49 protein-coding genes (2 of these 49 running past the window's edge) are annotated in these 57,671 nt (G+C 41.7%); 28 read left to right on the forward strand and 21 right to left on the reverse strand.

Going from position 1 to position 57,671, the window contains the following annotated elements; all coding sequences use genetic code 11:
- The 5 genes from BW976_RS18455 to BW976_RS18475 form a co-directional block, all read left to right on the forward strand.
- Window positions 1-19: the end of a SusD/RagB family nutrient-binding outer membrane lipoprotein gene (locus BW976_RS18455; RefSeq protein WP_076375375.1), read on the forward strand. 1,583 nt of this gene lie to the left of the window's left edge; the window shows 19 of its 1,602 coding nt (coding positions 1,584-1,602); its start codon lies beyond the left edge, outside the window; the stop codon is at window positions 17-19.
- Window positions 20-565: 546 nt separating this feature from the next.
- Window positions 566-2,164 (forward strand): glycerol-3-phosphate dehydrogenase/oxidase, encoded by a 1,599-nt coding sequence (locus BW976_RS18460; RefSeq protein ID WP_076375377.1) that lies wholly within the window; start codon window positions 566-568, stop codon window positions 2,162-2,164.
- A 33-nt stretch (window positions 2,165-2,197) separates the two neighbouring features.
- Window positions 2,198-3,703, forward strand: a complete 1,506-nt coding sequence (gene glpK / locus BW976_RS18465; RefSeq protein ID WP_076375152.1) for a glycerol kinase GlpK — start codon at window positions 2,198-2,200, stop codon at window positions 3,701-3,703.
- 37 nt (window positions 3,704-3,740) lie between these two features.
- Window positions 3,741-4,472: an MIP/aquaporin family protein gene (locus BW976_RS18470; protein ID WP_076375154.1), complete on the forward strand. Its 732-nt coding sequence runs from the start codon at window positions 3,741-3,743 to the stop codon at window positions 4,470-4,472.
- A gap of 41 nt (window positions 4,473-4,513) precedes the next feature.
- Complete coding sequence (locus BW976_RS18475) at window positions 4,514-5,296, forward strand: hypothetical protein (RefSeq protein WP_076375156.1); 783 nt, start codon at window positions 4,514-4,516, stop codon at window positions 5,294-5,296.
- 52 nt (window positions 5,297-5,348) lie between these two features.
- Here the strand turns inward: BW976_RS18475 and BW976_RS18480 are convergent, their stop codons facing one another.
- Window positions 5,349-6,380, reverse strand: coding sequence for a LacI family DNA-binding transcriptional regulator (locus BW976_RS18480; protein WP_076375158.1), 1,032 nt, complete (start codon window positions 6,378-6,380; stop codon window positions 5,349-5,351).
- Between the two features lie 343 nt (window positions 6,381-6,723).
- Here BW976_RS18480 and BW976_RS18485 point away from each other — a divergent pair, with 343 nt between their 5' ends.
- Both BW976_RS18485 and BW976_RS18490 read left to right on the forward strand, forming a co-directional pair.
- Window positions 6,724-8,151, forward strand: coding sequence for a tagaturonate reductase (locus tag BW976_RS18485; RefSeq protein ID WP_245834734.1), 1,428 nt, complete (start codon window positions 6,724-6,726; stop codon window positions 8,149-8,151).
- 96 nt (window positions 8,152-8,247) lie between these two features.
- The gene (locus tag BW976_RS18490) at window positions 8,248-8,889 is read left to right on the forward strand and encodes a DUF2306 domain-containing protein (RefSeq protein ID WP_076375162.1); all 642 of its coding nucleotides are present in this window, start codon (window positions 8,248-8,250) and stop codon (window positions 8,887-8,889) included.
- A gap of 4 nt (window positions 8,890-8,893) precedes the next feature.
- On the opposite strand, the gene BW976_RS18495 is transcribed toward BW976_RS18490, so the two are convergent.
- Together BW976_RS18495 and BW976_RS18500 are read right to left on the reverse strand one after the other, a co-directional pair.
- Entirely contained in the window at window positions 8,894-9,778 is an 885-nt protein-coding gene (locus BW976_RS18495; protein WP_076375164.1) for a cyclase family protein, read from the reverse strand.
- Window positions 9,779-10,200: 422 nt separating this feature from the next.
- Entirely contained in the window at window positions 10,201-11,583 is a 1,383-nt protein-coding gene (locus BW976_RS18500) for an MFS transporter (protein ID WP_076375379.1), read from the reverse strand.
- Between the two features lie 863 nt (window positions 11,584-12,446).
- Between BW976_RS18500 and BW976_RS18505 the strand changes: the two genes are divergently transcribed.
- The 4 genes from BW976_RS18505 (at window position 12,447) to BW976_RS29465 (ending at window position 16,236) form a co-directional block, all read left to right on the forward strand.
- Complete coding sequence (locus tag BW976_RS18505) at window positions 12,447-13,946, forward strand: flavin monoamine oxidase family protein (RefSeq protein WP_076375166.1); 1,500 nt, start codon at window positions 12,447-12,449, stop codon at window positions 13,944-13,946.
- A 90-nt stretch (window positions 13,947-14,036) separates the two neighbouring features.
- Window positions 14,037-14,471, forward strand: coding sequence for an SRPBCC family protein (locus BW976_RS18510; protein WP_076375168.1), 435 nt, complete (start codon window positions 14,037-14,039; stop codon window positions 14,469-14,471).
- Window positions 14,472-14,591: 120 nt separating this feature from the next.
- Window positions 14,592-15,566 carry a purple acid phosphatase family protein gene (locus BW976_RS18515; protein WP_076375170.1) on the forward strand — a complete coding sequence of 325 codons (975 nt, stop codon included), beginning with the start codon at window positions 14,592-14,594 and terminating at the stop codon, window positions 15,564-15,566.
- A 499-nt stretch (window positions 15,567-16,065) separates the two neighbouring features.
- On the forward strand, window positions 16,066-16,236 hold the full coding sequence (locus BW976_RS29465) for a hypothetical protein (protein ID WP_175614135.1): 171 nt from the start codon (window positions 16,066-16,068) through the stop codon (window positions 16,234-16,236).
- A 156-nt stretch (window positions 16,237-16,392) separates the two neighbouring features.
- Here BW976_RS29465 and BW976_RS18520 read toward each other — a convergent pair whose 3' ends face one another.
- The 13 genes from BW976_RS18520 to BW976_RS18580 form a co-directional block, all read right to left on the reverse strand.
- The gene (locus BW976_RS18520; RefSeq protein WP_076375172.1) at window positions 16,393-16,779 is read right to left on the reverse strand and encodes a DMT family transporter; all 387 of its coding nucleotides are present in this window, start codon (window positions 16,777-16,779) and stop codon (window positions 16,393-16,395) included.
- Between the two features lie 10 nt (window positions 16,780-16,789).
- Window positions 16,790-17,746 carry a sterol desaturase family protein gene (locus tag BW976_RS18525; protein WP_084192266.1) on the reverse strand — a complete coding sequence of 319 codons (957 nt, stop codon included), beginning with the start codon at window positions 17,744-17,746 and terminating at the stop codon, window positions 16,790-16,792.
- Window positions 17,747-17,839: 93 nt separating this feature from the next.
- A complete protein-coding gene (locus tag BW976_RS18530; RefSeq protein WP_076375174.1) occupies window positions 17,840-18,643 on the reverse strand; it encodes an SDR family oxidoreductase in 804 nt (267 codons plus the stop codon).
- A 130-nt stretch (window positions 18,644-18,773) separates the two neighbouring features.
- Window positions 18,774-20,117 carry an aminotransferase class III-fold pyridoxal phosphate-dependent enzyme gene (locus BW976_RS18535; RefSeq protein ID WP_076375176.1) on the reverse strand — a complete coding sequence of 448 codons (1,344 nt, stop codon included), beginning with the start codon at window positions 20,115-20,117 and terminating at the stop codon, window positions 18,774-18,776.
- Between the two features lie 13 nt (window positions 20,118-20,130).
- Entirely contained in the window at window positions 20,131-21,069 is a 939-nt protein-coding gene (locus BW976_RS18540; RefSeq protein WP_076375178.1) for a transketolase family protein, read from the reverse strand.
- Between the two features lie 4 nt (window positions 21,070-21,073).
- Window positions 21,074-21,937, reverse strand: a complete 864-nt coding sequence (locus tag BW976_RS18545) for a transketolase (RefSeq protein WP_076375180.1) — start codon at window positions 21,935-21,937, stop codon at window positions 21,074-21,076.
- Window positions 21,938-21,969: 32 nt separating this feature from the next.
- A complete protein-coding gene (locus BW976_RS18550) occupies window positions 21,970-22,776 on the reverse strand; it encodes a cytidylyltransferase domain-containing protein (RefSeq protein ID WP_076375182.1) in 807 nt (268 codons plus the stop codon).
- A 134-nt stretch (window positions 22,777-22,910) separates the two neighbouring features.
- Entirely contained in the window at window positions 22,911-23,963 is a 1,053-nt protein-coding gene (locus BW976_RS18555) for a hypothetical protein (protein WP_076375184.1), read from the reverse strand.
- Between the two features lie 241 nt (window positions 23,964-24,204).
- Window positions 24,205-25,047 (reverse strand): phosphatidylinositol-specific phospholipase C/glycerophosphodiester phosphodiesterase family protein, encoded by an 843-nt coding sequence (locus tag BW976_RS18560; RefSeq protein WP_245834736.1) that lies wholly within the window; start codon window positions 25,045-25,047, stop codon window positions 24,205-24,207.
- A 291-nt stretch (window positions 25,048-25,338) separates the two neighbouring features.
- On the reverse strand, window positions 25,339-26,955 hold the full coding sequence (locus BW976_RS18565) for a RagB/SusD family nutrient uptake outer membrane protein (RefSeq protein WP_076375186.1): 1,617 nt from the start codon (window positions 26,953-26,955) through the stop codon (window positions 25,339-25,341).
- A gap of 20 nt (window positions 26,956-26,975) precedes the next feature.
- Window positions 26,976-30,005 (reverse strand): SusC/RagA family TonB-linked outer membrane protein, encoded by a 3,030-nt coding sequence (locus BW976_RS18570; RefSeq protein WP_076375188.1) that lies wholly within the window; start codon window positions 30,003-30,005, stop codon window positions 26,976-26,978.
- 470 nt (window positions 30,006-30,475) lie between these two features.
- Window positions 30,476-33,028 (reverse strand): hypothetical protein, encoded by a 2,553-nt coding sequence (locus BW976_RS18575; protein ID WP_076375190.1) that lies wholly within the window; start codon window positions 33,026-33,028, stop codon window positions 30,476-30,478.
- A 330-nt stretch (window positions 33,029-33,358) separates the two neighbouring features.
- Entirely contained in the window at window positions 33,359-33,565 is a 207-nt protein-coding gene (locus tag BW976_RS18580; protein ID WP_076375192.1) for a hypothetical protein, read from the reverse strand.
- Window positions 33,566-33,847: 282 nt separating this feature from the next.
- On the opposite strand from BW976_RS18580, the gene BW976_RS18585 reads away from it, so the two are divergent.
- The 9 genes from BW976_RS18585 to BW976_RS30140 all read left to right on the forward strand — a co-directional run bounded on the left by BW976_RS18585 (window position 33,848) and on the right by BW976_RS30140 (window position 44,102).
- Window positions 33,848-36,250 (forward strand): GumC family protein, encoded by a 2,403-nt coding sequence (locus tag BW976_RS18585; protein ID WP_076375194.1) that lies wholly within the window; start codon window positions 33,848-33,850, stop codon window positions 36,248-36,250.
- 17 nt (window positions 36,251-36,267) lie between these two features.
- Entirely contained in the window at window positions 36,268-37,629 is a 1,362-nt protein-coding gene (locus tag BW976_RS18590; RefSeq protein ID WP_076375196.1) for a lipopolysaccharide biosynthesis protein, read from the forward strand.
- Window positions 37,630-37,667: 38 nt separating this feature from the next.
- On the forward strand, window positions 37,668-38,306 hold the full coding sequence (locus tag BW976_RS18595; protein WP_076375198.1) for an acyltransferase: 639 nt from the start codon (window positions 37,668-37,670) through the stop codon (window positions 38,304-38,306).
- Window positions 38,307-38,319: 13 nt separating this feature from the next.
- Window positions 38,320-39,585, forward strand: coding sequence for a hypothetical protein (locus BW976_RS18600; RefSeq protein ID WP_076375200.1), 1,266 nt, complete (start codon window positions 38,320-38,322; stop codon window positions 39,583-39,585).
- An 11-nt stretch (window positions 39,586-39,596) separates the two neighbouring features.
- On the forward strand, window positions 39,597-40,349 hold the full coding sequence (locus BW976_RS18605; protein WP_175614136.1) for a glycosyltransferase family 2 protein: 753 nt from the start codon (window positions 39,597-39,599) through the stop codon (window positions 40,347-40,349).
- Window positions 40,350-40,377: 28 nt separating this feature from the next.
- Window positions 40,378-41,679 carry a glycosyltransferase gene (locus BW976_RS18610; RefSeq protein WP_076375204.1) on the forward strand — a complete coding sequence of 434 codons (1,302 nt, stop codon included), beginning with the start codon at window positions 40,378-40,380 and terminating at the stop codon, window positions 41,677-41,679.
- A gap of 1 nt (window position 41,680) precedes the next feature.
- Window positions 41,681-42,823: a glycosyltransferase family 4 protein gene (locus tag BW976_RS18615; RefSeq protein WP_076375206.1), complete on the forward strand. Its 1,143-nt coding sequence runs from the start codon at window positions 41,681-41,683 to the stop codon at window positions 42,821-42,823.
- Window positions 42,807-43,532 (forward strand): acyltransferase, encoded by a 726-nt coding sequence (locus tag BW976_RS18620; RefSeq protein ID WP_076375208.1) that lies wholly within the window; start codon window positions 42,807-42,809, stop codon window positions 43,530-43,532. The genes BW976_RS18615 and BW976_RS18620 overlap by 17 nt, the downstream gene beginning before the upstream one ends.
- A gap of 297 nt (window positions 43,533-43,829) precedes the next feature.
- Window positions 43,830-44,102, forward strand: coding sequence for an acyltransferase (locus BW976_RS30140; protein WP_455429725.1), 273 nt, complete (start codon window positions 43,830-43,832; stop codon window positions 44,100-44,102).
- Here BW976_RS30140 and BW976_RS18630 read toward each other — a convergent pair.
- Complete coding sequence (locus tag BW976_RS18630) at window positions 44,099-44,767, reverse strand: acyltransferase (RefSeq protein ID WP_076375212.1); 669 nt, start codon at window positions 44,765-44,767, stop codon at window positions 44,099-44,101. The two genes, BW976_RS30140 and BW976_RS18630, sit on opposite strands and share 4 nt — an antisense overlap.
- Window positions 44,768-45,036: 269 nt before the next feature.
- On the opposite strand from BW976_RS18630, the gene BW976_RS18635 reads away from it, so the two are divergent.
- Complete coding sequence (locus tag BW976_RS18635) at window positions 45,037-46,197, forward strand: DUF1972 domain-containing protein (protein ID WP_076375214.1); 1,161 nt, start codon at window positions 45,037-45,039, stop codon at window positions 46,195-46,197.
- 4 nt (window positions 46,198-46,201) lie between these two features.
- On the forward strand, window positions 46,202-47,008 hold the full coding sequence (locus BW976_RS18640; RefSeq protein ID WP_084192267.1) for a polysaccharide biosynthesis/export family protein: 807 nt from the start codon (window positions 46,202-46,204) through the stop codon (window positions 47,006-47,008).
- A 117-nt stretch (window positions 47,009-47,125) separates the two neighbouring features.
- On the opposite strand, the gene BW976_RS18645 is transcribed toward BW976_RS18640, so the two are convergent.
- Complete coding sequence (locus BW976_RS18645) at window positions 47,126-48,355, reverse strand: MFS transporter (RefSeq protein WP_076375218.1); 1,230 nt, start codon at window positions 48,353-48,355, stop codon at window positions 47,126-47,128.
- Window positions 48,356-48,381: 26 nt separating this feature from the next.
- Window positions 48,382-49,035, reverse strand: coding sequence for a FadR/GntR family transcriptional regulator (locus tag BW976_RS18650; protein WP_084192268.1), 654 nt, complete (start codon window positions 49,033-49,035; stop codon window positions 48,382-48,384).
- A 184-nt stretch (window positions 49,036-49,219) separates the two neighbouring features.
- Here BW976_RS18650 and BW976_RS18655 point away from each other — a divergent pair, with 184 nt between their 5' ends.
- From BW976_RS18655 to BW976_RS18670, 4 genes are all read left to right on the forward strand, one after another.
- Window positions 49,220-50,029 (forward strand): SDR family oxidoreductase, encoded by an 810-nt coding sequence (locus BW976_RS18655; protein ID WP_076375220.1) that lies wholly within the window; start codon window positions 49,220-49,222, stop codon window positions 50,027-50,029.
- A 90-nt stretch (window positions 50,030-50,119) separates the two neighbouring features.
- Entirely contained in the window at window positions 50,120-51,439 is a 1,320-nt protein-coding gene (locus BW976_RS18660; RefSeq protein WP_076375222.1) for an MFS transporter, read from the forward strand.
- A 166-nt stretch (window positions 51,440-51,605) separates the two neighbouring features.
- On the forward strand, window positions 51,606-53,462 hold the full coding sequence (gene hscA / locus BW976_RS18665) for a Fe-S protein assembly chaperone HscA (protein WP_076375224.1): 1,857 nt from the start codon (window positions 51,606-51,608) through the stop codon (window positions 53,460-53,462).
- Window positions 53,463-53,488: 26 nt separating this feature from the next.
- Window positions 53,489-54,538, forward strand: a complete 1,050-nt coding sequence (locus tag BW976_RS18670; protein ID WP_139332340.1) for a hypothetical protein — start codon at window positions 53,489-53,491, stop codon at window positions 54,536-54,538.
- Between the two features lie 136 nt (window positions 54,539-54,674).
- On the opposite strand, the gene BW976_RS18675 is transcribed toward BW976_RS18670, so the two are convergent.
- A complete protein-coding gene (locus tag BW976_RS18675; RefSeq protein ID WP_076375228.1) occupies window positions 54,675-55,202 on the reverse strand; it encodes a DinB family protein in 528 nt (175 codons plus the stop codon).
- A 224-nt stretch (window positions 55,203-55,426) separates the two neighbouring features.
- Window positions 55,427-56,347, reverse strand: a complete 921-nt coding sequence (locus tag BW976_RS18680) for a ketopantoate reductase family protein (RefSeq protein WP_076375230.1) — start codon at window positions 56,345-56,347, stop codon at window positions 55,427-55,429.
- Window positions 56,348-56,488: 141 nt separating this feature from the next.
- On the opposite strand from BW976_RS18680, the gene BW976_RS18685 reads away from it, so the two are divergent.
- Both BW976_RS18685 and BW976_RS18690 read left to right on the forward strand, forming a co-directional pair.
- Window positions 56,489-57,154, forward strand: coding sequence for a hypothetical protein (locus BW976_RS18685; RefSeq protein ID WP_076375232.1), 666 nt, complete (start codon window positions 56,489-56,491; stop codon window positions 57,152-57,154).
- A 73-nt stretch (window positions 57,155-57,227) separates the two neighbouring features.
- On the forward strand, window positions 57,228-57,671 hold the 5' portion of the coding sequence (locus tag BW976_RS18690; RefSeq protein WP_139332341.1) for a hypothetical protein. Its footprint extends 264 nt past the window's final position; the window shows 444 of its 708 coding nt (coding positions 1-444); its start codon is at window positions 57,228-57,230; its stop codon lies beyond the right edge, outside the window.

Raw genomic sequence — 57,671 nt, forward strand, 5'->3', positions numbered from 1 at the left:
AAATAAACCTAATTTTTAATTGAGAAGTTAGGGTTTACGTAGAAACCCAATGTTTTAATAGAAAGAGGCTGTATCATAAATCATGATACAGCCTCTTTTTTTTGATTTATTCAGATACTTAAGCGATGTATAGCCTTGGGTTGGATTTACTCCATTAACAAATTGGGTTTACATGGTTTACATAATTTATGGTTAACATTGGTTTATGTTATTGATAATCAATTAATTGCTTGTTTTTATTTGAAAAAAGTGTAAACCCACTTTTTGTCTAAGCGTTATCGGTTAAATTTCAATTTATAGTTAACACAGCACAAAGGGGGATTTATGATACAGCCACTTTTTTGTGGAAACGAATTTCGGATGTATATTGTTTTTATTTCGTTTTATTTTAATTGTGTTTCAATTTGTGCTGTTTTGATGTGATTTTTATTCTAAATGGAAGTTTTTGTTCTTTTTTTGTTAAAAATTAATTATTAATTAGTTTTGTTTTGTTTCTAATTGTTATTATTTATAAATTTGATTTAATAATCGAAACTGATTGATAAAATATAACAATATAAAAACCATGGTTGCAACTAACAGAAGTGATATTGTAAAATCCATAACCGACCCTAATAAAGTTTGGGATGTGGTGATAGTAGGTGGTGGGGCTACTGGTTTAGGCGCTGCGGTTGATGCCGCCTCCCGGGGCTATAAAACCTTGCTGTTAGAACAGGCCGATTTTGCCAAAGGCACATCCAGCCGGAGTACAAAGCTGGTGCATGGTGGTGTGCGTTACCTTGCCCAGGGCGATATAGGCCTGGTGCGTGAGGCTTTGCATGAACGCGGCTTGCTGCTTAAAAATGCGCCCCATCTGGTAAAAAACGAATCATTTGTTATTCCGAACTATGAATGGTGGGGTGGCGCTTTTTATACCATTGGCTTAACACTGTATGATCTGCTGGCCGGCAAACTTGGATTTGGCCGGGCAAAACATATCTCCAAAAAAGAAGTGATCAGTAAGCTGCCTACCATCAATCAAAAAGGTTTATGGGGAGGGGTAGTGTATCATGATGGTCAGTTTGATGATTCACGCCTTGCAGTTAACCTTGCACAAACTGCGCTTGAACAGGGAGCTACCGTATTGAATTACTTTCGTGTGGTTAGTCTGATTAAAGATGATCAACAGAAAATTGCCGGAGTAATTACTACTGATATGGAAACCGATCAAAGCTACACCATAAAATGTAAAACGGTTATTAATGCAACTGGCGTATTTGTTGATGATCTGTTACAGATGGATAAACCGGGCAAAAAGCCTTTGGTTAGACCAAGCCAGGGTGTGCATCTGGTGCTCGACAGATCATTTATGCCGGGTGAGGACGCTATCATGATTCCGAAAACAGAAGATGGCCGGGTGCTGTTTGCCGTTCCATGGCATGATAAACTGGTTGTGGGCACAACAGATACCCCACTTAATGAGCACAGCCTGGAACCACGGGCATTAGAAGAAGAGATCGATTTTATTATACGTACCGCCGAAAAATACCTGACCAAAGCGCCAACCCGCAAGGATGTACTCAGCGTATTTGCCGGTTTACGCCCACTGGCAGCTCCGGAAGGTGATTCGTCAAAAACAAAGGAAATTTCACGCAGCCATAAACTGTTGGTATCCGATTCTGGGCTCATCACCATTACCGGGGGCAAGTGGACAACTTACCGCAGGATGGGAGAAGATACTATTAATAAGGCTATTGAAGTAGGTAAACTGACCCCTAAACCGAGCGTTACCAAAGATCTGTCGATACATGGCAGTAAACTCAACGTAAATCGAAATGATCATTTATATGTGTACGGCAGCGATGAAGATGCTTTGCTGGCATTAGTAAATGAAAACGCGGAATGGGGTAATAAAATGCACCCTGATATGCCTTATATACAGGCAGAGGTGGTATGGGGAGTAAGACACGAAATGGCTCGCAATGTAGAAGATATCCTGGCACGCCGCGTACGGTCGTTATTTCTCAATGCACGTGCTGCTATTGATATGGCTCCAATTGTGGCCAGTCTGATAGCCAAAGAACTAAACAAAGACGCTGCCTGGGAGAAAGAACAGGTAGCCTCGTTTACCGCTTTAGCCAATGGTTATCTGCTTGAGCCTTATCAAGCTAAACCAATACAATAAATAACCAATTATAACCAGTGTAGAACTTAAATTATGGAAGATTACATTTTAGCATTAGACCAGGGGACTACCAGCTCAAGAGCTATAGTATTTGATCACAAGGGGCAAATTAAATCTGTTGCTCAAAAAGAATTTAAACAGATATTCCCCCAATCGGGTTGGGTTGAGCATGATCCGAATGAGATATGGTCAACACAAGCCAGTGTAGCAGCAGAAGCTACCGTTAAGATGGGCATAAACGGTACTAATCTGAAAGCCATAGGTATCACCAACCAACGCGAAACCACCATCGTATGGGATCGTAACACGGGTGAGCCGGTTTATAACGCCATTGTTTGGCAGGATCGCCGCACTGCCGCTTTTTGCGACAAGTTAAAACAGGATGGGCACGAAGATATGATCCGTTCTAAAACCGGACTGGTGATCGACGCCTATTTTTCCGGATCGAAGATCAGATGGATACTGGATAATGTAGAAGGCGCCCGGGCAAGGGCCGAGAAAGGTGAACTGGCATTTGGTACTGTTGATAGTTGGCTGGTATGGAAATTTACCCGTGGCCACGTACACATTACTGATGTTACCAATGCCTGCCGCACTATGCTTTTCAACATTCAAACACAACAATGGGACGATGAACTGATCGCTTTATTGGATATACCTAAAAGCATGTTACCCGAGGTAAAACAATCCAGTGAAGTATATGGCGAAACGGCAACAACCATTTTTGCCTCCAAAGTTCCTATCGCGGGTATCGCGGGCGATCAGCACGCAGCGCTTTTTGGTCAGATGTGTATTGAGAAAGCCATGGTTAAAAATACTTACGGAACGGGCTGTTTTATGCTGATGAATATCGGCGATAAATTCATCGAATCAAAAAATAATTTGTTGACCACCATAGCCTGGAAAATTAACGGGAAAATTCAATACGCTTTTGAGGGCAGTATATTCATCGGCGGGGCAGTAGTACAGTGGCTACGCGATGGATTGGGCATCATCAAAACATCAGCCGATGTAGAAAAACTAGCTTTAGCTGTAGAGGATACCCAGGGCGTATATTTTGTGCCAGCTTTTGCCGGCCTGGGTGCACCTTACTGGAAACCCGATGTTCGCGGAACTATCGTGGGCCTGAGCCGGGGAACCACAGCATCACATATTGCACGTGCCGCTTTGGAATCTATAGCTTATCAAACGATGGATGTACTAAAAGCGATGGAGGCTGATAGTGGGATGGAAATTAAAGAATTAAGAGTTGATGGCGGCGCTACGGCGAATGATCTGTTGATGCAGTTTCAATCAAACCTGCTCAATTGTAAAGTGATCAGGCCAAACGTAGTTGAAACAACGGCTCTTGGTGCCGCATATCTGGCAGGTTTGGCGGTTGGTTACTGGAAAAACGTAGAGGAAATACAGCAGCTATGGAAATCGGAAAAAGAATTTACGCCAGAGGCTGATCTTTCTGAAATTAAAAATGGTATTAAAGGTTGGAAAAAAGCTATTCATGCTGCTCAATCCTGGACCGATGAACTGCCTGAGGCTTAATTAATTTGATTATTCACCATTAAATTTTAATATCAATATGTCACCATTCATAGCTGAGTTGTTAGGCACCATGTTGCTTATACTTTTAGGCGATGGCGTAGTTGCTAACGTTGTTTTAAATGATACCAAAGGGAATAATAGCGGTTGGATTGTTATCACCACCGCGTGGGGGCTAGCTGTTTTTGTAGGGGTTGTAGTTGCTGGGCCATATAGTGGGGCGCATTTAAACCCTGCGGTTACCATAGCCCTGGCCATTGCCGGTAAATTTGCCTGGGCCAGTGTACCAATTTATATTGCTGCCCAACTTTTAGGGGCCTGTTTAGGTGCTTTTTTAGTTTGGCTCATGTATTATGATCATTTTCAGCGCACCAATAATCCGGGTGGAATCTTAGCGATTTTTTGCACTGGGCCAGCAATTCGTAATTATAAATCGAATATAGCAAGCGAGATCATCGGTGCCTTTGTCCTATTGTTCACCATTTTTTATATTTCAGGTGCCGAGATCACTCCAAGTAAAACGCCAGTGGGCTTAGGATCTGTAGGTGCCATACCTGTAGCTTTGCTCGTTTGGGTAATTGGTCTGTCCCTTGGTGGTACCACGGGATATGCCATTAACCCGGCGCGCGACCTGGGGCCACGCATTATGCACGCTATTTTACCCATCAAAAGCAAGGGTACCAGCGACTGGGCTTATGCCTGGATACCTGTTATAGGTCCTGTTATTGGTGCTGCTATAGCTGCCTTTTTATATACTAACCTGGGTCATTAACATATAAACCAATTATTATTTCTTTTTAAAACCAGAGTTTTATGAAAACGATTAATAAAGCTGGCCTTTTGGCCATACTTGGGCTATGCCTTTGTCTTCAAAGCATGGCACAAGACACCACAGCAAGGAAAAAAGACTCAATCGTTGTAAAAAAATATCGCCCGTTTGATGTTAATTTACAGGTAAGGTCATTGTATATATGGCGCGGATTTAAGGTATCAAACGCTCCTATAACTGATGTGGATATGCACTATACTACCCGCGACGGCAGTTTTGCAGTCGGTTTTTGGGGTGGTGCAGGGTTTACAGGTGATTACAAAGAGTTTGACTACTATGTAAGCTATAAAGATAAAAACTCGGGCTTTAGTGCGTCGGTATGGGATATTAACAACTTTACCAACTATCCCAATGCCGATCTGTTTAACTATAATAAAGCAAGCACATCGCACTTTATTGATGTTACGGTAGGTTACCAGTTTAAAGATTCGTTTCCGCTAAGTATCAACTGGAGCACTATTGTGCAGGGACGGGATACCTATGTAAAAAGCAATGGCGATCTGGGTAATGCCTACTCCAATTATGTAATACTTGATTACAGGCTATGGAAAGAGGGCACTTCTGATGTGCATATTTTTGCAGCTGGTGCTTTCGCTTTTGGTCGTGATCAAAACTTTTACGGATCAAAGCCCAATATTGTAAATACGGGTTTAACGTTTAATAAGGATCTGGTACTTTTCAATTACCATCTGCCCATTTCCGCAACAGCTATGTTTAGCCCGGAACATAAATATGGAGCATTGCAGTTAATTATGAATGTTTTTTAAACGACTTCAGGCCTGTTGAATTGGATTTTACAGAATAGAAAGCACGTTTATGTTAACGCGGCTTTTGAGATGATGACCTGGCAATCAACTCAGTTTCTACTTGCTCTGTAGTAAATTCTTCAACAGGCCATTTACTTTCAATGGTCTTGATCAGCATTTCAGTAGCCAGTTGCCCTATTTGAAAGGCCGGTTGCCTTATTACAGTCAACGGTGGATCAAACAGCTCGACCACGTCAGAGTTGGTAAAACCGGCAATGGCTATATCGTCAGGAACTTTGATACCCAGTTTTTTTAAAATGTGCATGCAACTGATGGTAAGGCGATCGCTCCCAATGAAAATAGCTTCAGGTTTTTCGTCCATGCTTAGCAGCTCTTTAATGGCGAATTCTATCTCATCCTGAATCATGCCCCCCTGATTACAATGTTTTAGATAACCAGGTTTAAAATCAAGATGATGTTTATCAAGTGCTGCCTTAAAACCGTTGAATCTTTCCCGGGTGATTAGTAAGTTATTTGAACTGGTCAAGTGGGCTATTTTTTTGAAGCCTGTGTTAATTAAAAGTTCGGCAGCATCAAATGATCCTTTAAAGTTGTTCGCGATTACTTTATGGGTATTAACATCGGCTGCCACCCGGTCAAAAAATACAATTGGGAATCCCTTTTCGTGCAGATATTGGTATTGAGAGGTATCGGTGGTTTCGGCAGATAGTGAAACCAGCAAGCCATCCACATGCCTCGATAATAGATGCTTTACATTGGTACATTCCCGGTCAAATGACTCATGTGTTTGGGTGATGATAACATGATACCCACGATTATAGGCAATTGATTCGATGCCATTAATAGCCTGTGAAAAATAATTATTAGCTACTTCGCATACTACAACTCCAATAGAATGGCTCTTTTGTTCTTTAAGACTTAGCGCTATAGGGTTTGGTCTGTAATTTACCTTCTCAGCATACTCCAATACCAATTTCTTGGTTTCGGCACCTATTTCATAACTCCCGTTTAAAGCTCTTGATACTGTTGATGTGGACAGACCCAACGCCTTTGCTATATCCTTTATGGTATAAGATTCAAACATAATTTAGCTCAAGGTGTTTCAACAGGCCGGTATGGTATTAGTTTATAATAAGACATCCCTGTTACCGGGCTAAGTTAGTGTAAAATTACAGATCATCTATGCCGATTTTGATACAATTGAATTCTCGAAACCGTGCAAACGTTTCCGGGAACGTTTGCACGGTTTTAATGCCTCATATCTTTTTTTTATTAACTACTTGTACTTAACCTTGTTTGGTAATTGAATTTTACTGTTGATTTGATAAGATTCATTGCCTAATAACCATAAACCAACAAGAACCGATAAATCCATCTTTTTTATTGAGTACATGATCTTATCAAGATATAATTTAAACAAAATCAATTTGCCTGTATCAAATCTTCCGGATGAGCAAATATTTGAATTTTCTGAAAAAGTGTTACAATTTGGCACCGGGATACTTTTACGTGGCTTACCCGATTATTTTATCGATAAAGCCAATCGTAATGGCATTTTTAATGGTAGAATAGTAGTAGTAAAGTCGACCGATGCAGGTTCCATAACTGATTTTGATAAACAGGATGGTTTGTATACCGTTTACACAAAAGGTATTGAAAACGGAAAAGAAATTAACGAGCAGGTCATATGCTCGGCCATTAGCCGTGTATTATCAGCCACAAACGATTGGAACGCGGTTTTGGAAGTTGCTCAAAGTCCTTATTTGCAGGTTGTGATCTCAAATACCACAGAAGTCGGCATCAAGCTTGTAAAAGAAGATATCAGTAAACATCCCCCGGTATCCTATCCAGGTAAACTACTGGCTGTTTTATATAAGCGATACCAGGCTTTTAACGGCAGTGCCGACAGCGGGTTGGTCATTATTCCTACTGAACTGATAACGGATAACGGTAAAAAATTAGAGTCGATAATACTTGAACTGGCGCATTTGAACAAGTTGGAACCAACGTTTATGGATTGGCTGGAAAGGCATAACCGCTTTTGCAATTCGCTGGTTGATCGTATAGTGCCCGGGAAGCCAGATAAAGCCTTAAGCGATGTAATGGAAGCAAAATGTGGCTACACGGATAGCCTAAGTATAACAGCTGAGCCATATAGCCTATGGGCGATTGAAGGGGACGATCATATAAAGTCTGTGTTGTCATTTTATGAAGTTGATGAAAGTGTTGTAATTACGCCCGATATTGAATTATTCAGGGAACTTAAATTACGCTTACTGAACGGAACCCATACCTTAAGCTGTGCCTGGGCCATCTTACAGGGCTTTGCTACGGTGAAAGAAGCCATGAGTGACGAAGCTTTTATCAATTTCATCACACCGTTAATGTTTAACGAGATATTGCCTGCTATTCCGTATAAAATTGATGAAAATATAGCTGTCGATTTTGCCGGTAAAGTGCTCGACAGGTTTCGTAACCCTTACATCAGGCACGAATGGTTAAGTATTTCGGTACAATACACTACCAAGATCAAAATGCGGGTAATTCCTTTATTATTAAACTACTATAAACTATACAATACTGCCCCGGAATGTATGGCGCTTGGCTTTGCTGCCTTTATCCGGTTTATGCGGATAAAACTAACTAACGATGGTTATTACACAGGAGTAATAAATGGCCGGGAATACAAGGTTACCGATAACTTTGCCGAATATTTTGCAACGACCTGGGCTAACGAAGAGACCCCCACAGCTCTATGCCATATTTTGACCAATACTGAACTTTGGGATACCGATCTTACTGCTTTACCAGGATTTAAAGAAGCGGTAATTGAACGGTTTAATAGTTTCAAATAATCCAGGGGTACAGGTTAATTTTTGCCGGGTTGTAACAAATTTTCAGCATTCCTAATCTAAAGGTTAAAGTAAAGGCCCTCCCCAATACTAAACCGCATGAAGCTGAAAAAAATATCTTGGGTTTCGATAGTTATTTTTGCTATTATCATAGGCCTGTATCCGCTTGCTTACTATTTTGCGGATATGAAAACCAATGGGTTGTTGAGTACGAAACCCCGGGAGGTATTGAGTAATTCTGTATGGCATGCCGCGTTTTATACGCATATTACTTTTGGTGGTATAGCACTGCTAACCGGATGGCCTCAGTTTAGCCAAAAGCTGCGCGAAAAATATCTGAGCACTCATCGCCTTGTTGGCAAAATCTATGTTATTGCCGTTGCGTTGAGCAGTATCAGTGGGTTATTCATCGCTTTTTTCGCTACCGGTGGCATTGGCAATGTGTTAGGTTTTGGCATATTAGCTATGTTATGGTTTATAAGTGTATTTAATGCTTATAGGAGTATTCTTAAAATGGATATATACCAGCATGAAAACTGGATGATACGCAATTACGCGCTCACTTTAGCCGCGGTTACGTTGCGTATCTGGTTGCCCTTATTGTCAAGCTTTGTTTTCCATGATTTTATACCAGCTTACCGCATCGTATCCTGGTTGTGCTGGGTGCCTAATCTGATCATTGCGGAGGTCGTTATCAGTAAAAGATCAACAAAAACAGAACAAATCCCCCAAGCTATATAGATTGTCAGCTATTAAAGCTGGCGTATGCTCTTACGGGAAATGTACCCACACCTTTGAACTTTGGAGGTACGGCGTTGAATTTGTAGCCACTTTTCGGTAGTTTATCCAGGTTGCATAGATGCTCAACTATCAATATCTCGGCCCCCAGTAAAATGGTATGTACCGGGCGACTTTTGCCCCGGGTATCATCAATGTTATGGCTGTCGATGCCCACCAGTTTTACACTACATTCTTTCAGGTATTCGGCTGCCTCGGCGGTAAGGTAGGGGTGGTTTTCAAAGTATTGTGTTGTGTTCCAGTGTTTTGCCCATCCTGTGTAAACCAATACTGCTTTGTTCCTGATCTCTTTACCTGTAAAATAGCTTTTGTTAATTTCGATTGCGTTTTCGGCATTGATAGTGATAGCCTCCAGGTCGGCAAAGCGTTCCAATTCCATCTCAGACAGGTCTTTACCATGCTCAAAGCGGTGAAAAGGGCAATCGATATAAGTACCCGTATTGGTCACCATTTCTATTTTCCCTATCTGAAACTCCGTTCCCGGTTCATAATTTGCTTTGGACTGTTCCCGGCTCAAATAATCGCAAATAACAGGCGAAGGCAGGCCTTTATAGGTTACCAGGCCATCAAAAATGGTATGACTGAGGTCGATATACTTGTCATCCCGCAGCTGGTTAATCGGCTGGCGTTTATGTTTTTCTTCCATGTAGTATTTATTCAGGATGTCAACCTTGCCAACCATGAGTAGCTGCATGTCGGTTACAATATAGTCGGCCAGTTCCTGGTCGCTGATGGTATCGGCGGCAATATCCAGCCGGAAATCCTGGCCCTGGATGCCACCGCGATTAGTGAAAGAAATATCAAAATCAAAAACTACTCTTTTGTCAGGCATGGTTGTTTGTTCTGTTTTGGTGATGGGATGAATATGGCTAAAAAAACTTTTTAAACCTTGAATTTTAACACTTTTTTGATCAAAACCGAGGTAAAAACAACTTAAAAATCATCCAAAACCATCGATTTTAACACTTTTTAACAAATTTTAATACCGTTTTGATGAGTTTTTTAAACTTTAAAAAGTATTAATTTGTTGATTATTAAATAATTATACTTAAAATGGTCGATTTTTAGCCTTGTTTCTGCCTTAACAAAACAGCCCGGATGTCTGCTGAGAGACATCCGGGCTGTTGATTGATATAAATATACGAAAATTTGGGTGGAATTTAAAATCGCCGCATAATCGACTCACCCACCCCGCTTTCCGTGGTAGGCGAAGAGAGGGTTGGCGTGCGCAGCGATGCCAGGGTGAGTCTCCTGCTACTTACTTATCTTCAAATACCTGTAAATCAACAAAAGGATACAAACTATACCCGCTGCCGAAATAAGGGAGCTCACCGTTATGGCATGTACTATAGCCTCAGGGCCGCCATTGGTCATGGCGCCAAATACGGCAACTCCCATGGCGCCGGCCGCCTGACGGGTGGTGTTTAACACGGCTGATGCTGTACCCGAGCGGGTTTTGGTTACGGTGGATAAGATACCCGTAGTCATGGCAGGTACAGCAAGCCCCATACCCAGGGGAATAATAATAAAAGGGAAAAACAGCTGCCAGTAGGGCGTATGGGCTTGGGCGATGAGCAAACCTGCATAACCAATGGCGCTGATGGTGAGCCCGATGATGATGGGTACACGCGTACCATATTTGGCCATCAATTTAGCGCTGATGAGGTTGGAGATAATAAAGCCCGCTGTAAGCGGCAAAAAGGCCATCCCTGCTGTAAGCGAAGGATAACCAAGCACATTTTGCAAGTACAGGCTCAACACAAATACGGTTCCGTAATAGGTGGCATTTAGTACAATACCCTGTAATACCAGCACATTAAAAACCGGCGATTTAAACAGATCAAGCGGAAGGATAGGAGATTTTGCCTTTCTTTCTATCCGCAGAAAAATAATGAACATGATAGCGCTGAATATTAGCGCGCCGTAGATGATGGGATTGTTAAAACCCAAGTGATGCAATTCAATAATAGCTGCTATAAGCGCGGTAAGAGCCAGCATCCAGGTAAACTGACCGGGAATATCAAAACCTTTATTGGTGTGCTTTTCACTTTCGGTAAGTTTGATACTGAGCAGGATGCCAATCAAACAGATAGGTACATTTACAAAAAATATCATCCGCCAGTTGCTCACGTGCATCAGCAGGCCACCCAGGATTGGTCCGGCGGCTATGGATACGCCTCCGGCTGCCGTCCACCAGGCTACGGCTTTGCTGCGCTGGGTAGGTTCATGGGCAAAACTTTGGTTCAAAATTGATAGGGAACTGGGGATCATAGCGGCCGCGCCAACGCCCTGCAATACCCGGAACGCGATCAAACTAAAAGGGTTCCAGGCAAAGCCGCAACCGGCAGAGGCTATACCAAACACCAGTAAGCCAAACTGGAAAAGCCGCTTTGATCCTAGTAGGTCGCTCATACCGCCGGCCGAGAGCATCAGCACCGCGAAAGCAATGGTATAAGCATCAACTATCCACTGCAACTCGCTGATATCGGCCTTGAATGAGGCTGATATTTGCGGCAGCGCGATGTTCACGATGGATACATCCAGCTGTGATACCACAAATGCCAGGCTGGTGGTGCCCACTATAAAAATAAAGGGAGATTTTGTTTTGCGCCCACTACTTGCCGCCGTCTCTTCCATGGTGTGTAGATGTTGATGTAACACAAAGATACCTCCTCCAAAACCATTACAGTTCGGTTTTAAATGAAATGTGATATTCATATTGAATATGAATAAATGTTTTTATTGCTTTTTTATAAACGCCTTTGTATATTATGTTTAACGAGAGTTCGGAAAGAATAAGCTATGTCATTTCGACAAACAGCGATGGACAGCGTGCTGGCGTGAGGAGAAATCTTTTGCGCCAGACTGACTTATCACGCGCAAAAGATTTCTCCTCGTACCTCGTTCGAAATGACATGGCTTGTTCCTTTTGTCCCCTCAGGGTCTCTCGCAGATTTAAGTTAACCCATAAAATTGATCAACTTGAAATTTCAACGGGAGGCACCTACGGAGCCAAAGAACGTGCTTTTTTAGAGCTATAAACAGGTGGCCCCGCTGGGGCCGGCAATGCTTTATACTATAATTAGTATACCTGGCCTGCCATTCGGCCTCAGAGAGGCCTCCTGTTTATAGATAAAATCTAAAGAAATACCGGACTCCGCAGGAGTCTCCTGATCCTGAACTTGCCTTCCGGGGACTCTTTAGTTCATATTTAGATTTTATGGGTTAACTTAAACTCGAAGAGGACCCTGAGGCATCCTGCAATTCACATCATTTTCTGCTATCCTATTTAATTATTTATATTTAGATGTGTCTGTCAAAACCAATCATCAACTTACGGAAGCTGCCTGGTTTATAACGATTGAAGAACCTCAGGATCCTCTTCGAGAGACCCTGAGGGGACGGGAATGTTTTTATTGCTTTTATATCAAACACTTTGTATAGTATATTTAAGTCTAGGTCTTATCTGACTAAATTCATTTACCTTATAAAACAATACGATGGCTAATATCAAAAGAAGGGTATTTATCAAAAACACCTTACTGGCAGGTGCAGGTACAGTTCTTGGTCCGCAGATCATTAAGGTGGCAGAAGAGACCAATGCAAACACAAAACCTATCAATAAACCAATATCAGCAAGCGGTAAAAAAATTATTATAGCGGGCGCTGGCATAACGGGCCTATGCTGTGCGTATGAGTTGATGAAGGCAGGGCATGAAGTGGTGGTACTGGAGGCCAGCGGCCGGTATGGTGGGCATGTGTTCACCGGGCGCGATGGTTTGTCTGATGGCCTATATGCCGATTTCGGGGCCGACCATATCACCAAACCAGGCTATGAGCGTTTTTTTGAATACGTTGATGAGTTTAAGCTAAAGGTTATCCCATATCCTCATGCCGAAGGTTCTGAGGCTGCGCCGGATAACCATACTTTAAAAATGATAGACGGGAAATTTTATACACCCGAAATGATGAAAGACCCAGCGGTGCTGGCCAAATTCGGGTTTAATGAAAAGGAGATCAAATTTCTGTCGCAAAACCCCATGTACGCCCTGAGCGATTTCTACCTGAAACCATACCTCGATAAGTTTACCGACCCATACCAGCCTTTTGGCGTGGGTTATGACGATTACGACCAGATAGCCATAAGTGAGATCTATAAAAAAGAAGGAGCCTCAGTAGGGGCGCTCCGCTTTTTGGGTGGAAGTACCACCAATGCCCTGTACACGCTCTGGCGATCGGCTATCATGAAATCGCGGGGGATACCGGCATCGGAAGGAGATACCTATCACTTAAAAGACGGTAATGAGCAATTGCCTATGGCTTTTGCCAAACGCCTGGGCGCAAGGGTTAAACTCAATCATCCGGTTACGGGTATTAAGTATGATGGCGCAGGTGTCACGGTATCCTACAAAGCCTACGGTGCCGCGCAGGTGCAGGATATGAAGGCTGATTTTCTGGTGAACTGCATTACCCTGCCTATTTTTAAAACTATCCCGGTTAGTCCGCCGCTATCACCGGCTAAGCAATACGTGGTAAATCGCATGGGCTATTCCTCGCATCCCTTTTATGTGTTCGAGGCCAGTTCCAGGTTCTGGCTCGACGAAGGGTTTAAAACCATCAACATGGAGTTTGAACACCCGGATATTTCCTCCATATGGGAAGAAACTAACGAGGTGGATACCCAGCGCGTGATCCTGAAAGCCTTTGGTCCGGGTGGCATATCGCCCGAGCGTGTTCTGGCTGCTTTCCGTTCTGTTTACCCGGGTAAGCATGATACTATAGAGCAGGCTTTAACCTTCGATTGGACAAAGGACCGGTTCGCCCCGGCCTGCGAAATGCAGCCCTTCCCGATAGGCACCATGCACAAATTCTGGCCGCAGGTGATGCTGCCTGAGGGACGCATCTATTTCGCGGGTACCTATGCCGATAATATGAGCCGGGGTATGGAGTCTTGTATTCGCTCGGCACAGCGGGTGGCACAGCAAATAGGTAAGCTGTGAGAGGTCATTGGGTTCATTTCAACACTTTTTCAGTATAATGGTGTTACCCTTAAGCGATATGTTATTATATCGCCGGTAAAGTGCGTATATATGAGTGTTGATAATTCACAATCGTTTTCGATTAATCATTATTTCCCGGTGCTGGCAGAGCTGGTTTTAGATGCCTGGCTCGATCCGGAGATCATGAAGCTTTGGATGTTTAAAAGTCCTACCAATAAAATTACAGACATTAAAGTTGAACCCTGGATAAATGGTAACTTCTCCATCCTGGAGCTTGAGCATGGAGAAGAAATTGACCATTTCGGGCAGTATAAAGAACTGATAGAGCCAAACCGGCTGGTGTTTACGCTGGAGGTACCCAAACACTTTGCAGGAGTTACCCTGGTTGAAGTTGATATTGAATCAGATACAGCCGGTTGCAAGCTTACGCTCACGCAAACCGGGGTAAGTGCCGACGTTACCAGGCCCGCCTGGATCAGAATGATGGAGGACCTGGATGTGGTACTGCGGCAGAACAGTCAGTAGATTTTCCGGCGCGTTAAAAATTTACAATTTATTAAATATTTCTTATCCTTTTGTAAGCTGTTTTCTTTAATATCTTAGGCTCCTTAAAACCGGTATTTAATCAACGGTTTTGCCTGACATATGAAACGAAGAGACTTTGTAAAAAACGCCGCGCTTACCGCTCTTGGTGCATCATTGATTGGTCCTTTAGAGGCTTTTGCAGATGAAAGAGTTACCCATTTGGACAGCGATGATGTATCGCCCCGTGCTGCACTGGCCGATGAATTTAAGCTGCACTTTTTAGCCGTGGGCGACTGGGGCCGGAACGGCGAATATGATCAGGCCGAAGTAGCCAACCAAATGGGGCAATGGGCCACCACGCATCCTAATGATTTTGTGATTTCCGTAGGCGATAATTTTTATCCTAAAGGCATCATCAGCGAAATGGATCCGCAGATACATTATTCTTTTGAAAATATTTATACTGCGCACTCCCTGCAATGCGACTGGTACCCGGTTTTAGGAAACCATGATTACCTAACCGATCCCGACGCGCAGATTCGCTACAGTAAAGTAAGCCGCCGGTGGAACATGCCAGCACGCTACTACTCTAAAGAAGTTTCCTTAGGTAAAGATAAAGGCAGCGCCCTGTTGGTGATGATTGATACCGACCCGATGCTGCATGAGCATCTGAAAGATTATGTGAGCACGCAAATGGCGTGGTTAAACAAAACGTTGAAAGAAGCATCGGCCGATTTGAAATGGAAGATAGTGATTGGCCACCACCCTTATTATACGGTTGGTCCGCGTATTAATAACTTTGATACTTTAACTGTGCGGAAAATATTACCGCAGATATTTGAGGAGCATAAGGTTGATGTTTACCTATCGGGCCATGACCATTCCCTACAACATCTGAAACCGGAAGGCTTTACCCACCAGTTTATTTCGGGCGCTGGTTCGGAGCTTACCCCGGTAACCGCGGGCATTCCGTACAGCAAGTTCCAGGCCTCAGAGCATGGTTTCATGGCCTTCTCGGTAAATGCCAACAAATTCAATATAAAAGCCGTTAACCAGGTGGGCAAGGTGATTTATGAAACGGAATTGAGTAAGTAGGTCGATGGTCCATAGTCGATAGTCCATGGAAAAAGGCTCGTGCGACTCCCCTGTTGAGAGGGGGAAGGGGTGTGTTATCTGCGTGAAGAAACACACCCCGCCACCACACTTCCCAACGCTCCCCCTCTCAAGAGGGGAGCAAAAATTAGCATGTAGTGCGGTGATAACACCACAGCTGTTCGGAAGATGTCAAAATGAATTTTGTCATTCTGAGCGATAGCGAAGAATCTTCTTCAAGATGCAATAACCGAGTGCTTTTCTGAAGCAGAAGATCCTTCGCTATCGCTCAGGATGACAATCTTATTTGATTAATTTTCATTCTTCCGAACAGCTGTGGTGATAACACCGACCATGGGCTTAAATAAAATTATAAAAAGTCTGTCATCGAACGAGGCACGAGGAGAAATCTTCTGAGATATGCAATTGGGCTTTTTATGCTACAGAAGATTCCGCTCTTTTATTAGATATACTTTAATATATTCAGGTAAACTTTAGCACGATGAAAATTTATAATATTACCTACTTAGTTTTTGGGTTATTCTTAACTGCAATAGGATTATTTATTGACCTGTACCTACAAATAATAAACTGGATTGTATGGATTTTAATAGCTATGGGTGGCGGTTTAATTGGAGGGGCGTTTCACAATACCGATAAATCTAAAAAATGATCTTGCCTAGTTGCGCTCGTTTGCAACGAGTGCTTAACGTGGGTTTGCGTTTAAAACGCTATGGCGATGCAATCGCCGCGCCATAATAAGTGCAAACTAGCGCAAGGTTGTCGTTATTTTTGTCCATACTCCTAAAATCCTTGCTCCCCAAATCCCCTAAGGTACCTGGTTAATATGCGATACCGAGAATTTTAAACCCATAATGCCGATCATGATGAGGGAGATAAAGAAAACCTCCATCCAGGTGATGGTTTTGTTGAAGAAGGCCATTTCGGCTATTTTGATGAATACCAGCGTGGCGGCGGTCCAGATGGCGTATGCGGTGGCTGTGGAGAGCTCTTTGATAGCCAGGGAGAAGAAATATACGTTACATACTCCGAATAGGATATAGCCCAGCAATGGCGCCACCAGAGGGAAGCTTACATCAACCCGGTAAAAGTTGTGCCAGGTGAGCAGTTTAAGATCGCTTAGTTTAAAGTACTTTACCGAAAACGTCCATGCGGTTTCAAATACTGCTGCTATGATGATGTATATCCAGGCCAATTTTATCGGGTTATTGCAAAATTTCTTCTTGCGGATGAGTGGTTATGGTTGTATCGATTGTTTGCGGTTGATGTGTTGTATTTGCTTTTGAATGACGTTTTTTCCAGGGTGATAACAACAAAGATAAAATAGCTGGCCGTAAATTATAGTAACGTTCAAACCATTTATATTTCAGCAGTTTGTTTTCGTCAAAACGTTTAACAGAGAAGGCGTGTTGCATAAAGTAATCTCTGGGGTATTCATAGCCCAGGCCCCAGTTTTCGCGTTCGTTGCCGGGCGGATGTCCGGGATCGTAAGCGCTGCCAAACAGATGGTCCCATACCGAAAACTTGGTAGCAAAGTTGGCGTGGAAAACTTCGATGTAGTTGGCATGGTGCCACAAATGCAGTTCGGGTGTGTTGAGGATATATTTGAGCTTGCCCAGCTTTACGTTTACATTGGCATGAATGAACATGCCAAACATGGCATCCAGCAGGGCCTTGATCGGTATCACGGCAGGATCGGCACCTAATAAAATGATGGGTGCAAACTCAATGGTTTGGTTGATGATGATCTCGATGATGTGGGAGCGTGAGCCGGATAAAAAATCAACCTCTTTGCCTGAGTGATGCGCCTCGTGTGTTCGCCAAAGGAATTTGCTGTGGTGCTGCAGCCGGTGAAACAGATAAATATACAGATCATGCGTTACCAGGAAAAATAATACCTGTACGGCGATTGGCCAATGGGTTACAAACTGAAAGGCCGACCAATCGAAATGATGCTGAATAGGAGCGATGATATAATCAAATATCAGAATCTTTAAAAAATAGCTTTGTATCAGCGTATACCATACCAGGTCGATCCAGAAACCTTCCCTGAAAAATTTTAATCCTTTACGGTAAGGCGATATCCGTTCCCAGGCAATAATGAATATTATCCATAAAACCAGTATCGTAGTGGTAACGGTAAGCAGTTTTTCCTGTGGCATTTTTTTTAATTGTGAGTAGTGCGTAGTGAGTAGTGAGTGGAGAATAGTTTTTAAAATTTTGATTAAAACTCACTACTTACCACTCACCACAATTTATATCGCTGTCCATCCGCCGTCAACTACGAGGTTGGCGCCGGTCATGTAGGCGGAGGCTTCGCTGGCTAAAAATATCAGCGCGCCCTGGTAATCGTTAGACTTTGCCATCCGACCCAGTAATGTTTTGGCCGAATAGTTCTGTACAAAAAAATCGTTTTGGTTATTTTCTACACCACCGGGCGAGAGGGTATTAACCCGCACCCCTTTATTACCCCAATACGAGGCCAAAAAACGAGTGAAGTTGATAACCGCGCCTTTGGTTACCGGGTAGGCGGCCGATTTATAAAAATCCTGTTCGCCCTGCGGGTTTTTGTATATCGATTGATCTGGACCTACCATACCATAGGTAGATGCCACGTTGATGATACTTCCCGAACCTTGATCGGCCATCACGGTACCAAATACCTGCGAACACAGGAACACCCCGGTTACGTTTACATTCAACGATTGCTGGAACGCCGCAAGCGGATAGTTTTCAAATGCCGACAGCTCCTTGGCCATAGCCGGGTTCTCGAACATATCGTTAATGGCGGCATTGTTCACCAGTATATCGATGCTACCGTAGCGGGTTAGTATCTGTTCGCGGGCAATTTCCAGCGAATGTTTGCTGGTGACGTCGATCTTTAAACCTCCGTGTTGTGCACCCAATTTTGCGGCGAAGGCTTCCACTTTTTTCTCATCTATATCAGCAGCTACCACGTTGGCGCCGGCCATAGCCAGTGCTTCGCAATGTTTTTGCCCTATAAGGCCCAGTGCTCCGGTCACGATAGCCGTTTTTCCTTGTAATGAAAATAGTTCCATATAATTAGTTGTGACAGTCAAGATATAAGAGTCAAGAATCAAGAGGAAAAACAAAAACCTTTATTTGCTATCGGTTATTACTCTTGCTTTTTATTTTCTTGATTCCTGATTCTTGACTCTTAATTCTCGTTTACAACGCAGCAGTTTTTGGTTTAATGTTATAATTGCTCACCTTACGGAAAACAGCCTCCAAAACTTCGCCTTTTAAATAGCTTTTTACATCGCCGCTTAAAATGGCCTCTTTAACTAGTTGCAATACGTCGCGGTAGGCTAAAAGGGTGTAGTCAATATCTTCGGAAGTATGGCTGTAGCACATGTTATGGAAACCGGCCCAAAGAATACCTCGTTTAATCATTTCCTGCTGCATCAGCGTTTTTAGTTCCAGGGCATTGCCTGCTTCGGGGGTAAAAGTTACCATGCTGCGGCAGTTATAGCCTATACAGCGGGTGTATTGATCCATACCTAATGAAATGGCTATCTTGTTATAGCCGTCTTTTAACAAAGCACCATGCTGATCAAGGTATTGCGGTACTTTTTTATCACGCAGCTCATTAATAGTGGCTATGCAGGCTGCTAATGATAAAGCTTCGCCACCAAAGGTGGTATAACTGAATACTTCAGAATTAAACAACTCCATCACATCAGCGCGACCTGTAAGCAAAGCTATAGGCATGCCATTGGCACAGGCCTTGGAAAATACTGCCAGATCGGCCTTTACGTTAAAATATTCCTGCGCACCGCCTAAAGCAATGCGGAAGCCTGTCCACATTTCATCAAAAATGAGCAGGGTGCCGTTTTCGCGGCATATCTCGGCCAGTTCCTGTAAAAAGCCTGGTTTTGGCGCTTCGAAAATAAAAGGCTCTAATATCAAGGCAGCCACGCTTTCGTCTAAGGCTGCTTTTATCGATTCGATGTCGTTGTATTCGAACGTATAGGTAAGGTCCTGTATGGCGCCGGGAATACCCGCATTACGGCTGGTGATACCGATGTACCAATCGTGCCAGCCATGGTAACCACAGCAAAATACTTTATCCCTGCCTGTAAATGCACGGGCAACACGTATAGCGGCCGAACACACATCAGCACCTGTTTTGGCAATTTTAACAGCCTCGGCATTCGGGATCACTTGCTGTACAAGTTCGGAAAGTTCCACTTCCAACGGGTGCATCAGGGAGAAGGTGATACCATCGTTCAGTTGTTTGCGGATGGCGTCATCAACGGCAGGATAGGCATAGCCTAAAGAAATAGGACCGATGGCCGAGTTATAGTCGATATATTCATTGCCATCGGCATCCCAAACGTGCGAGCCTTTACCTTTTACCAGGTATTTTGGCGCCACGCCTTTGCTAAACTGGCCCGGACCTTTAGCCAGGGTTTGGGTCACCGGTTTTTGAACTTTTAAAGCGCGGTTATATATTTTGTCCGACTCGGTGATGTCGGGATAGTTATTGCTTAACTGAATTTTATTAGCCATGGTCAAATCTTTTTTATTCTGAAAACTCTGGGGTTAATATAGAGGGTTGGGAGTAGCCGGTTTGATAGCCTAATATCCGTTCGGCTATTTGTTTGCCTGAGAAACCTTCATTTTGTAGTACATCGGGTAATAATGCTGGTCTGAACCATCTTTCCTTTAATGCGATAGGCATTACTTTGGCCGTGGTTTGGTATTGTAATAGTACCTCGGCAACAATAGTATATAAGCCACCGGTCAGGAAATGATCTTCCAAGGTCACTATAAGGTTGCTGCTGGCTGCTACCTGGAGTATGATAGCTTCATCAACCGGTTTAAGGCTGCGCATATTCACCAGGCCAACTGATAAGCCTTCATTTTTTAATACTTCAACGGCAATAAGCGCCTGCTCAAACATCAGTCCGTAGGTTAAAATGGTTACATCGCTTCCAGAACTGATCGCTTCGGCTTTACCTAATTCAAAGGGCTCATGCACGTGAGTGGTTTTGCGGGTATTGATGCGGGTATAAGCCGGGTTAGGCGATTTCCAGATCTCGGGCAGCATTTTTACCAGGTCGTCCTCATCAGCCGGGGCAAATACGGTTACATTGGGGATGCCCCGCATAATGGAAATATCTTCGATAGCCTGGTGCGTTGGGCCATTAGCATCTGATAAAAAACCTGGGATAAAACCGCTTAATTTAGCAGGTAGATTGGCAATACCCAGGTCGGTACGTACAAATTCAAAAGCACGCATGGTTAAAAACGCGGCAAGGGCATGTACTACCGGGATACGGCCGCGTAAAGCCAAACCGGCTGATGCGCCAATCATGGTTTGCTCGGTAATGCCGGTATCAATAAAACGTTTACCCAAAACGCCAGGCAGGTTACGCACCAGTGCGCGGTTTTCGGCTGTCATCACTACTACCTGCTCATTGTTCAGGGCCGTTTCGGTTAATAATTCTTCGTAGGTCATGGGGTTATCTGACAATTAAAGTTTCTGATGTTAATGAGGTGGTATGTTCACCATGCAATTCCAGTAAAAGCTGCTCAACTTCGTTGGCCGAGAAGTTACAGAACCAGCGGTCGGCACGTTCCTGTATGCTGGGTAATCCTTTACCTCGCACAGTATCGGCAATAACTACATTGAGTTTACCTTGCTGAAAAGGGTAGGTGCTAAAGGCCTCGTGTAATTCGGTATAACTATGTCCGTTGATGCGTTTTACTGCTGCACCAAATGATTCAAATTTTTGTGCAAGTGGTTCCAATGGTATCAGGTCTTCGGTACGCATATTGGCCTGGAAGTGGTTACGGTCTATCACAAAGATCAGGTTATCTAATTGATAGGCATTAGCTACCAATACAGCCTCCCAGCAAGTGCCTTCGTTGAGCTCGCCATCGCCCATAATGCAGATCACTTTGTTGTTGCTGCCGCTGATTTTCAGGTCCAGAGCAACACCGATGGCTACAGAAGGCAGGTGCCCCAGTGAACCCGAATGAAATTCAACTCCGGGGATATGCGTATTGGGGTGCCAGTAAATATGGTCGTTCAAAGAAAGGTGATTTTCCAGTCTTTCTTTTTCCATGAAGCCTAATTCAACCAGCGTACCATATAAAGCCGGCACGTCATGCCCTTTTGAGAGGAAGAGGTAATCACGGTCGGGGTCTTTTAAATTTGAAGGAGTAAGGTTCAAAAACTCGCCGTATAAATAAACGATCATGTCAACTGCCGATAAAGAAGCGCCGGTAAAGCAGCCGCCTGCGGTTGACATGCGTACAATATGTTCGCGTACCTTTAATGCTATGGCTTGTAAGTCTTGTTCGCTATGTTTTGTGTTTTCCACGGGGTAATGGTTATATTGGTAAATTTAAATATTTATTGGCTAACCGGCGCCTGTTTGGTTTGCTCCGGTTGTATGGTTTTTAACTCGTTTAAGTGATTGCGGTACCAGTTTACACCGGCATAGCTGGTATTGATCTGGTAGATCTCCGGTTTACTATTCAGCAAATCCAGGATATCAGCGCATGAAAAGTTTTTGTTTGCAGGATACAGCTCTTCAAACACCCTTTTGATAAACAGGTAGTCTTCCTGGTAATCAATGGTAAAACGGTGCGACATGGAATAATCCAAACCGGTTTCCCAGCTTACATTGCCGATGCTAAATAATTGCGGGTTTTCCCAGATGTAGGGTGTAGTATGTTCCAGTTCCAGATTTTTCTCTGCGTTTTCCCAGGCTTGCTTTAGGCAGGCCATGGTCATAATCTCCACATCATTACCATCGGGCCAGGTAGCCGGATGCAGGTTGCTTACGTAGTCGTGAGCAATAGTATCTTCAAAGAAGTAAGTTAATGTCTGGTCAATAATACGTGGATCAATCAGCGGGCAATCCGAAGGGATTTTTAATACTATATCGGCGTTGTGCAGTAAGGCAGCCTGGTAATGGCGGTCGAGCAGGTTATTCTGATCGCCACGGTAACAGGGAATATTCAGCAGCCGGGCTTCCTGCTCAATAATATCGTCTTCGGGGTTAACTGATGTGGCTATCACAAAAACGGCCTGGTGCTGTATCATTTGCAGCCGTTCTATCATCAGGGCCAATATGCTTTTGCCCAAAACGGGCAACAACACCTTCCCGGGTAAACGGGTTGATGCCATACGGGCCTGCACTACGATAACTACCATTTTTTTAATTAGTGAATTTGTGAATTAGTGATTTTTCCCTTGCGGATTTCCGGGGTTTTACCTTCAGCTTTCTTTGCTCCAAAAATCCTTACTTCTACTGTCCTTGTTCTTTGCTCTTCCAGTCCTTGCTCCCTTTAATAGTTGGCTACTAATTTTTTGGTATAAAAAGGGACACCCTGTGTGTTTAAAGCTTTTTGTACATCAAAGTTTTCTTGTGTGCCCTTATGATTAATGTAAGCCTGGCACACCTGGGCTATTTTATTTGCTGAGACACCACCGTTTTGAACCGGGGTTAGCTTTTTAAGTTCGTCCACATCAAACCAGGAGTGTACCTTTTTGCCTAAAGCTATGCCGGTATACACCACAGTGGAATATTGCGTGATCAGTTCGCTGCAATTAGCAATCATATGATTGGTATTGCCCGCTTTGAAGATCATGGCATCGGCAGGAGCGTATTTCCTGATCTCTTTTTCGGCACGATCAAATTTTTCGTTCGGGTGCAATTTAAACAGCAGGGGCCGGCCATTGGCTATTTTTACCGCACTTTTAATAAAAGCGGGGCGGTTTTCGAAACGATAGGTTTCACGCATATCAGTCGTGGCCACCATCACATAATCACGATGCGGAAAATCATTATCCAGAAATTGTTGCAGGTTATCATAATTGGGCATACCAGTAACAGCGATTTTATCACCGGCAGTTCCGTTTTTAATAAAGTATTGACGATACCCCAATGACGCTGAACAATAAATGTCGCACACGTTTGATGAGCCGTTTAATGAAGTGTTGCCGCATAAAAAAGTAGGTAACCTCAGCGTTTTTACTATTTTACTCAGCAGTGTATATTTATCAACCATGCCTTCTTGTACCCATACTGTTTTGGTTTTACGCATACGCCGTGGTACTAATATATCTGAGCAAAAAACAACCAGGTCATATTGGTTTAATCTTGCTCCATAATCAATTTGTAGCCCGTGCTGATGAAGGTATTTTTCGGAGTTGGTACGATAGTAGTTGGACAGTATCGTGCCGTTGAGTAGCGAAGTATGATTAATAAATAAATTTAATATATAGTTGTCTGTAAATAGCTGACTGAACCAGCAATCAAACTCTGGCAGTTCGTTTGCTATCTGGTGCATTTGTGATGTTTGGTTTACAGAACCGGTAATAAACAGTATTTTCTGCATTTATAGTAAGATCACTAATTGTTAAAGGCAAATGTTATCTGTTATGGTTTGCTTAACTTAATGAGTATAAAATGTTTATAATAAATTATACAATTAATATATTAAAACCATTAGCAATGGATTAAAAGTATGGCTGTTACTTTTATATAATGCTAATTTAAAGTTATGAAATAGTTAATTGTATATTGTATATTGAGATTACGTAAATTTAATTTAATGACTTTAAGATTACCAAATTAGCCTATTTCGCATTCGCTGAAAATGCCACGCGCCGGGTTAAAAAGTTTTTAAGTTCCGGAAGTTTATCCGTATTAATCAGGTCAACGCCGCAGTCAAGCAATTCATTCCAAACCACCGGATTTTCGGGCGATGCCCATAGGCGCACTTTTTTACCATACCGGTGCGCCATGCTTACATATTTACATAAACGTTCCTTTTGTAAAACCGGGAAAACGCCGCTGCCATTCCAATTAACCAGCCGGGAGTATTTACAGCTTGCTGTACGGTAAATATTGGTTGATGAAGTATCCTGCTGAACCTTCAGCAGGTCCTCATCAATAAATGCCAAACGGTTTTGCTCTTTTTTCAGGATATCAAACGGTTTATTGCCGGTTATCACTATGGTGATCTGGCGCTGAACAAATACACCATCTTCGTAGCCCGAAAGTATGCTTTTATATTTTTCGAGTACCTCAGACAGCGCTTCGTAGGTTTTAGCCGCGTTTGATTTGATATCAATCATCAGCGTAATAGGATAAACGATGCGGGATTCCTGCCCGTTTGAGCCATTGATACAACTGGCCAGCGGATCCAGGTAAAGGAGTTCCAATGTCCGGTGTCTTTTAAGAACCGGCAGCAGATGGGCCACAATGAGCTTTCCGTGTCTTAAATAAATATCAGCTTCTATATGAGTATACCCGTTATCCAAAGCATCATACAATGGCCGTTTATGCCAATAATCATTATGGGCAAAAGCGTTGGCAAGCGGGACATTTTGAGAGTAGGAGTTAAAGGCAGTAAATGCCAGGAGAACTAAGAACAATAATTTCAGGTGCTTTAGGCAAAAGCTTGCTGCTTGCATCATTAATTGTTTTTGTTGCACAAAGCTACCTGTTAAATGTGTTTTAAATGTTAGCACACGGTTAATAAATTTTTTATTAATGTTTCTTGAGGAGTAAAGATTTATGGAACAAGGAGCAAGGATTTTAGGAGTATGGATAGCGGACAAAAGATAAAAAATACGAGGCATAAAAAGGAGCAAGGAACAAAAATTGCTTATCGCTTTTTTCATCCTTGCTCCTTGTTCTATTTATCGTTAATCTAAGTGGAGAGTCCTTGCTCCTTGTTCCATAAATCCTTGCTCCAGGAATCCCAATTAATAACCCGGATTTTGAATCAGGTTAGGGTTGGTTTTTAGTTCGGTTGATGGAACAGGGTATAACCTGCGGGTTGGGTCGGTGTTCATTTGCAGATCATCCGTTTTTCCGCCAGCTACCGGTAGTGGATATGCTTTTTCAAATAGCCCATAACGGATCAGGTCATTACGGCGCCATGCTTCCCATGAAAGTTCACGTGCGCGCTCATCTAACAAACTGGGTAGGTCAATTGACGAAGCCGCCTGTGCATGTGCGCGGGTACGTAACTTATTTACTAAGGTAAGCGGAACCTGCAGTTCGCCGTTTATAGTAGTTGGAGTAGCCCCGCGTAATAAGGCCTCAGCTTTCATCAGCAACACATCGGCTAAACGGAATACCGGTACGTCGTTACTATTTAAACGGGTTGCCTGAATAATATTAACATCAGGGTAGTATTTAATGGATCTTACACCTTCTGATTGTGAAGTAAGTACATCGTTACCCAAGTCCATTGGTTTTAAACCAGTTAGGGTTAATGTAGGTATGATGTTGATTTGAGTAGTGGTATTTGGTGCCGGATAATAAACTGGTTGGTTGGTAAAACCTCCATTACCATCAGGATAAAATTGAGGGCCGGCCAGCCATGTTTTGGTACGGTCGTCACCAGGGATGTTAAAGCGGTTATAAAACTCAGGAGTGGTGCTCATCGCGATACTCAAACCTACGTTAAATCCATAAGCTTGTGCCAGGTAATAAAAGAAACCAAAACGGGTAAACTGGTTGCCCGGTATTTGCTGGTCATAAGGCACCGCAAATATAGTTTCATTGATCTGCGGACCGTTAGTCGGTAAAAATATGTCCCTGTATCTGGCATCCAGGGAATAGTTGGTATTAGCTTGTACGCTATCGCACATGGTAACGGTTTCCTGGTAACGGTTGGTTCCGGTGTATATACCGGAGTTCAGGTACATTTTTGCCAGTAAAGCAAATACCATTCCTTTAGTTGGGCGGCCATATTGTAATACGTTTGTTGCCGCATTACTGCTTTTGGCGGGCAATAAAGGTAAAACGGCTTTTAACTCGCTTTCAATAAAGGCGTATACTTTGGCACGTGGTTGAGTTGCCGGTTGTACGGTTACCGGGAAATCGGTAATGATGGGTACGTTGCCATATAGGTCCATCATGAAATAAAGGTAAAGGGCGCGCATCGCTTTAACTTCGGCAATAGAAGATGCCTTTTTTGCAGCCGATGATGGGGAGGTATTGATAACACTGATAATGCGGTTACAGGTGTTGATACCACCAAAACCCCACTGCCAAACAGTTATTACGTTAGGGTGATCAAAAGTCCAGGTATGGTAGTGTAACTGGCGGTATTGGCCACCATCGTCAAAGTTGCCATCACGGGCCGGTAAAATGGCTTCGTCTGTTGACATGTCCTGCATACGCCAGTAAGGTACCGCATAGTTTGATGACAGGTTAGAATAAATGGTACCCAGTAACGCGGTATAATCTGCATCGGTTACCGGAAAGTTTGATTTTACGTATTGCGACTCAACAGGTACATTTAATTTTGTACAAGAGAATGTGCCTATCGTCACAACTATCGTGGCACATAATATAAATATCTTTTTCATTTTTGTTTGTTTAACTGTTATTAAAATGATGCGTTTATACCTAAGCTGAAGGTGCGGGTTTTAGGATAAAAATCCCTGTTATCGATACCCGGGGTTAAACCGCCGATATTAACTTCCGGATCAACACCGCGGTATTTGGTGATGATAAAAATGTTATTGCCTGAGGCATAAAAACGCAGGCTTTTAAATGCCTGGATATGCGGTTTAATGGTATAACCAATAGTAGCATTATCTAAACGCAGGTATGAACCACTTTCCAGAAAACGGTCAGAGATCAGGTATGCATTAATATCCTTGAAGGATTCGCCTAAGGTAAACGTTGGGATATTCTGTATTTTTGAATCAGCCGGGTTATTCAAACCTGCAAGTGTTGCGTTTAAAATTTTGTTACCGTACACGCCACGAACTAAGAAGTTAAGATCAAAGTTTTTATAGAAGAAACTGTTACTCCAGCCGTATATAAGCTTGGGCTGTGCATCATATTTAATAAACTGATCGGTAGTAAGTGGTTGCGCAGCAGTTATTGAACCATCGGCTTTTTGGAAGGTACTTACACCAGCAGCATTTTTGCCGGTATAGTGCCATAAGTCAAATGTACCAATAGCATAACCAGGTTGTATGATTTGGCTATAGTTACCAGACTGCCCCTTACCGCCTAACTGTGCAGTTTGAATAAAGTTAAGTCCGAACTGGCTGTTTGATAAGCTCTGTACCACGTTTTTGTTATGTGATACGTTGAACGAAGTACGCCAGGTAAAGCTTTGTGATTTTACAGGGATAGCGTTTATTACAACTTCGATACCGCTGTTTTTTATTTTACCTACGTTAGCAGTATAAAACGGATAAAAATATAAGGTTGTTGATACCGGATAAGTATAGATCAAATCTGAAGTTTTCTTGATATAGTAATCAACAGAGCCGGTGATGCGGTTATTCAGCACGCCAAAATCCAAACCAATGTTGGTTGTGGCAGTACTTTCCCATTTCAGATCGGGATTATCATTACGTACCGGCCCGATAGGGTTAATGATATTACCATTACTTAAAAATTTACCACCGCCTGGAGGAACACCATAAATGAGCTGAGCAGTAAAAGCGTCGAACCCTAAACTGTTACCAGAAACACCATAGCCTGCCCTGAATTTCAGGTCGCTGATAACCGGAACTGATTTCATGAAATCTTCGCTGATAATTTTCCAGCCGGCAGAAACCGCAGGGAAATAGCCATGGCGGTGATTGATACCAAATGCAGAAGAACCATCTTCTCTTATCGATGCTTGTAGTAAGTATTTGTCTGCAAATTGATATTGTGCACGTGTGTAAAAAGATATTAACCTTAAAGTGGAAATGTAAGTTGGCGGAGTAGTGCCGTTTACATTATAATTTGGATTGAAGATAATTTGCGAAAGTTGGGTAGGGTTAGAAAACGCTAAATAATTATAGGCCAGAGCGTCATTCGAGAAATTTTGAGTTTGCACACCAAAACCATCGTTATTACGATCTTGCTGATAAGAATAACCACCCAGTAATTTAAGGGAATGCTGACCAAAAACACGATCGTAGTTAAAATAAGCTTCCACCACGTTACTGGTATTGGTATAAGCGCTACGTACGGCTACACCATTTTGGTTAACGTATATACCTGATTGGCTGGTAGAGTAGGTGTTAACATTGTTTTGCTCTTTTTGGGTTGACCCTGTTATGGTAAATTTTAAACCATTTAAGATGTCAACAGCAGCAAAACCATTGATCAGGGTTTTGTTGTTCTCCGTTTTGGTAAAGTTATTATTAATTAACGATAGCGGGTTCAAAGGGCCGCTACCTGTACGGGTGTAATTTTCCTTATAGCTTCCATCCGGGTTATAAGGACTAACTGTTGGCAGGTAGAATAAAATGCCCGACAATACCTGGCTTTGAAATATATCGTTGTTTTTGGTGGCGCTGTTGGTAAGCGTGATACCTAATTTTAAGCGATCGTTAAAAAAACGCTGGTTGATGTAACCTTTGTAAATGGTACGTTCCAGGCTGGTGTTTTTTAGTATACCATTGTTTTTCATGTAGTTTACACTTGCGCCGTACTCTGAATTAGTACCTGCACCGCCAAAAGAAAGGTTATGGTTTTGTGAATAACCAGTCCTTTCGGCCAGTTTTTGCCAGTTGGTATTTGAACCGTCATCGTCGGCCACTGTTAATTTAGGTACGCCATTATCAGCTAAATATTTACGCAGTTGGTCGCCGGTAAGTACATCAATGTTTTTTGAAACATTTTCAACAGCGCCGTAAGCACTGTATACCAACCTGGTTTGGCCTGCTTTGGCTTTGCGGGTGGTAACTATGATTACACCGTTTGCTGCACGCGAACCGTATATAGCTGTTGATGACGCATCTTTTAATACGTCGATGCTTTCAATGTCAGCAGGGGCTAAAAGATCTATAGAAGCACCAGGTACACCATCTATTACATAAAATGGTTGTTGTGCGGCACCCTCACGTAAGGTTGATGGACCCCTTAGTATGGTAGCAGGCTGCTTGTTAGGGTCACCGCTTTTGGTAATGTTTAAACCTGCTACTTTGCCTTGTAACAGTTCGGCAGGGGTGGTTAATACACCAGCGTTAAAGTCTTCGGCTTTTACCGAAGTGATAGCGCCGGTAACATCTTTACGGCTCGATGTACCGTAACCAATAACTACTACATCTTTTAACTGTTTGGTATCAGTTACAAGGGTAACATTGAACGATGCCTTATCACCTACAGTAACCTCTTTTGGTACCGAACCTAAGAAGGTGAATTTTAAAACATCGTTTGGCCCGCTAACTGTAACGGAATACCCACCATTTGTGTTGGTGGTAGTAGCTTTGCCTGTACTTTTAACGGTTACAATAACCCCTGGCAATGGTGCATTGGTTTCGTCTGTCACAGTTCCTTTTACAAGCCTGCCGGTTTGCGAAAATGCCTGCAACGCGGTAAATAATATGACGCAGGCAATGAGCAGGACATGCCTGGATAAATGATGTGTTTTCTGGAAAAAACAGTGGTAAATTTTTTTCATAATGTGTGTTTTGGACAATTAATTTAACTAAACTCAGGAATCGCATTTTTCCGCTGCAAAGGAATGATGCGCATGTTAGGAAATCATCAAGTGAACATTAGCTTTTTTGTTGAGTTGAAGTGATTGATTCGGTTAATTGGTGATATTTATAGTATTAATTTATTGATTTACAGTTATTTAATACATAAAAAATATTAGTTATGCCAAAAATTGGTTTATATGGAAAAACTAATTATTAAAATTAGTTAAACAACTTTAATAAGGTAATAAATGAGTTTATTACCTGTGGTTGAAACTTATTTATTCAGTAAGTTTATTATTGGTTTGCAGCGTAATAGTTAAAGAAATAACCGTTACAATGGTTTAAAAGTAGGTTTTAATTAATTCATTTGGCAGGCACACAAAATACTTAAACGTTTTTGTTTAAAAGTAATTTGTGTGAGACCGTGTTTTTGTCCTGGTTATCTTAATTAATTAGAAAAATCGTGGTGGGAGAATATTTCTGGACTTAACCCGCATTCGCGCAGGGCTCTGGAGTTGTTGTAAGCCAGTTGTTTATAAAAAGCTTCGTCCTGATTTACAACCGCTGGGTTACTGATCAATAAGTTGATCGTAAATATCTTTGAAAATCTATTTCCTGATTTTTCTGTGGCCTGGTTTAAGTATTTAAAATACCCGGGTATAGCATTGTATTCACCGTTAAGAACTGCTTTTTTAATTTTGAGGCTGTAAAACGCCTGTTTCATATACGGCGTAAATGAACTTTCTTTTGTTTTAAATAGCTCAGAAATATGATCATGAATAGTTTTAAGCTCTTTTACTTTACCTAATAGAAAATAAGAATCGGCCATTAGTATTTTTAAAAAGAAATTATAGCCGGTTGATTCCGTTGAATCTTTAGCATGTACTTTTTGAAGTGCCTGGATATACCTGAGCATTTTCCGGGGTTTCTGACATATTAAAAGGGTATAGCCTGCTAATAAATAAATAAGGTCATTTCCCTGGCTGTAACGCAGATTTCCTGTTTGTTTCGGCGGGTTAAAATAAAACCGCGTAATGGTAATAAAGAAGTCCTTTTTGATGATGCCATATTTGAAAAAGTAATATATGGTATTAAGACACTCTAAGGGGCTTATGGTAAACTCCTGGTAATCCTCATGCGAAAAAACGTTAAGTTTTAGTAAATAAGCTTCCAATGCAGGCAGATCCAGTTGCAGTACAGATGTAATAGCCAGTGCACTATAGGTCAGGATTTTTTTATAATTAGATAATTCGAATTTTAACAATGATTGCAAGGCTTTTTTGTAATCGGGGGTTATCAGCTCCAACCCAAAAAAGTAGTAAAATAGCCCATCAATGCAATCTTGTTTAAAAAAATTAGTCGTGGCGCCTGTATTGCTTTGAGCCAAATGAACTTTATAAAGCAGATCGCCAAAAAAAGCAATCACATCAAGTCTTTCCCTGGGATTTAAATCGGCCCTGGAAAGTGCCGAAAAGTTTTCCTGTTGCCCGTTTTTCATGGCGTGCATGACGCACCACTTAATGATGGGTACTTTAAGCTCATTGTTAGAAAACGACAGATTAATAGCCTTTATCAGATTTCCGTCAAAGGTGTTGTTATTGTCATACAACAATTTATGGGCTATAGCCAGTTCTGAAAAATTATTGTTCCCGAATTGAACATAAGTATTAAACTGGGCATCATTGCTAGTATTAATTTCTTTTAAAAAACCAATACTTAACAGCTCTTTATATGCCTGATTATATTGACTGAACAAATCATTTACTTTTAATTTATCCACATCATATTCATGTTTTTTAAAATCCATATTCTCGATAAGACCCTTTAAAAGAAGTGTTTTATCTGCAGCGTGATGTCCCTGATAAATTTTATTAAATATAAAATTGGAAATCAGGTCGTAAATAGAAGTGTGGTCTATATTATTAAGCGAGAAGTTATCCTTGTGTTGTTTATAGTAAAACTGGAAATAGAGCGGGTGATTAAAGCTGTTGGCTACATCGGCCGGTATCGGCGTTTGCATTTCCGGGTTAATGTTGAGGCATAATTCTTTTATTTCCTGTAAGTTGAATAAAGGGACATTGCTGTTTAATTGCTGATCGGTTATAGTGCCAATAAACCATTTCGGGTGATCATAATCCAGTATATGCCGGTTATTGATCCAGTTTGTTGACCGCATGGTTAAAACTATCTTAAACCATTTGTGCGACTGATAGAATGAAAAAATATCCATTAACTGGTCAAGCAGCAATTGAAACCAGTTATTCTTAAACATATGTTCATCCAGGCCATCTATAATGAGGTAAAAATTACCTTCCTTACGTTTATTGCTATCAAGCAGCGATATAATATCTTCTTCAAGCGTATAGCCCAATAAAGCCAGTAACCAGTCATTAAAATCCTTACCACTAATTAAAACATTCATTAAGGCGTTGCTGCTGAAAAACAAGAAAATATCATTGCTGCCAGATGTAATATTTAATGCCAGCTTTTCATCCACCCAATGGCACAGGGCTATGGTTTTTCCGTATGATGGGGGGGCAAGTAAAACTGTTGCTGCGTAATCGCCTTTTAAAAATTCATCAAAATGTTTATCGAGAAAATTCCTTTTGATACTTTGGTTAAACGGGATGCCTGATTTGTTTTTTAAAGCCTGCAATGTAAAGTTAGTGATCTTGGCCGCTTTTTGACTCAACGAATCCCAATCAGCATTTTTGTGGTTGCTGTTAGTATGCTGTTTGTCTTGTTTTTTACAGAAATCGTCCCACCCATTATATCCGCAATAATTTGATAATACATCAATGGTAAATAATGATGGTTTGAATTTACTTAGCGCAAAGCCATATATCCGTTTTAGGGTAGTTTCGCTTACCGTATGGCTGGTTTTGTCGCTTATCCGGGCAGAAAGTATTTTACAATCACTTGCCTGGATACGGGTAAGATGTGAGTTTTCTAAAACATATGATTTTAATAATTCAAATAGCTGCGATGAAAAGGCTGTCATATTATTAAAAAGTATCAGGTATATGGCTTTTAATAACCGTTTTATTGATAATCAAAGCAGTATAACCCTACATTATAGGTTTTAGTTGATCAGTAGGTTAATTATAAGTTTATGAATGTATGTAATTTTATAGGCTAACATTTTATTTTTACTCTTAATGAATGAAATGAATGTTTCCTTTGATTTTGTTCATTTTCGCCATTAAATGAACAATTATACCGGATGTATTAACTGAATATTACTGTCAGGGTGTAATACGGTTATATGTGGATTAGTAGGATGGTTATCTATTGGTTAATTTATTGCTGGTGTGGTTATTTTTGTATCTGTTTATTGTAAAAGCGAAAAAATAGATACTGCGCAAATTAATAAGTGAAAAATACCCATTACTAATAAATCCGATTGTTCATCGGTTAGTATGTTCAATGGTGCTTTAACGCTTAGCTTTTTTAATTTCACAAGGCCGTAAATGCCTGTAATGGCAGCCAGGATCACGGCAAATACCGCAACCCTGTCGTTTGTAATATTATTTATCATAAGTCGGTTTTTAGGTTTAAATCCGCTTGGAGCTTACAATGGTTATGCATAGTTATGTATAACCATTGTAAGCTAGCCGTGTTTATTTTGTTCATTATTCTATATGTGTTCACATTGTTCATTCTATTAACTCTCCCTGTAAGCTGACTTTTTGGGCTTAACTTTCCTATAGCTAAACCCGTATTACTTTACAATTTGGTACCTGTGCAAGTACCAGTAATTATTGAGAATTAATAATTGAAAGGAACACCTTAACACCTTGTACTTATATTAAAAAAACAGATGGATAACACAGACATTTTGGCCGAAAAACTTGACTTTACCTATAAAAAAGAAGAAGGGCCCAGCGATGTAAGAGGGTTGATTGCTTTGTGCCTTAATTATTGGTATGTTTTTGCATTAAGCATCATTGCTTGCCTGATAGCTGGATTTATTTATATACAGTACAGCCCGAATCAATGGAGCATATTGGGTAAGGTAATTGTTGAAGATGAGCAAGGTACCCCGGAGAAAGCGCTAACTAACGGACTTAACTCCGATTTGGCCTCCTTGTTCGATGTAAAAAGCAACGCTGATAATGAGGTTAAAATATTAAAATCAACAAGTCTTATAAACCGTACGGTTGCCAAGCTACACCTCAATATTCATGTGTTAGATAATAATGGCTGGAAAAGTTTTGAAATATATGACAACTCGCCAATCTCTGTATCGATTGATTATAAAAGGAAAGATATCCGGTTAAGCAATTTCAAAATAGCTATCCTTAGCAACACAACGTTCCGGATTAAGAACAGTAAAGAGGATCTGGATATTATCAGCGAATTTGGGAAGCCTATTCAGCTTAGCCAGTATAATCTTACCTTAAACAAAACAGACAAATTTAAGCCTTCCGGATATTACAAGTTAAATATCCAGTCGAGAAAGCAGGCAGCTAAAGATCTCACAGATAACTTAGCTGCCGGACTTGATGATAAACAAGCCACGGTGATAAACCTACAGCTAAGTTATGAGAATCCGGATCATGGCGAACGGATTTTGCAAACGTTGATGGAGATGTACCTGCAAAGCAACCTATCCAATAAGATACGCAAGGCTGATAGTACCATGAAATTCATCAATGCGCGTTTGCTGGTTGTTGGAGACGAATTGGGTAAAGTTGAAAAAAACCTGGAGCAGTATAAAGTTCAAAATAAGATATCAGATATCAACGCGCAATCAAAAGCATTGGTTGAAGGAGCTAATCAGTATCAAAGCAAGCTGAATGATAACTCCGTGCAATTGGCTGTAGTAAATGATTTGTATAAATATGTAAATGATGCCAATAACCCCCAGGTTGTACCAAGCTCATTGATAACCAAGGATGTTGCCTTTGGTACGGCCATCAATGCCTACAATGAAATGCTTTTACGGAAGGAGCAGCTTAAATTAAATCTTACCGATAACAGTACCATTATACAAAATCTTAACCAGCAGATTGAACTGGCCCGCAAATCATTAATGGCCAGTATTAAAAACTATCGTAACAGCCTGGAGGTTTCGCAACAGGCATTTAAGAAACAAAACTCATTTATCGAAAATAAAATATCTGATGCCCCGGTAAAAGAGCGGATATACCTGGATTATTCCAGACAGCAAAGCTTAAAGCAGGATCTTTACTTATTTCTGTTGCAGAAAAAAGAAGAGACAGCCATTTCTCAAAATGCAACCATGTCAAGTGTGCGGATATTGGATAATGCCGAGAGTAGCGAAAAACCTTTTGCCCCAAAACAATCACTTATATATCTTATCGCATTGTTTGCAGGTATCTTTTTACCGGCCACAGGATTAAGTATCAAGGAGATGCTTAATATTCGTATTAACAGTAAGGCTGATATTGAAAAACATACCAGTGTGCCTTTGCTGGGCGAAATAAGCCGGAATACTAATCGCAACAAGCTTTTAATATACAATGATTTCCGTTCCATAGTTTCAGAAGAGATCAGGGCGGTACGTACCAACCTGAAGTATGTTACGGAGAAGGGCAAGTCGAATGTGATCCTGTTTACATCGAGCATGAGCGGCGAGGGCAAATCGTTTATCTCCCTTAACCTGGGTAATTCCATAGCTATGTCTGGTAAAAAAGTAGTGTTGCTTGAACTTGATTTGCGCAAACCCAGATTGCTGAAAAATATGGGTGTTGAAAACGATCATGGTTTTACCAATTATGTAATTTCAAATGAAGAGGAAAGCATCGATAATTTGATCAAGCCTTCTACTTTTAATGAAAATTTCTTTTTCATATCCTCCGGGCCGATCCCTCCGAACCCCACCGAGCTGTTAATGCACGACAGGTTAAAAACACTGATAGAAGAACTGCGTACCAGGTTTGATTATGTGATTATTGATAGCGCCCCAGTAGGGTTGGTTTCTGACGCGCTGATCATTGAAGAGTTTGTGGATATCACTTGCTACGTGGTAAGGCAAAACTATACCTACAAATCGCAATTGGGTATCGTGAACGATCTGCATAAATCAAAAAAGGCTAAACATCTTTACCTCATCGTAAATGATATTGAGCTTAAAAAGAACAGCATTACCGGTTATGGGCATGGTTACGGTAACTATGGTTACGGTTATGAAGGTATCGAGGAAAAAAGTAACGGATTAACCTCCATCTTCAATAAAACAAAAGAACCTACCACATAAATATTAGTAAATAATTTATGCTGCAGGCTATACAAACTCATGTTCAGCGCTTTTTTACAAAAGGGCACGAGCGTTCTTTGAAAACCAAAAAAAATATCATTCAGTCGGTTTTGCTGAAGGGGGGCAGTGTAGCTATTTCGTTGTTACTCATTCCGCTTACCATCAAGTACATTAACCCAACTCAGTATGGTATCTGGCTAACGCTGAGTTCGATTATCACCTGGGCGGGTTTGTTTGATATGGGGCTTGGAAACGGATTGCGGAATAAGTTGGCCGCCATGATATCGTTGGGCGATGTATCGTCGGCAAAAAGTTATGTAAGTTCAACTTACGCCTTGTTGCTGATCATATCAACTATCATGTTTGTAGTGTTTTACTTTGTTAACCCCTACATCAAGTGGCAACATATATTAAACGCGCACAATACACCGGCGGACTATCTGAGCATGATTGTACTGATTGTATTCGCGTTTTTTTGTTTCCAGTTTGTAATACAGCTGATCAATAATGTTTTAACAGCGAATCAGGCTCCTGCCAAAACGGCCTTTTTAAACCTGATGGGGCAAATACTATCGCTTTTGGCGGTATTATTTTTAATGCGGGTTAAGCAGGGCGCATTGCTCGATGTGGTTATTATCATAGCCGGTTTGCCTTTGGTGGTATTGATTGCAGGGAGCATCTGGTATTATAACGGTAGTTATAAAGAATTGGCTCCCAGCTTTAGGTTTATCAATTTAAAACACGCCAAAGAGTTGCTGGGTGTAGGCGGCGGATTTTTTATTATACAAATAAACGCCCTGGTGCTTTATGAAACAGACAATATTGTGATCACCCAGCTATTCGGTCCTAAAGAGGTAACCACTTTTAATGTGGCCTACAAGCTGTTTTCGATTATCCTGATGTTCTTTGTTATTGTGATAACGCCATTTTGGAGTGCTTTTACTGAGGCCTATACCAAAAATGATCTGGATTGGATCAAAAATGCTGTGGCCAAAATAAATAAACTGTGGGTGGCTCTTAGCTTTTGTGCTATATGCCTGCTCATTGTATCGCCCTGGTTATATCGCCTGTGGCTGGGTAAAACGATAACAGTACCTGTTTTACTGTCCATAACCATGTGCCTGTATACCATAACCATCATATGGCAGGCTATACACGTACAGCTTTTAAACGGAATAGGCAAAATAAAGCTGCAGTTATATGTGGGTATTGTTGGTTCGCTGGTAAATGTACCACTATCAGTTTTTTTGGGTAAAAAGATAGGGGTAGCCGGGGTAACCCTATCCAATGTTATTTTATTTATCATCATGGGAGTGATTTTTTCGATACAAACAAAAAAAATAATCAATAAAACGGCTACCGGCATTTTTAATGCCTGATACAGGCCGGGGGGTGAAATATAATTATCAGGTTGATCATGTATTATATCAGGAAGTTTTACAGGTTATTACGAGTGCTTTACTATCAAATGGCGCGTTATTACTCGTGGCTGATAAGCAGTTTTAAATTTTACTTAAACAATGTAAAATATCACCGCGATTTTGTTGGCTTTGGCACCCCCATACTAGACATTAACCTACAGGGGACTTTTTCTATTGGCAAAAGGTTTTGGTTTAACAGCGGTAAATACCATGCCATGGGTGGCCGTCAGCAGCAATGTTACTTTGTGGTGGCCAAAGGGGGCGAATTAACCATCGGCGACAATGTAGGCGTTACTTCGGTAGCTTTTATTTGCCACAATAAAATAAGCATCGGCAATAATGTAAAAATAGGTATCAACACGGTTATCTATGATACCGATTTCCATTCGCTCGATGCCAGGATGAGGAATAGCTATCCGGAACGGCTTGATGGTGTAAAAACAAAGCCGGTTATTATACGTGATGGCGCCTTTATAGGCGGACACAGCACTATTTTAAAAGGGGTAACCATTGGAAAAAATTCTATAGTAGGGGCGGGTTCGGTGGTGTTTGAAGATGTACCCGACGAACAGGTTTGGGCAGGTAACCCGGCCCGGTACGTACGCGATAATTTTGTTTATGCAACAACGGCTTAAATAATTAAGAAAAATGATCAATCGTATATATCCACTTTTATTGCTGATACTCATTATAGCCTCATTTTTTCATATGCAGGCCATAGTGATCGGTATCGCTTTGCTGATCATTTTTATGCCTTTAAAACATCGTTTGGCCGCTGTAAAGGTTGCCCGTGTTTTCAGTATTTTAATGCTGCCTGTACTGTTCGCGCTGATAGTTGGTTACCAGAACGACAATTATCTTATTTTAAAAGATTTCTATTATTTCAGTATACCTGTGCTGTTTGTACTGTCGGGCATTGTACTGGCCTGCCGGCTTGATATCGAAAAATTCTTGAAAACGCTGGTTTATGCAGGCTTGATTACATCGATATTGGTAACGGCTATATCGGTATCCTACATGGGGATCAGCGCTTTGTTTGATCCGTACTCGGCTCACTATGCTATGGGCATTGTAGGGGCACCCGGGCCGCCAATGGGGCTGGCCTGTTTGCTTTTTACCTGGAAGTTTAACATCAGGTTGTTTAAACCACATTGGTTTAAATTATTTATGGCGATAAACGCCTTTGGAATTTACATGTGTGCCTCCCGTACTTATTTTATCATCATGGTATGTTTTGCCCTGCTCATGGTGGCTGATAAGGTTAAAAGAATCTGGATAATCCCAACCATCTTTTTCCTGGTGATGCTGATTGCATTGATACCGACTGATATTTTTCAGGCTACCTCGTCTGAAACCTTTATGAGCAAGTTGTTGGGTTCATTTAATGAGCTAAAAATGGGCGATTATAATACCGAGCAGGATATCAATATGAAATACCGGGGCTATGAATCGTTCATGGCGCTCAAGGGTTATATGGAGGGAGATACCAAGGACTGGATATTTGGTGGTTTAGGAAAAACTGTCGATCTGAAAACGTTTGTACGCCTGGGTGAGGATACCGATTTTCAATTTATCCCGGTTTTGCATAATGGCTGGTTGTATCTGTTGGTAAAAATGGGTATAGCAGGTGTGCTTACCTATATCCTGATATTTTTTGGATTGATTATCAAAAACTGGCGAAAGTATGCCGATGCTAAGGTTAAACCGGCCATTAGGCTATTCGCCGCTTTGAGTATCGGTTGCATATTTAGCCTGCTGCTTACCAATTATATTGTTACCGCACTGTTTAATGCCGAGATGTGTATTGTGATGATAACACTGGGCTATAGCTATCTCAACTTCAATGCTCTGGTTTTTAAGCAGGAACAGCGTGAGAAAGAAAAAATTCAGGACTATCAGTTTGAAGCGGCTTAATGGATATAAAAATGGAAACTACCCCTAAGGTTAGCATTATTACGGTTGTATATAACGCGGTTGCTACTGTTGAAGATACTATCCTGAGTGTTATTAATCAAACCTACGGCAATATCGAATATATTATTGTTGATGGTGGTTCAACCGATGGTACTTTAAACGTGATTGATAGGTATCAGGGGCAGATAACCCGCTTTATCAGTGAGCCCGACAAAGGTATAGCCGATGGCTTTAATAAGGGAATAGCCATGGCCACCGGCGATTGGATAGGGATGATTAATGCTGATGATTGGTATGCTCCGCACGCTGTGGAGGTGATGATGAACAAGGGTTCGGCAAAAGATGATGTACGCTGCGGTAATATTATGCTGATAGGTAAAAATGGATTTGAGCGCGAAAAAAAGAGTAAGGTGGGCTGGTTAAATTTTGGTATGTACATTATGCATCCCACCTGCTTTATCAGAAAAGAAGTGTACCGGCAAACAGGCAAGTATGATATCAGCCTGAAAATAGCGATGGACTTTGACATGTTTCTGAGGATAAAATATAAAGGGTTTGAAATTACCCATATTGATGAAACCGTGGCCTATATGCGCATGGATGGTGTAAGCAACGATACGGTGAAGATGCACCACGAGGAGCTTGCTGTAATGCGCAGGCACCTAAAAGGGTTAAATTATTTCAACTCCTGGATGTTTAATTATTTGAACCGCTTACGCTGGAAATACTTTTATAAAGATCCGTTAAGAACACAGTTAAATTGAGATAAGCGACAAACCTGATACCCCTGTTATGAAAAAAAAGATACTCATTTCGGCTTATGCAATATCTCCTTTTAGAGGTTCAGAGTATGGTGCGGCCTGGAACACAGTAACCCATCTGGCCAGTCAGCATGAGGTGTGGGTACTTTATGGTATGTCTGATAATTTCATGGGCGATACCCAAACCATGAGAAAATATGTGGAAGAAACGCCTTTAACTTCAGTTCAATTTATAGAGGTACAGCCGGGGCTTTTGGCTAAGGCAATTACCCTGTTAGATAAAGCTGGCCTGGGCTGGTTCTTTTATTTGGCCTATTATTTATGGCAAAAAAAAGCGTTGAGGGTTGCCCGCGAAGTTTTAAAAACCGTTGATATTGATGTAGTGCACCAGTTAGGGCCCATCGGATATCGTGAACCCGGCTTTTTATGGAAGCTCAACAAGCCAACCGTTTGGGGGCCGATAGGGGGCATGAACATTATTAACCGGGAGCTGCTGAAAGGGAAACCTTTTTCAACCAGATTGAAATTCAAAGTAAAAAACGCCATCAATTATATCCAGCTTAATTATTCAAAGCGTATCAGGGAGGCATTTGTGCAAGCCGATGTACTGGTGGCCGCCACATCTGCCGGGCAACAAACCATTCGCGAAAAGTTTGGTGTAGATAGCTATTATCTGTCTGAACAAGGTATCATGAGCGCTGTTTTTTTGAATGAATCAAAGTTTGATCACATTAATCAACAGGTTCAGCTGGTATGGTCAGGCACGCTCATCGAACGTAAAAATTTAAGCATGTGTCTTGATGTGCTGGCAAAGGTTAAACAAAACAATTGGATACTGCATATACTCGGTAATGGCCCGCTAAAAGAAAAATTACAGCAAAAGGCCGTCGAATTAAACTTAAGCAACCGTATGATATGGTATGGACACATACCCAGGCCAGAGGCTATCCGTGTGATGTCAGGAGCTCATCTGCACATCATCACTAGTATAGCCGAAGATAATCCGGCTGTGATATTTGAAGCTTTAACTTACGGGGTACCTACCTTAACTATGGATCATTGCGGTATGGGTAATGTAATATGCAACCAATGCGGCATCAAAATAAAACTGGATATCTACGATAACATTGTTAACAATATGAGCGTTGCGCTGGAAGATGTGTTGGCTAATCCGCATAAATTGGTTGATCTGGCGCAAACTACCTTAACATGCGCGGCTGATCATAGCTGGGATAACCGGCTTGCCCGGTTGAACAATATGTATGAAGAGGCTATCCAGGTACGTGAAAAACGTTATAATTCGTCACCCACACTAACCTCATTAACTGCCTGATATGCTTGTCAACGGTCAACATAAAACAATCAAATTAGGTATTGATGCCAAGTGGTTCTTCAAAGGGCCGCCGAGTGGCAACATGGTGGTGAAAAACCTGGTGAACGAGATGGTGAACAATCCTAATGATCAATTCCAGCTTTATCTGCTCATCACTCGTGATTGTAAAAAGCAAGCGCTCGAACATTTCCCTTCATCCGTAAAACTCATTTTTTTACCGGTTATCCCTAATATGGTATCCAACATGTTGCTGGTGCCTTTAATAGCCCGGGTATATGGTTTACAGGTGGTGCTTTTTCAAAACTTCAGCAGTTTGTGGCCCAATAAGTTACGCAAGGTGGTTTATATACATGATGTTTTGTTTTTGGACTATCCACAGTATTATTCTGGGTCGGAGATTGCGTATTTCAGTAAAATGAAACGTTTAGCCGCCAGGGCCGATATGATCATTACCATATCCCACTCAGAAAAAGAGCGCCTGATTAAAAACAACGTGGCCGGCGAAAACAGGATAGCCGTTGTTTATCACGGCATTAACAATGCTTTTAAAACACTGACAAATTATACCGGCGAAAGTATACGCGGGTTTCTGCATAAATACAACCTGCCCAATAAATACCTGTTGTATGTTGGACGGGTTAATATCCGCAAAAATATATTTCATCTGGTTAGTGCTCTGAATTTACTGGATGACAAGCTTATTAAATTGGTGGTGGCCGGTGAATTAGGCAGTGATATCAATTTATTGAAAGACCATATCCAAACCGAAGGCGTTTCGCACCGCGTGATATTTACCGGGCATATACCCGAAGAAGATCTGTATTTGATTTATGCCAATGCTACTGTTTTCTGTTTCCCGTCGTATGCCGAAGGTTTTGGTCTGCCGCCACTGGAGGCCATGCAATGCGGGGTGCCGGTAGTGGTATCACATCGTACGGCTATGCCGGAGGTTTGCGGAGATGCGGCCATATACATTGATCCTGATTATCCCGGGGATATTGCCGAAAAGATCAGTTTTCTGTTGAATGATACGGTATTATACCAAAAAAAGGTGTTGGAGGGGATTGATCATGCCAAGAAATTCTCCTGGCAATTGTCTGCAAACGGAATATTAAAATTAATAGGCGATGCATACATTAATTGAAAAGGTAATACGCAAGCTTAAAAATAACCCCGACTATAAATTCGAGAACGATTATAGTGTGCGGGAGCTGTCGGTTATTTTATGGGGCAGGGGCCGGCAATTATCACGTGGTTTATGGAAGCGGATGTTTTTAAAAAAATCGGATGGTTTGGTGTTCATTGGCTCACATGTAAATATCAAGCATTCTTACCTGTTTTCGGCCGGTAAAAATCTTATTATTGAAGATCATGTTTATATCAATGCCTTATCGTCCGAAGGTATCACCATCAAAAATAATGTTTCCATTGCCCGTAATTGCACCCTGATCTGCACAGGTGTCATTGCCCAAAAAGGTAAGGGTATCATCATCGGCAATTGCAGCGGTATTAATGCAGGTGCCTATTTAGGAGGCCAGGGAGGTATTGAAATTGGCGATAATGTGATCATTGGCCCGGGGGTTAAAATATTTTCAGAGAACCATAACTTTGCCGACTTTAACATCAATATCAAGGATCAGGGTGTTACCCGGAACGGTGTTTTTATCCATGATAATTGCTGGATAGGCGCCGGCGTAACCATATTAGCTGGTGTAACCATAGGCGAAGGTTGTGTAATAGCTGCCGGCAGTATTGTTACCAAAACGGTAGCGCCACATTCTGTAGTAGCTGGGGTGCCTGCTAAAGTTTTGAAGAAACGTGGTGAATTACTTAGTCAGGAAGTACCCGTATAAAATCATAACCCGTAAATCATAACCATGTTTGGACATCATTTCGATAAACTTAAAGGCTCGGTACTTTATATGGTATGCGGCTTCATAAGCTGGCTGCCATTCCATACGTTAAGGATATTTTTGCTGCGTATGTTAAAAGCAAAAATAAGCTGGAAGGTTGGTTTGTATCGAAACTTTGAGGTGAGGAGTCCGTGGAAGTTAAGCATAGGGAAGGGTACTATTATTGGGCACAATGCTTTGCTGGATGCGCGCATGGGTTTAACCATTGGTAATAATGTGAACATCAGCAACGAGGTCATGATCTGGACCCTGCATCATGATTATAACAGTACCGATTTTGCGCAAACCGGGCAACCGGTAATTATTGAAGATTATGTTTGGTTGTGTTCACGTACTGTTATTTTACCCGGTGTTACCATTGGTAAAGGCGCAGTAGTTGCCGCCGGCGCGGTGGTTACCCGCAATGTACAACCTTACACGGTGGTTGGTGGTGTGCCCGCCAAACCAATAGCCAAACGTAATGAAAACCTGACCTATGATTTAAGCGACGCGGTTTTACCTATTATTTAATACCACCATTTAATACCTGTTTTCAGCACGCGCATCGGGTTGCCTCCAAAAATAGAGTTTTCGCCGCTCAGTGTTTTGGTTACCATGGAGTTGGCCGCTACTACACTACCCGATGGTATTACCGCTCCTTTTAAAATGGTGCATTTACAACCTACCCAAACATTATCGCCAATGATGATCTCTTTCGGATGATTAAAAACTTCGCCGGTAGCTTGGTCGGCAATATGATGAAAGTCGGTATCCATCACCAATGATTCCCATGATATGCCGCTATGATCGCCAATTGTTATCTTTTTAGCAGCAACAATAGCGCACTCGGTGCTCATGTTAAAATCATCGCCAAAAATAAGCTCGGCATTTTTAAAAACATTGATTTTGCAGCCGTGCATAATAAATGCCCTTCCGTTAAAAACAACATCTCCGTCTACCTCCCACACAGCTCTTGATCTTTTAAAATCGGTAACCCCAATGGATCCATAGCCAATTTGTACCAAAGCAGTTCTGATGGGAGCGTTAATAATTACCCGGCCTTTTGTTTTGTGCAGAAATACATTGCTTGATATTAATACAGGGAATTTGATGGCGGTTTTAAAAGGGAAATATCTGAAGTTAAAAATAATGCTCTTTAAATTGATTCTGCTCAGGAACTTGAATGCTTTAATCATTGTTTAATTATTATTTAGGAGCGTAATACATATAAGTATAACAAAAGTTTATGGAAAAATATAATGTTTTTCCATAAACACCTTCACTTTCCTGTTTATTTTGTTCACTCGATTTTTTAACAACCTGTTTGTTCACATAAGTCTTTGGCGAAGCTTTTACCTGTGTTTCTACGTATAATTATACATAGTTCGATCAGAAGACAATAACCGATGACCAGAGCCCTAAAATATTGATCAATTATTGATAAAAATATTAAATATATATTATTATGCGTATAGCTATCATAGGAACCAGGGGTATTCCGAACCATTACGGCGGTTTTGAACAGTGCGCTGAATACTTGGCAACAGGCTTAGTCAAAAAAGGTTATGAGGTAGTTGTTTATAATTCTCATAACCACCCGTACCAGGAAAAAACCTGGAATTCTGTTGAGATATGCCATTGCTATGACCCGGAGTTCAAACTGGGAACAGCGGGTCAGTTTTTATACGATTATAACTGCATAAAAGATTTAAAGAAAAAAAAGTTTGATGTTATTCTTCAATTAGGATATACGAGCAGTTCTGTTTGGGGCTGGCTTTTACCCAGAAACACGATAGTTACTACTAATATGGACGGATTGGAGTGGAAGAGATCAAAATACTCCAAACCAGTTCAGGCATTTTTAAGATTTGCCGAAAAATTGGCTGTACGCTACAGCGATCATTTGATAGCTGATTCGGTAGAGATACAAAGGTATCTTGAGCATAAATACAATAAAAAATCAACCTATATAGCTTACGGGGCCGAGATATTTGATCATCCCGATCCTACGGTGCTTGATGAATTTAAGCTGGAGCCTTACCAGTATGATATGCTGATTGCCCGTATGGAACCCGAAAATAGTATTGAAACCATTTTGGATGGCGTAATTAAGGCAGATACCAACCGTGAGTTTTTAGTGGTAGGTAGCACCGATAATGATTTTGGTACTTATTTAAGAGCGAAATTTGCTTATTATCATAATATTAAATTCTGTGGTGGTATTTATAATATGAATAAACTTAATAATTTGAGATATTATTCTAATTTATATTTTCACGGTCATACCGTTGGAGGTACCAACCCGTCATTGCTAGAGGCTATGGCATCCAGCGCGCTTATCTGCTCAAACGATAATAAATTTAACCGGGCTATTCTGGAAAGTGATGCCCTGTATTTTACAGATGCCGATGATGTTGTTTTTCACTTGCTCACCGGTAACAAAAGCGAAACCCGTTATATTCAGTTAATGGAGAACAACAAACAAAAAATAACAGAGCTTTATACCTGCGACAGGATCATAGATCAATATGCAGAACATTTTGAAGCAATCATGGCAGAACGCGGAAAAGCTTATCAACCCAAAACGGTTAATCCTGAAGTATCATTCCTTTTAGAAAATTTATAGATCAATGCGAATTATTAGATTAATAAGCTATTTACCGTTACTTTTTGCGGTAAGCGCTCTTACTATGCTTTTAGGTTCATGTTCATACAAACAAAACCAGGCCTATTTTGAACAGAATTCCAAAGCTCAGGCCCCCCCTGTAAAAATGGACGATTATAAAATATCTGACTATAAAATTAAGGCGGGAGATATTTTACGGATCCGGAATTTGCAGAGTATTAAGCTTATTACCGATGAAGCCAGCGCTGCCAGTAGTACAGATCAGGCATCATCAGGAGGAGGTTCGCAGGCACTGGATTACCAGGTTGAAAGCGATGGTACTATTGCCTTACCTGTAATTGGAAGGGTACAGGTAGCTGGTTTATCAAAGTTGGAAACATCAAATAAGTTGGATGACCTGTACCGGAAAAATGTACTTAAAAACCCCATCATGGAGGTAAAAGTAATTAGTTTAAAGGCTACATTGGTAGGGGAGGTAAAAAGACCGGGCAACTACCCCTTGCTTAAAGATGGAACTACCCTGATGGAAATATTGGGCGAAGCAGGTGGCCTTACCGAAAAAGGTAACGAAAAAAAGGTGAGGATAGTGAGGGGCGGAGGACTGCAGAGTAAACAGATTATTGATGTTGATCTGGATGATGTGGCCTCGTTAACAAACCCCGAAACCATTGTTCAGAACCAGGATATTATTTATGTGGAACAAAACAGGCGCGCTATACGTAATGATAAGTTACAGAACATTACCACCATTGCCCAACCGGCATTGCTTTTATTGAATACGGCTTTAATTATTCTTACACTTCGAAAATAAGTTAGCCCTACATCTGAAACCTGATTACTATTTGCACTACTTACAAAACATGATCCCCGGACATCATCTGCCCGGGGATCTTTTTTTGAATAGTTGTCTGCCGGCTGGATCTATGGTTTAGGCAAATTTTTTCTTTTTTACTTCAAGGTTGGGTAAAAAGGCAGTAAGTATACCAATGAGAGGCAGAAAAGCACATATATGAAATACGTAAGTAATGCTGGTGTTATCGGCCAGTTTGCCCAATATGGCCGATCCTAAGCCGCCCATGCCAAAGGCAAAGCCAAAAAATAAACCGGCTATCATACCCACTTTTCCCGGCATCAGTTCCTGCGCATATACCAGGATAGCCGAAAAAGCAGAGGAGATAATAACACCAATAAATATGGACAGTACGCTTGTCCAGAATAAATTGGCATAAGGCAGCAGCATGGTAAATGGCGCCACGCCGAGTATCGATATCCAGATGATGTATTTACGACCGAAACGATCACCCAATGGACCCCCCAAAAGTGTGCCTGCCGCAACCGCTGCCAGGAATATAAATAAATGAAGCTGCGAGCTTTGTACGCTTAGATGGAATTTATCCATCAGAAAAAATGTGTAATAACTGGTTATACTGGCCAGGTAAAAGTATTTCGAAAAAATAAGTACAATAAGGATAGCCAGTGAAAAGCCTACGCGTCTGGGTGATAGCTTATGGTGGGTTACAACAGCATGGGCCGTTTTAGTTTTAGGCAGGGCAAAAGCTTTATACCAGTTACCTATATAAATTAAAATAATGATAGCTAGTAAGGCCGCTAACGAAAACCACATCACACTACTTTGGCCAAAAGGTACTACAATTAAGGCAGCCAGTAATGGCCCAAGTGCACTGCCGGCATTACCACCTAATTGAAATATTGATTGTGCCAATCCCCGTTTTCCGCCCGAAGCCATATGTGCCACCCTTGATGATTCCGGATGAAATATGGACGAGCCAACGCCGATGAGGGCCACGGCCAGCAGTATGGAGTAAAAACCATGGGCATATGCCAGGCATGCCAGTCCCGTTAAGGTAAAACCCATACCTACAGGTAATGAATAGGGTTGGGGCCTTTTATCGGTATACATCCCCACAAAAGGCTGCAGCAAAGAGGCGGATAATTGGTAAGTTAGGGTTACCAACCCAATGTCGCTGAAGCTTAGATTATAGCTGGTTTTAATAAGCGGATAGATGGATGGAATAACCGATTGCAGCATATCATTCAACAAGTGCGACAGGCTAATGGTGAAAAGGATAGAATAAACTGTTTTTTCGGCTATGGTTTTAGTTTGTTCCAATGGTTCGACTAATGTTTTATTCGTCATATCATCTGATGATTAAGGGTAAAAAATTATCGTTGTATTATTTGTGTAATGCAGTCCCAGGCTTTCTTCTCGTCACGGTTTTTAATGCTTTCATAAAGCTCCGCATGTAGTGTATCCTGAAATATGGTAACATCTGGGTATATTTTCAGAAACCAGCTTTTAAGTTGGATGGAAAATGATTGGTACAAGTCGGTCAGGATAGGGTTACCGGCCGCTTCTGCAATACTCATGTGAAATTCGATATCGGCTTCTATACATTCTTCCATCGAGCCTCCAAATGCCATAGCTGTTCGTTTATCCAGCTTGGCTTTTATTTTTTTAAGGTCCGCTTCCGTACGGTTGGCAGCTGCTTTTTCGGCTATTTTCATTTCGAGCAACTGGCGTACCTCGTCCAGATCGTGGGCTTCGGCACGCTTTAAACGCTGATGAAAAGGCTCGTTGATACCAGCTGGTGCTTCAATAAAAGTACCCACGCCCTGTTGTACCCGTAATAACCCAGAGTTAGCCAGGATGCGGATAGCCTCACGCACAGACGACCGCCCCACGCCAAACTGTTTCATCAGTTCGGGCTCGGTGGGCAATTGTTCGCCGGTTTTGTATTTACCATCGGCAATAGCTTTCCGCAACTGTTCGGCAACCTCTTCGGCAAGTGATCTTTTATGGATAACGTTCATCATCATATCATCTGATGACTAAGGTATGGGCTTTCTTTTGAAAAACAAAATTTAATTAAAAAATGATAAATCGTATGTACGGTCAATACTTTTTTTAATGTGCAATATTTATAAATTTATAAGCTGATAAAATCCTATTTTCACGGCTCAAAAGTAAAAACACGTAAAGCATAAGATATTAATCAATAAGATGAAGAAAGTAATTTTAGTAACCGGAGCATCATCTGGTTTGGGCCTGGCTACTGCCAGCGCGCTATCGGCGCAGGGGCATACAGTTTACGGCACCAGCCGCAATCTGAAACGCATCAGCAATGTATCGTTTACTCCCCTGGAGATGGATGTTACTAATGATGCCTCGGTAAACACAGCCATTGCTACTATCATTAAAGCCGAAGGCCGTATTGATGTGGTAGTGAATAATGCCGGTAACGGTATTGCTGCGCCTTTGTATGCTGTGCAGGTTGATGATGCAAAAAAGCAGTTCGAGGTGAACTTTTTTGGTGTAGTACGTGTAAATAGCGCTGTGTTACCCGGCATGATCGAGAAAAAACAAGGCCTGGTGATCAACATTAGTTCACTGGCCGGTTTGTTTGGTTTACCTTATCAGGGTTTATATAGTGCATCAAAATTTGCTGTTGAAGGTTACTCGCAAAGCTTACGCATGGAGCTGCAAAATACAGGTGTTAAAGTTGCCGTGGTAAACCCGGGCGACTTTAAAACCGACTTTACAGGCAGTCGTGAAAAGGTAACTTTTACGCTGTCGAACGAACAGCTGAAAAAAGAATTTGAGGCTGCCGTAGCCAGTATGGAAAAAGACGAAAGCATTGGCGGCGAAGCCAGCAAAGTAGCTGATCAGGTTTGCAAAATCGTGGCTAAATCAAAACCAGCACACAACTACCTGGTAGGAGCATTGGGGCAAACTATTGTGCCTACACTTAAATCCATCCTACCGGGCTCTATATTCGTAAAACTGATGAATGATCATTACGGGATAAAATAATTTAGTGAGCAGTGAGTGGTGAGTAGTGAATGGTTAGAACCTGTATCTTCATTCACTACTCACCACTCACTGCTCACCACTCACCACTTCATGGAAGCAGTTAAAAACAACAAGAAAACCATCTGGGCCTGGGCCATGTTTGATTGGGCCAACCAGGCTTACAATATGGTAATTTTATCAACCATATTCCCGGCTTACTATGTAGCCATTACCCAGGATAAAAATCCGGGCGCTATGGTTACCTTTTTTGGTCACCGGTATATCAACACGGTGCTGTCTACCTATGTATTAGGCTTGTCGTATCTTATTATAGTAGTTATTCTGCCCATACTGACCTCCATTGCCGATTATAAGGGCCATAAAAAGTTATACATGCAGCTGTTTACCTGGATGGGAAGCCTGTCATGTGCCGCCATGTTCTTTTTCACCATGAACACTTTTACGTTCAGTATGGTTTGCTATGGTTTGGCGTCGATAGGTTATTGCGGTGGTTTTGTATTCTATAATTCCTATCTGCCGCAAATAGCAACGCTCGATCAACAGGATGCCGTGAGTGCAAAAGGGTTTATTTATGGTTTTGCCGGCAGTATTGTGGTGCAGGTGCTTTGCTTTGTGTTTGTATTATCGCCCAAAACATTTGGTATTACTGATGACGTTGCAGCGCGTTTATCATTCCTCATTGTAGGTATCTGGTGGATAGGTTTTTCGTTCATTGCTTTTTATATGCTGCCCAAAGGACAAGCCAACGCGGGTTCGCATGAGTATAATGTATTTACCGGCGGATTTAGGGAACTGGCCAAGGTTTGGAAAAAAGTAAAACAGCTGCCTTTATTGAAGCGGTTTCTGCCTGCCTTTTTCTTTTATTCAGTAGGAGTACAAACCATTTTGCTGGTGGCCGCCAATTTTGGAGCTAAAGAACTAAAAATGCCAGAGGAAGACCTGATCATCATTATTTTGCTGATACAGATAGTGGCTATCATCGGCGCTGCTATAACCGCGAAAATGTCGGCTAAATATGGCAATACCAAGGTGCTGGCAGGTATAGTAGGCATTTGGTGTTTGATATGTGGTAGTGTTTATTTTGTGGCCAATGCTCATCAGTTTTATGCCGCCGCTGTGGTAGTAGGACTGGTTATGGGTGGTGTACAATCTTTATCACGATCAACTTTTTCTAAATATATCCCGGCAAATATCCCGGATACAGCTTCCTATTTCAGCTTTTATGATGTTACCGAAAAGCTATCTATTGTAGTAGGCTTGTTTTCGTTTGGCTTTGTAGAGTCTCTCACCCATGAGATGCGCGACTCCGCCTTAATGCTCGACTGCTTTTTTGCTATGGGGCTGATACTGTTATTATCGTTAATTGTAACGGAGGCAAGAGTTAGGTCGACAGAATCTTTAGCGGCGTAGTTGCATTCCCGAAGACGCATGTGACGCGTCTCTACAAAAAAGATAAAATATGTAGAGACGCATCACATGCGTCTTTTTTTGTAATTGCTCTTTTTTATAATTACACATTGAAAAGACACATCATCCCTCAAAACTAAGTACATTTGCGGCTTGTTAATTGACTACCATGGCTAAAGTTTCTATCAACCTGGCAACAGGATCCATACAAAAAGAAGATATTATTGTGGGCATCGACCTGGGTACCACCAATTCGTTAGTGGCATTCATCAACCCCGAGAAAAATGCGCTGGTTATCAATGATACCGGAAAAGGTGTCCTGGTACCGTCGGTGGTGCATTTTGGGCCAAGCGGCGATGTTTTGGTAGGTAACGAGGCCAAAGAGTTTTTAATAACCGATCCGCAGAATACCGTTTTTTCGGTAAAACGCCTGCTGGGCCGCAGTTACCATGATATTGAAAATTATAAAGACTTTTTCTCCTACAAGGTTATCGATGATGATACCGAAAGCCTGGTGAAAATCAAGGTTGGTGATAAATTTTATACACCGATAGACCTGTCGGCCCTGATACTAAAGGAACTAAAAGCCCGTGCCGAGCATGCGCTGAAAACCCCGGTAAACCGTGCTGTAATTACTGTACCTGCCTATTTTAACGATTCGCAGCGCCAGGCGACACGTGATGCCGGTAAACTGGCCGGGCTGGATGTATTGCGCATCGTGAACGAGCCAACAGCTGCAAGCCTGGCCTATGGCATCGGCTTAAATCCCGAAGAAACCAAAACCATTGCTGTATATGATCTGGGCGGTGGTACTTTTGATGTATCTATACTGCAAATACAGAATGGTATTTTTGAAGTACTGGCCACCAACGGCGATACTTTTTTAGGTGGCGACGATTTTGACCGCTTAATTGTTGATCATTGGATTGAGAAAAACCAGTTGAACAAAGCTGATATTATAGCCAATAATGAGCTGGCACAACAACTGCGCCTTAAGGCCGAGGAAGCTAAAAAGTCCTTCGCACACCAAAGTTTGTTCAATGAAAAGATAGGAGAGGTCTGGTGTACACTTGATCGTGCTACTTTCGAGGAGCTGATCATGCCTAAAGTACAGCAGACCATTACCGCCTGCAAAAACGCATTGAAGGATGCTAAACTAACCATCAAAGAGATTGACGAAGTGATTATGGTTGGCGGATCTACCCGTACTGCGCTGGTTAAAAAAATGGTGGCTGAATTTTTTGGTCGCCCGGTACATGATGATGTGAATCCTGATGAAGTAGTGGCCCTGGGCGCCGCTATACAGGCCGATATTTTGGCCGGTAACCGTAAAGATATTTTGTTGCTGGATGTTACCCCGTTGTCCTTAGGTATCGAAACCATGGGCGGTTTGATGGATGTGATTATCCCGCGTAACTCCAAAGTGCCTACTAAGGGCGGCAGACAATATACTACATCCATCGATGGACAGGTAAACATGAAGATAGCCGTTTATCAGGGTGAGCGCGATCTGATCAAAGAGAACCGCAAACTGGCCGAATTTAACCTTAAAGGCATCCCATCTATGCCGGCTGGTTTCCCCAAAGTGGATATTAACTTTTTACTGAATGCCGATGGGATTTTGACCATTCAAGCTATTGAACTGCGCTCTGGGGTGAAACAGGAGGTAGAAGTAAAACCTACTTACGGCATTACCGACGAGCAGGTAGAGCAGATGCTGATGGACAGCATTACCCACGCTAAGGATGATGTAAACCAGCGTATGTTGATAGAAGCCCGTACGGAAGGCGAACAAATGGTATACACTGTGGAACGCTTTTTGCAAAAGAACGGGAGTTACGTTACAGTGGCAGAATCTGCTGAAACACATAAGCATCTGGTGGCCCTGAAAGAGTCGCTGACGTCTGGTGATAAGGACCTGATCCTGAAACGTATTGACGAGATCAATGAATTTACAAGACCCTTTGCTGAGCGTTTGATGGATCAGGCCATCAGCACGGCCATGAAGGGTAAGAGTATCGAATAATAGACATTGCTAACAAAAACTAAATAATGAGAGTCAAGATATTAGAGTTAAGAATCAAGAAAAAAGTGTTATGTTCCGAAAAAAATAGATTCCTGATTCTTGTCTCTTGTTTCCTGACTCTTTTTTTAAACGGAGCTCACGCGATAAGCCCGCTGCGTTTAAATAAAGACACTACTCTAAAAAGCGTATCTACGCTGGATACCCTGCAATATGATTCGCTGATGAAACGCCTGGCCAACGGCGATCAGACCGGCAAATGGCCCGTGAAAAAAGCGCCATACCCTTTGCCGGGCGCAATTTTGCCTTTTAATCGCATTGTAGCTTATTATGGTAATATGTATTCCAAAAATATGGGAGTACTGGGCGAATATGCACCAAAAGAGATGATGGCCAAACTGAAGGCTGAAGTGAAAGTATGGGAAAAGGCCGATACGCTTACACCGGTTGTACCCGCCCTGCACTACATCTGCGTAACTGCCCAGGCCGATGCCGGCAGAAATGGTTTGCATAATTTACGGATGCCTTTTAGAGAGATCGACAAAGTGCTGGATATGGCCAAACAGATCAACGCCATTGTATTTTTGGATATACAGGTAGGTTTCAGCACCATGCAAACCGAATTGCCCCTGCTGGAGAAATATATGAAAATGCCCAATGTGCACCTGGGTATCGATCCGGAATTTTCCATGAAAGAGGGGAGTGTACCGGGCAAACGCATAGGTACTTTTGATGCCGATGATATTAACTATGTAACCGGCTATTTAAGCGGCCTGGTAAAAAAATACAACCTGCCGCCCAAAATATTTGTGATACACCGCTTTACCAAACGCATGGTAACCAATTATAAGGATATCAAACTGCGCAACGAGGTACAAGTAGTGATGGACATGGACGGCTGGGGCGGCCCTGATCTGAAAAAAGGTACCTACAAGTACTTTATCGCCCAGGAACCTGTACAGTTTACCGGTTTTAAGCTGTTTTATAAAAACGACATCAAAAACGTGCCTCACCGCATGCTTACACCTAAAGAGATTTTAAGTCTGAAACCTGCGCCTATTTATATACAGTACCAGTAGGTTAATTTAGAGTCAAGAAGTAAGAGCCAAGAATCAAGAATGGGCAAAAATGTCTAGTTCATTTGGCATGCTGGAATGCTTATCGTTCAGTATTTTTTATTGTCTTGATTCTTGGCTCTTACTTCTTGACTCTCGCTTAAAATAGCATTTCCTGTGGTGGTTTTACACCTTTTAAGCGCAGATAAACTGTAGCTTGTCCGCGATGGTGGGTCTGATGTTCAAAGCCCTTACTCAAAATAAGGAACTTAGAAAAATTCTTTTCACCCACTTTTATAGTTTCCTGTAATTGCGCGGGGGTAAGGCCCGGTATGGCGCTAATCACAAAATCGTAACTATCCATTACCGCTTTAATGGTAGCCGCTTTTGTTGGTTCAACGGTTTTTTCGAGGGATGTTTTTCCAAGCGGATTGGTTTTTCCGCTTACCCAGCAGGAGAAAAAATAATTATCATCTGCCAGGTGCAGCATCTGGCCGGCAAACGACCTCATTTCGGGAGTTGGCTTAAAGCTGTAACCATCATCGGGCATGGCATCCAGATAAGCTTTGGTGTAGTTTTTGGCGCGCTGCCATTCGGCAACCATCTGGTCGTTGGTAATCTGGGCACGCACTGTGGTGCAAGCAAAAATAGTTGCCATTAAAGTAAACAGCAAGGTGAGCTTTTTCATATTGAATAGTTTTAAGATTGGTTATAGATACTAAGTTATTAAATTAACCTTTTGTGATTTAGATATTTGTAAGAAAAATGTAGGCTCACGCGAGATTAACGTAGCGTATCTCATGGGTTGCACGATCAAAGCCTCCGGCCTAAGTTTAGCTGAAAGTATGAAACCATGCACACCACGGATTGGAAACCCACGGCAGCTGATAGCAATAGTACATTTGCAACAATTTAACGGTTAATGTCCGATTTTAGCTTAACAAGCTCGCCGAGCAGTCTTGTCTGCTCAACCAGGTGCGCTTTGCCAAATTTTTCTGCGATGCGTACAATCGCGAAATTCAGCGTGTCTATTTCTGTTGGCAGTTTGCGGTTAATATCCTGTAGTGTAGATATCAGCTGACCGTCCGAAGCTTTGCTGATACCCACTAAGCTGGCAATCACGTCTTCCGATTCCAGTATAACACCGGCTTCATGGGCAATCTGTACACATTCGGCAATTATCTCACAGGCGATCGCCAGGGCTTGCTCATTCCGGTGAAATATGCCGTTGTCCACATTTAGTAATGGGCATACCGAATTGTAAACACTGTTCATGATGGCTTTCTTCCAGATCACCTGCTGAATATTTTCCTCAGCGCGAAACAGGAAATGCGGGGTGCTTAGTTCTTCAACAATATCATTCAGGGAAGTGTTATTGCCGCTGATACCACCAATAGGGCACTCAAATGCAGGTTTAAAGCTCACCCGGTTATCCGCAGCAACCTGGCTGGTTACAAATAGTACACAACGATAAACCCCTGGAAATTCGTGATCTGTAAACACTTGCTCCACACCCAGGCCGTTTTGTAAAATAACCAGGGGCGAAGTATTGATTTTAGGTTTAAGGGCCAGTGCCAGCTCATCGTTACCAAAAGATTTATTGGTTAAAACCACCACGCCGTCCAGTATCTGGAACCGGCTCAGGGTGCTGATCTCAACCTCTGCTTCTAATGTGCTTTGATCTGCCAGCACCACAGTGATCTTTTCCATAACGCTGCTACCATCATCTACACTTCCGCGGAGTATCACTACGTTTTTGCCCTGCAGTTTCAAAAAAACAGCTAAAGCTTTGCCAATAGCGCCATTACCAACAATAAATATGGTCTTATTCATAGGATAGAATTTTTCGTCAAAGTTAACCGCTTGGCTTTATCTTTTGTCATAGATGGGTAAAGAGGCTGCTCGTGGTAGTCCGTCGCATGATTTGTTTATATGCCATTTAAAATGCAGCTTTAAACCATATAATTTTATCACATGAAGCCCCTATACACGTACCTTACCGTTACCCTGTTTACCTTATTCACCATGCAAGCATTCGCTCAGAACATGAATGCTGTTAACAATATGCTGAACAGACAAAACATGCAGTTTAACATGCAGATGCAAATGCAGATGAATATGATGATGTTAAACAGGAATCAAAGCAATTACCAGTTCAATTACCTGGTAACAATGAAAGATAGCTCACAAATATTTGTTCATTCCAAAATATATTCTGATACCGCCAGGCATAAAACTTATCTGATATTTGTTGATAAAAGCTACAGCAAAAGGGATACTAACCGGAGCAAGAAGATATACGTATCACAGACACTTAGTATTGCGCGCAACCTTGGAGGAAATGGTTCGCCAGATGAATGGTATAAAGGAATGGCTAAAGATAGCTGTTGGATGTTTAAAGCTATATCGGGCTTTATAAATGCTTATTCTATGCTAAGTCAGACTGATAATTCTAATTTTGATGCTTTTACATTGGTGGCTATCCAAAAAGGCGATGGCCCTGTCATAAAATTAACAGCCGACAATTTAAAGCTTATGGTTGGGCAGGATGTCTATGCTCTTGAAAATATCCAAAAGAAAAACTATTACAAAGCCATCAAAAAATACAACCGGAATGCAGAAAAGGCTGCAAAAAAATAGATCCCTGGAGCAGGGAGTTTGTTTATCCGCAGTTAAAAATGTAATTTTAATATGCTATTATAAACTTCATTATATGAAGACCTTGTGTGTTTGCTTAGTCATCGTTTTAACAACCACTCTATTTTGCCGGCCGGCAGCCGCACAGGATATGAGCATTGCTACCAGCGAGATAGTGAACAACCAAATTCTGCAAACTAATCTGCAGATACAAATTAACCAACAGATACAGAACAATCTGGATATTCAAAGGAATATAATGATGCTGATGCTTGACGACAGCAATAATATTAATCTTAAATATAACTATCTGGTAACTATGAAGGATAATGCACAGCTTGTTGTGCACTCCAAAATATATGCAGATACTGCCAGGCATAAAACCTACCTGCTGTTTGTCGACAAAAAGTATAGTAGAAGGGATACCAACCGCAACAGAAAAATATACGTATCGCAAACATTAAGTATCGCACGTAAGATGGGGAATGGGAGCTCAGATAAGGATTGGGATAAAGGAATG

This window comes from Mucilaginibacter lappiensis (genome assembly GCF_900155965.1).
GTDB classification, from domain to species: domain Bacteria; phylum Bacteroidota; class Bacteroidia; order Sphingobacteriales; family Sphingobacteriaceae; genus Mucilaginibacter; species Mucilaginibacter lappiensis.

Excerpts from the sequence above, each read along its gene's own strand:
- BW976_RS18460 (WP_076375377.1), top strand. The coding sequence starts at position 566 with ATGGTTGCAACTAACAGAAGTGATATTGTAAAATCCATAACCGACCCT.
- glpK (WP_076375152.1), top strand. The coding sequence starts at position 2,198 with ATGGAAGATTACATTTTAGCATTAGACCAGGGGACTACCAGCTCAAGA.
- BW976_RS18470 (WP_076375154.1), top strand. The coding sequence starts at position 3,741 with ATGTCACCATTCATAGCTGAGTTGTTAGGCACCATGTTGCTTATACTT.
- BW976_RS18475 (WP_076375156.1), top strand. The coding sequence starts at position 4,514 with ATGAAAACGATTAATAAAGCTGGCCTTTTGGCCATACTTGGGCTATGC.
- BW976_RS18480 (WP_076375158.1), bottom strand. The coding sequence starts at position 6,380 with ATGTTTGAATCTTATACCATAAAGGATATAGCAAAGGCGTTGGGTCTG.
- BW976_RS18490 (WP_076375162.1), top strand. The coding sequence starts at position 8,248 with ATGAAGCTGAAAAAAATATCTTGGGTTTCGATAGTTATTTTTGCTATT.
- BW976_RS18495 (WP_076375164.1), bottom strand. The coding sequence starts at position 9,778 with ATGCCTGACAAAAGAGTAGTTTTTGATTTTGATATTTCTTTCACTAAT.
- BW976_RS18500 (WP_076375379.1), bottom strand. The coding sequence starts at position 11,583 with ATGGAAGAGACGGCGGCAAGTAGTGGGCGCAAAACAAAATCTCCCTTT.
- BW976_RS18505 (WP_076375166.1), top strand. The coding sequence starts at position 12,447 with ATGGCTAATATCAAAAGAAGGGTATTTATCAAAAACACCTTACTGGCA.
- BW976_RS18510 (WP_076375168.1), top strand. The coding sequence starts at position 14,037 with ATGAGTGTTGATAATTCACAATCGTTTTCGATTAATCATTATTTCCCG.
- BW976_RS18515 (WP_076375170.1), top strand. The coding sequence starts at position 14,592 with ATGAAACGAAGAGACTTTGTAAAAAACGCCGCGCTTACCGCTCTTGGT.
- BW976_RS29465 (WP_175614135.1), top strand. The coding sequence starts at position 16,066 with ATGAAAATTTATAATATTACCTACTTAGTTTTTGGGTTATTCTTAACT.
- BW976_RS18525 (WP_084192266.1), bottom strand. The coding sequence starts at position 17,746 with ATGCCACAGGAAAAACTGCTTACCGTTACCACTACGATACTGGTTTTA.
- BW976_RS18530 (WP_076375174.1), bottom strand. The coding sequence starts at position 18,643 with ATGGAACTATTTTCATTACAAGGAAAAACGGCTATCGTGACCGGAGCA.
- BW976_RS18535 (WP_076375176.1), bottom strand. The coding sequence starts at position 20,117 with ATGGCTAATAAAATTCAGTTAAGCAATAACTATCCCGACATCACCGAG.
- BW976_RS18540 (WP_076375178.1), bottom strand. The coding sequence starts at position 21,069 with ATGACCTACGAAGAATTATTAACCGAAACGGCCCTGAACAATGAGCAG.
- BW976_RS18550 (WP_076375182.1), bottom strand. The coding sequence starts at position 22,776 with ATGGTAGTTATCGTAGTGCAGGCCCGTATGGCATCAACCCGTTTACCC.
- BW976_RS18555 (WP_076375184.1), bottom strand. The coding sequence starts at position 23,963 with ATGCAGAAAATACTGTTTATTACCGGTTCTGTAAACCAAACATCACAA.
- BW976_RS18560 (WP_245834736.1), bottom strand. The coding sequence starts at position 25,047 with ATGATGCAAGCAGCAAGCTTTTGCCTAAAGCACCTGAAATTATTGTTC.
- BW976_RS18565 (WP_076375186.1), bottom strand. The coding sequence starts at position 26,955 with ATGAAAAAGATATTTATATTATGTGCCACGATAGTTGTGACGATAGGC.
- BW976_RS18570 (WP_076375188.1), bottom strand. The coding sequence starts at position 30,005 with ATGAAAAAAATTTACCACTGTTTTTTCCAGAAAACACATCATTTATCC.
- BW976_RS18575 (WP_076375190.1), bottom strand. The coding sequence starts at position 33,028 with ATGACAGCCTTTTCATCGCAGCTATTTGAATTATTAAAATCATATGTT.
- BW976_RS18580 (WP_076375192.1), bottom strand. The coding sequence starts at position 33,565 with ATGATAAATAATATTACAAACGACAGGGTTGCGGTATTTGCCGTGATC.
- BW976_RS18585 (WP_076375194.1), top strand. The coding sequence starts at position 33,848 with ATGGATAACACAGACATTTTGGCCGAAAAACTTGACTTTACCTATAAA.
- BW976_RS18590 (WP_076375196.1), top strand. The coding sequence starts at position 36,268 with ATGCTGCAGGCTATACAAACTCATGTTCAGCGCTTTTTTACAAAAGGG.
- BW976_RS18595 (WP_076375198.1), top strand. The coding sequence starts at position 37,668 with ATGTATTATATCAGGAAGTTTTACAGGTTATTACGAGTGCTTTACTAT.
- BW976_RS18600 (WP_076375200.1), top strand. The coding sequence starts at position 38,320 with ATGATCAATCGTATATATCCACTTTTATTGCTGATACTCATTATAGCC.
- BW976_RS18605 (WP_175614136.1), top strand. The coding sequence starts at position 39,597 with ATGGAAACTACCCCTAAGGTTAGCATTATTACGGTTGTATATAACGCG.
- BW976_RS18610 (WP_076375204.1), top strand. The coding sequence starts at position 40,378 with ATGAAAAAAAAGATACTCATTTCGGCTTATGCAATATCTCCTTTTAGA.
- BW976_RS18615 (WP_076375206.1), top strand. The coding sequence starts at position 41,681 with ATGCTTGTCAACGGTCAACATAAAACAATCAAATTAGGTATTGATGCC.
- BW976_RS18620 (WP_076375208.1), top strand. The coding sequence starts at position 42,807 with ATGCATACATTAATTGAAAAGGTAATACGCAAGCTTAAAAATAACCCC.
- BW976_RS30140 (WP_455429725.1), top strand. The coding sequence starts at position 43,830 with ATGATCTGGACCCTGCATCATGATTATAACAGTACCGATTTTGCGCAA.
- BW976_RS18630 (WP_076375212.1), bottom strand. The coding sequence starts at position 44,767 with ATGATTAAAGCATTCAAGTTCCTGAGCAGAATCAATTTAAAGAGCATT.
- BW976_RS18635 (WP_076375214.1), top strand. The coding sequence starts at position 45,037 with ATGCGTATAGCTATCATAGGAACCAGGGGTATTCCGAACCATTACGGC.
- BW976_RS18640 (WP_084192267.1), top strand. The coding sequence starts at position 46,202 with ATGCGAATTATTAGATTAATAAGCTATTTACCGTTACTTTTTGCGGTA.
- BW976_RS18645 (WP_076375218.1), bottom strand. The coding sequence starts at position 48,355 with ATGACGAATAAAACATTAGTCGAACCATTGGAACAAACTAAAACCATA.
- BW976_RS18650 (WP_084192268.1), bottom strand. The coding sequence starts at position 49,035 with ATGATGATGAACGTTATCCATAAAAGATCACTTGCCGAAGAGGTTGCC.
- BW976_RS18655 (WP_076375220.1), top strand. The coding sequence starts at position 49,220 with ATGAAGAAAGTAATTTTAGTAACCGGAGCATCATCTGGTTTGGGCCTG.
- BW976_RS18660 (WP_076375222.1), top strand. The coding sequence starts at position 50,120 with ATGGAAGCAGTTAAAAACAACAAGAAAACCATCTGGGCCTGGGCCATG.
- hscA (WP_076375224.1), top strand. The coding sequence starts at position 51,606 with ATGGCTAAAGTTTCTATCAACCTGGCAACAGGATCCATACAAAAAGAA.
- BW976_RS18670 (WP_139332340.1), top strand. The coding sequence starts at position 53,489 with ATGAGAGTCAAGATATTAGAGTTAAGAATCAAGAAAAAAGTGTTATGT.
- BW976_RS18675 (WP_076375228.1), bottom strand. The coding sequence starts at position 55,202 with ATGAAAAAGCTCACCTTGCTGTTTACTTTAATGGCAACTATTTTTGCT.
- BW976_RS18680 (WP_076375230.1), bottom strand. The coding sequence starts at position 56,347 with ATGAATAAGACCATATTTATTGTTGGTAATGGCGCTATTGGCAAAGCT.
- BW976_RS18685 (WP_076375232.1), top strand. The coding sequence starts at position 56,489 with ATGAAGCCCCTATACACGTACCTTACCGTTACCCTGTTTACCTTATTC.